Origin of the sequence: Bradyrhizobium australiense (assembly GCF_013114825.1) — a bacterium.
Lineage (GTDB): Bacteria > Pseudomonadota > Alphaproteobacteria > Rhizobiales > Xanthobacteraceae > Bradyrhizobium > Bradyrhizobium australiense.
Window position 1 is genome coordinate 285,245 of record NZ_JAAVLX010000006.1, and the last position, 55,002, is coordinate 340,246.

Annotated in this window: 56 protein-coding genes, 1 tRNA gene, 2 pseudogenes and 1 riboswitch (2 of these 60 only partly in view); of the genes and pseudogenes, 25 read left to right on the forward strand and 34 right to left on the reverse strand. The window is 62.9% G+C overall.

Annotated elements, in window-relative coordinates; translation table 11 throughout:
• The 5 genes from HCN58_RS20010 to HCN58_RS20030 form a co-directional block, all read right to left on the reverse strand.
• Positions 1-1,303, reverse strand: the 5' portion of a protein-coding gene (locus HCN58_RS20010; RefSeq protein ID WP_171581098.1) for an AMP-dependent synthetase/ligase. It extends 536 nt beyond the left edge of the window; only the first 1,303 of its 1,839 coding nucleotides appear in the window; its start codon is at positions 1,301-1,303; the stop codon falls past the left edge of the window.
• 151 nt (positions 1,304-1,454) lie between these two features.
• Positions 1,455-2,234: an ABC transporter ATP-binding protein gene (locus HCN58_RS20015; protein ID WP_171581099.1), complete on the reverse strand. Its 780-nt coding sequence runs from the start codon at positions 2,232-2,234 to the stop codon at positions 1,455-1,457.
• Positions 2,235-2,244: 10 nt separating this feature from the next.
• The gene (locus tag HCN58_RS20020) at positions 2,245-3,003 is read right to left on the reverse strand and encodes an ABC transporter ATP-binding protein (RefSeq protein ID WP_171581100.1); all 759 of its coding nucleotides are present in this window, start codon (positions 3,001-3,003) and stop codon (positions 2,245-2,247) included.
• Positions 3,000-4,151 carry a branched-chain amino acid ABC transporter permease gene (locus HCN58_RS20025; protein WP_171581101.1) on the reverse strand — a complete coding sequence of 384 codons (1,152 nt, stop codon included), beginning with the start codon at positions 4,149-4,151 and terminating at the stop codon, positions 3,000-3,002. The genes HCN58_RS20020 and HCN58_RS20025 overlap by 4 nt, the downstream gene beginning before the upstream one ends.
• Positions 4,151-5,026, reverse strand: a complete 876-nt coding sequence (locus tag HCN58_RS20030) for a branched-chain amino acid ABC transporter permease (RefSeq protein ID WP_171581102.1) — start codon at positions 5,024-5,026, stop codon at positions 4,151-4,153. The genes HCN58_RS20025 and HCN58_RS20030 overlap by 1 nt, the downstream gene beginning before the upstream one ends.
• Before the next feature lie 289 nt (positions 5,027-5,315).
• On the opposite strand from HCN58_RS20030, the gene HCN58_RS20035 reads away from it, so the two are divergent.
• Both HCN58_RS20035 and HCN58_RS20040 read left to right on the forward strand, forming a co-directional pair.
• Positions 5,316-6,068 carry an ABC transporter ATP-binding protein gene (locus HCN58_RS20035; RefSeq protein ID WP_171581103.1) on the forward strand — a complete coding sequence of 251 codons (753 nt, stop codon included), beginning with the start codon at positions 5,316-5,318 and terminating at the stop codon, positions 6,066-6,068.
• Complete coding sequence (locus tag HCN58_RS20040) at positions 6,065-7,588, forward strand: permease (RefSeq protein WP_171581104.1); 1,524 nt, start codon at positions 6,065-6,067, stop codon at positions 7,586-7,588. The genes HCN58_RS20035 and HCN58_RS20040 overlap by 4 nt, the downstream gene beginning before the upstream one ends.
• Positions 7,589-7,639: 51 nt before the next feature.
• Here HCN58_RS20040 and HCN58_RS20045 read toward each other — a convergent pair whose 3' ends face one another.
• Complete coding sequence (locus tag HCN58_RS20045) at positions 7,640-8,578, reverse strand: alpha/beta fold hydrolase (protein WP_171581105.1); 939 nt, start codon at positions 8,576-8,578, stop codon at positions 7,640-7,642.
• Between the two features lie 152 nt (positions 8,579-8,730).
• Here HCN58_RS20045 and HCN58_RS20050 point away from each other — a divergent pair, with 152 nt between their 5' ends.
• On the forward strand, positions 8,731-9,546 hold the full coding sequence (locus HCN58_RS20050) for an MBL fold metallo-hydrolase (protein ID WP_171581106.1): 816 nt from the start codon (positions 8,731-8,733) through the stop codon (positions 9,544-9,546).
• A 180-nt stretch (positions 9,547-9,726) separates the two neighbouring features.
• Positions 9,727-10,779 carry an amidohydrolase family protein gene (locus tag HCN58_RS20055; RefSeq protein ID WP_171581107.1) on the forward strand — a complete coding sequence of 351 codons (1,053 nt, stop codon included), beginning with the start codon at positions 9,727-9,729 and terminating at the stop codon, positions 10,777-10,779.
• On the opposite strand, the gene HCN58_RS20060 is transcribed toward HCN58_RS20055, so the two are convergent.
• Positions 10,780-12,036: an aminopeptidase gene (locus HCN58_RS20060; RefSeq protein WP_171581108.1), complete on the reverse strand. Its 1,257-nt coding sequence runs from the start codon at positions 12,034-12,036 to the stop codon at positions 10,780-10,782. It lies immediately after the preceding gene.
• 61 nt (positions 12,037-12,097) lie between these two features.
• Positions 12,098-12,816: pseudogene (locus HCN58_RS20065) on the reverse strand (sulfite exporter TauE/SafE family protein).
• Between the two features lie 169 nt (positions 12,817-12,985).
• On the opposite strand from HCN58_RS20065, the gene HCN58_RS20070 reads away from it, so the two are divergent.
• Positions 12,986-13,306, forward strand: a complete 321-nt coding sequence (locus HCN58_RS20070) for a hypothetical protein (protein WP_171581109.1) — start codon at positions 12,986-12,988, stop codon at positions 13,304-13,306.
• Between the two features lie 209 nt (positions 13,307-13,515).
• On the opposite strand, the gene HCN58_RS20075 is transcribed toward HCN58_RS20070, so the two are convergent.
• The 6 genes from HCN58_RS20075 to HCN58_RS20100 form a co-directional block, all read right to left on the reverse strand.
• The gene (locus HCN58_RS20075; RefSeq protein WP_171581110.1) at positions 13,516-13,803 is read right to left on the reverse strand and encodes a DUF1330 domain-containing protein; all 288 of its coding nucleotides are present in this window, start codon (positions 13,801-13,803) and stop codon (positions 13,516-13,518) included.
• Positions 13,804-13,848: 45 nt separating this feature from the next.
• Complete coding sequence (locus HCN58_RS20080; RefSeq protein ID WP_171581111.1) at positions 13,849-14,163, reverse strand: helix-turn-helix domain-containing protein; 315 nt, start codon at positions 14,161-14,163, stop codon at positions 13,849-13,851.
• Complete coding sequence (locus HCN58_RS20085) at positions 14,141-14,560, reverse strand: Crp/Fnr family transcriptional regulator (RefSeq protein ID WP_171581112.1); 420 nt, start codon at positions 14,558-14,560, stop codon at positions 14,141-14,143. Before HCN58_RS20085 ends, HCN58_RS20080 begins: the two co-directional genes overlap by 23 nt.
• Entirely contained in the window at positions 14,544-15,875 is a 1,332-nt protein-coding gene (locus HCN58_RS20090; RefSeq protein WP_171581113.1) for a heterodisulfide reductase-related iron-sulfur binding cluster, read from the reverse strand. The genes HCN58_RS20085 and HCN58_RS20090 overlap by 17 nt, the downstream gene beginning before the upstream one ends.
• 4 nt (positions 15,876-15,879) lie before the next feature.
• Positions 15,880-16,269 carry a RidA family protein gene (locus HCN58_RS20095; RefSeq protein ID WP_171581114.1) on the reverse strand — a complete coding sequence of 130 codons (390 nt, stop codon included), beginning with the start codon at positions 16,267-16,269 and terminating at the stop codon, positions 15,880-15,882.
• 120 nt (positions 16,270-16,389) lie between these two features.
• Positions 16,390-18,288, reverse strand: a complete 1,899-nt coding sequence (locus tag HCN58_RS20100) for a DEAD/DEAH box helicase (RefSeq protein WP_171581115.1) — start codon at positions 18,286-18,288, stop codon at positions 16,390-16,392.
• Between the two features lie 305 nt (positions 18,289-18,593).
• Between HCN58_RS20100 and HCN58_RS20105 the strand changes: the two genes are divergently transcribed.
• Positions 18,594-19,313, forward strand: coding sequence for a DNA-3-methyladenine glycosylase I (locus tag HCN58_RS20105; protein ID WP_171581116.1), 720 nt, complete (start codon positions 18,594-18,596; stop codon positions 19,311-19,313).
• 13 nt (positions 19,314-19,326) lie between these two features.
• Here HCN58_RS20105 and HCN58_RS20110 read toward each other — a convergent pair whose 3' ends face one another.
• Positions 19,327-20,559, reverse strand: coding sequence for a rhodanese-like domain-containing protein (locus tag HCN58_RS20110; RefSeq protein WP_171581117.1), 1,233 nt, complete (start codon positions 20,557-20,559; stop codon positions 19,327-19,329).
• 59 nt (positions 20,560-20,618) lie between these two features.
• Here HCN58_RS20110 and HCN58_RS20115 point away from each other — a divergent pair, with 59 nt between their 5' ends.
• The gene (locus HCN58_RS20115) at positions 20,619-21,542 is read left to right on the forward strand and encodes a LysR family transcriptional regulator (RefSeq protein ID WP_171581118.1); all 924 of its coding nucleotides are present in this window, start codon (positions 20,619-20,621) and stop codon (positions 21,540-21,542) included.
• A gap of 6 nt (positions 21,543-21,548) precedes the next feature.
• On the opposite strand, the gene HCN58_RS20120 is transcribed toward HCN58_RS20115, so the two are convergent.
• Complete coding sequence (locus HCN58_RS20120) at positions 21,549-22,148, reverse strand: thiamine pyrophosphate-dependent enzyme (protein WP_171581119.1); 600 nt, start codon at positions 22,146-22,148, stop codon at positions 21,549-21,551.
• Positions 22,145-22,711 carry a thiamine pyrophosphate-binding protein gene (locus tag HCN58_RS20125; RefSeq protein ID WP_171581120.1) on the reverse strand — a complete coding sequence of 189 codons (567 nt, stop codon included), beginning with the start codon at positions 22,709-22,711 and terminating at the stop codon, positions 22,145-22,147. Before HCN58_RS20125 ends, HCN58_RS20120 begins: the two co-directional genes overlap by 4 nt.
• Positions 22,712-22,903: 192 nt before the next feature.
• Between HCN58_RS20125 and HCN58_RS20130 the strand changes: the two genes are divergently transcribed.
• From HCN58_RS20130 to HCN58_RS20140, 3 genes are all read left to right on the forward strand, one after another.
• Positions 22,904-23,584 (forward strand): RNA polymerase sigma factor, encoded by a 681-nt coding sequence (locus HCN58_RS20130; RefSeq protein ID WP_171581208.1) that lies wholly within the window; start codon positions 22,904-22,906, stop codon positions 23,582-23,584.
• Between the two features lie 261 nt (positions 23,585-23,845).
• Positions 23,846-24,367, forward strand: coding sequence for a DUF4142 domain-containing protein (locus tag HCN58_RS20135; RefSeq protein ID WP_171581121.1), 522 nt, complete (start codon positions 23,846-23,848; stop codon positions 24,365-24,367).
• 10 nt (positions 24,368-24,377) lie between these two features.
• Positions 24,378-24,698 carry a cupredoxin domain-containing protein gene (locus HCN58_RS20140; protein ID WP_171581122.1) on the forward strand — a complete coding sequence of 107 codons (321 nt, stop codon included), beginning with the start codon at positions 24,378-24,380 and terminating at the stop codon, positions 24,696-24,698.
• Between the two features lie 41 nt (positions 24,699-24,739).
• Here the strand turns inward: HCN58_RS20140 and HCN58_RS20145 are convergent, their stop codons facing one another.
• The 3 genes from HCN58_RS20145 to HCN58_RS20155 all read right to left on the reverse strand — a co-directional run bounded on the left by HCN58_RS20145 (position 24,740) and on the right by HCN58_RS20155 (position 27,643).
• The gene (locus HCN58_RS20145; RefSeq protein WP_171581123.1) at positions 24,740-26,815 is read right to left on the reverse strand and encodes a methyl-accepting chemotaxis protein; all 2,076 of its coding nucleotides are present in this window, start codon (positions 26,813-26,815) and stop codon (positions 24,740-24,742) included.
• A gap of 168 nt (positions 26,816-26,983) precedes the next feature.
• Entirely contained in the window at positions 26,984-27,547 is a 564-nt protein-coding gene (locus tag HCN58_RS20150; protein WP_171581124.1) for a hypothetical protein, read from the reverse strand.
• Positions 27,548-27,569: 22 nt separating this feature from the next.
• Positions 27,570-27,643: transfer RNA gene (locus HCN58_RS20155), tRNA-Gly, on the reverse strand.
• A gap of 143 nt (positions 27,644-27,786) precedes the next feature.
• Between HCN58_RS20155 and HCN58_RS20160 the strand changes: the two genes are divergently transcribed.
• The 5 genes from HCN58_RS20160 to HCN58_RS20180 all read left to right on the forward strand — a co-directional run bounded on the left by HCN58_RS20160 (position 27,787) and on the right by HCN58_RS20180 (position 30,501).
• The gene (locus HCN58_RS20160; protein WP_171581125.1) at positions 27,787-28,365 is read left to right on the forward strand and encodes a methylated-DNA--[protein]-cysteine S-methyltransferase; all 579 of its coding nucleotides are present in this window, start codon (positions 27,787-27,789) and stop codon (positions 28,363-28,365) included.
• Between the two features lie 9 nt (positions 28,366-28,374).
• Complete coding sequence (locus HCN58_RS20165) at positions 28,375-29,214, forward strand: helix-turn-helix transcriptional regulator (protein WP_171581126.1); 840 nt, start codon at positions 28,375-28,377, stop codon at positions 29,212-29,214.
• A gap of 47 nt (positions 29,215-29,261) precedes the next feature.
• Positions 29,262-29,621, forward strand: coding sequence for a VOC family protein (locus HCN58_RS20170; RefSeq protein WP_171581127.1), 360 nt, complete (start codon positions 29,262-29,264; stop codon positions 29,619-29,621).
• A gap of 172 nt (positions 29,622-29,793) precedes the next feature.
• On the forward strand, positions 29,794-30,207 hold the full coding sequence (locus HCN58_RS20175; protein ID WP_171581128.1) for an SRPBCC family protein: 414 nt from the start codon (positions 29,794-29,796) through the stop codon (positions 30,205-30,207).
• A 102-nt stretch (positions 30,208-30,309) separates the two neighbouring features.
• Positions 30,310-30,501 (forward strand): hypothetical protein, encoded by a 192-nt coding sequence (locus tag HCN58_RS20180; RefSeq protein ID WP_235983769.1) that lies wholly within the window; start codon positions 30,310-30,312, stop codon positions 30,499-30,501.
• A gap of 96 nt (positions 30,502-30,597) precedes the next feature.
• Here the strand turns inward: HCN58_RS20180 and HCN58_RS20185 are convergent, their stop codons facing one another.
• Entirely contained in the window at positions 30,598-32,040 is a 1,443-nt protein-coding gene (locus tag HCN58_RS20185) for an MATE family efflux transporter (RefSeq protein WP_171581130.1), read from the reverse strand.
• A 207-nt stretch (positions 32,041-32,247) separates the two neighbouring features.
• On the opposite strand from HCN58_RS20185, the gene HCN58_RS20190 reads away from it, so the two are divergent.
• From HCN58_RS20190 to HCN58_RS20210, 5 genes are all read left to right on the forward strand, one after another.
• On the forward strand, positions 32,248-33,585 hold the full coding sequence (locus HCN58_RS20190; RefSeq protein ID WP_171581131.1) for a PQQ-dependent sugar dehydrogenase: 1,338 nt from the start codon (positions 32,248-32,250) through the stop codon (positions 33,583-33,585).
• A gap of 130 nt (positions 33,586-33,715) precedes the next feature.
• Positions 33,716-34,951 (forward strand): acyltransferase family protein, encoded by a 1,236-nt coding sequence (locus tag HCN58_RS20195; RefSeq protein ID WP_171581132.1) that lies wholly within the window; start codon positions 33,716-33,718, stop codon positions 34,949-34,951.
• Positions 34,952-34,964: 13 nt separating this feature from the next.
• Positions 34,965-36,098, forward strand: a complete 1,134-nt coding sequence (locus HCN58_RS20200) for an ABC transporter permease (RefSeq protein WP_171581133.1) — start codon at positions 34,965-34,967, stop codon at positions 36,096-36,098.
• Positions 36,095-36,829: an ABC transporter ATP-binding protein gene (locus tag HCN58_RS20205; RefSeq protein WP_171581134.1), complete on the forward strand. Its 735-nt coding sequence runs from the start codon at positions 36,095-36,097 to the stop codon at positions 36,827-36,829. Before HCN58_RS20200 ends, HCN58_RS20205 begins: the two co-directional genes overlap by 4 nt.
• Before the next feature lie 14 nt (positions 36,830-36,843).
• Positions 36,844-37,740, forward strand: a complete 897-nt coding sequence (locus tag HCN58_RS20210; protein ID WP_171581135.1) for an alpha/beta hydrolase — start codon at positions 36,844-36,846, stop codon at positions 37,738-37,740.
• 24 nt (positions 37,741-37,764) lie between these two features.
• Here HCN58_RS20210 and HCN58_RS20215 read toward each other — a convergent pair whose 3' ends face one another.
• Positions 37,765-38,916, reverse strand: a complete 1,152-nt coding sequence (locus HCN58_RS20215) for a 2'-deoxycytidine 5'-triphosphate deaminase (protein WP_210266073.1) — start codon at positions 38,914-38,916, stop codon at positions 37,765-37,767.
• A gap of 78 nt (positions 38,917-38,994) precedes the next feature.
• Positions 38,995-39,074, forward strand: a riboswitch (SAM riboswitch).
• A gap of 70 nt (positions 39,075-39,144) precedes the next feature.
• On the opposite strand from HCN58_RS20215, the gene HCN58_RS20220 reads away from it, so the two are divergent.
• On the forward strand, positions 39,145-40,338 hold the full coding sequence (locus tag HCN58_RS20220) for an O-succinylhomoserine sulfhydrylase (RefSeq protein ID WP_171581137.1): 1,194 nt from the start codon (positions 39,145-39,147) through the stop codon (positions 40,336-40,338).
• Between the two features lie 135 nt (positions 40,339-40,473).
• Here HCN58_RS20220 and HCN58_RS20225 read toward each other — a convergent pair whose 3' ends face one another.
• From HCN58_RS20225 to HCN58_RS20235, 3 genes are read right to left on the reverse strand one after another with little or no spacing between them, the layout of a single operon-like run.
• Positions 40,474-41,502: an SGNH/GDSL hydrolase family protein gene (locus HCN58_RS20225; RefSeq protein ID WP_171581138.1), complete on the reverse strand. Its 1,029-nt coding sequence runs from the start codon at positions 41,500-41,502 to the stop codon at positions 40,474-40,476.
• A gap of 15 nt (positions 41,503-41,517) precedes the next feature.
• Positions 41,518-42,279 (reverse strand): SGNH/GDSL hydrolase family protein, encoded by a 762-nt coding sequence (locus HCN58_RS20230; RefSeq protein WP_171581139.1) that lies wholly within the window; start codon positions 42,277-42,279, stop codon positions 41,518-41,520.
• The gene (locus HCN58_RS20235; protein WP_171581140.1) at positions 42,276-43,517 is read right to left on the reverse strand and encodes an OpgC domain-containing protein; all 1,242 of its coding nucleotides are present in this window, start codon (positions 43,515-43,517) and stop codon (positions 42,276-42,278) included. The genes HCN58_RS20230 and HCN58_RS20235 overlap by 4 nt, the downstream gene beginning before the upstream one ends.
• Positions 43,518-43,761: 244 nt before the next feature.
• On the opposite strand from HCN58_RS20235, the gene apaG reads away from it, so the two are divergent.
• Positions 43,762-44,154, forward strand: a complete 393-nt coding sequence (gene apaG / locus HCN58_RS20240) for a Co2+/Mg2+ efflux facilitator ApaG/CorD (RefSeq protein ID WP_171581141.1) — start codon at positions 43,762-43,764, stop codon at positions 44,152-44,154.
• Positions 44,155-45,043: 889 nt separating this feature from the next.
• On the opposite strand, the gene HCN58_RS20245 is transcribed toward apaG, so the two are convergent.
• The 3 genes from HCN58_RS20245 to HCN58_RS20255 form a co-directional block, all read right to left on the reverse strand.
• Positions 45,044-46,048 (reverse strand): Hsp33 family molecular chaperone, encoded by a 1,005-nt coding sequence (locus HCN58_RS20245; protein WP_171581142.1) that lies wholly within the window; start codon positions 46,046-46,048, stop codon positions 45,044-45,046.
• 180 nt (positions 46,049-46,228) lie between these two features.
• Positions 46,229-47,155 carry an ornithine carbamoyltransferase gene (gene argF / locus HCN58_RS20250; protein WP_171581143.1) on the reverse strand — a complete coding sequence of 309 codons (927 nt, stop codon included), beginning with the start codon at positions 47,153-47,155 and terminating at the stop codon, positions 46,229-46,231.
• Positions 47,155-48,363, reverse strand: a complete 1,209-nt coding sequence (locus tag HCN58_RS20255; protein WP_171581144.1) for an aspartate aminotransferase family protein — start codon at positions 48,361-48,363, stop codon at positions 47,155-47,157. The genes argF and HCN58_RS20255 overlap by 1 nt, the downstream gene beginning before the upstream one ends.
• A gap of 497 nt (positions 48,364-48,860) precedes the next feature.
• On the opposite strand from HCN58_RS20255, the gene HCN58_RS20260 reads away from it, so the two are divergent.
• Entirely contained in the window at positions 48,861-49,370 is a 510-nt protein-coding gene (locus tag HCN58_RS20260; protein WP_028351833.1) for a GcrA family cell cycle regulator, read from the forward strand.
• Positions 49,371-49,415: 45 nt separating this feature from the next.
• Here HCN58_RS20260 and HCN58_RS20265 read toward each other — a convergent pair whose 3' ends face one another.
• Together HCN58_RS20265 and HCN58_RS37480 are read right to left on the reverse strand one after the other, a co-directional pair.
• Entirely contained in the window at positions 49,416-50,102 is a 687-nt protein-coding gene (locus tag HCN58_RS20265) for a LysR family transcriptional regulator substrate-binding protein (protein WP_235983746.1), read from the reverse strand.
• Between the two features lie 48 nt (positions 50,103-50,150).
• Positions 50,151-50,354 (reverse strand): annotated as a pseudogene (locus HCN58_RS37480) (helix-turn-helix domain-containing protein); the annotation flags it as partial.
• Positions 50,355-50,444: 90 nt separating this feature from the next.
• On the opposite strand from HCN58_RS37480, the gene HCN58_RS20270 reads away from it, so the two are divergent.
• Both HCN58_RS20270 and HCN58_RS20275 read left to right on the forward strand, forming a co-directional pair.
• A complete protein-coding gene (locus tag HCN58_RS20270) occupies positions 50,445-51,461 on the forward strand; it encodes a tripartite tricarboxylate transporter substrate-binding protein (protein ID WP_311966841.1) in 1,017 nt (338 codons plus the stop codon).
• A gap of 8 nt (positions 51,462-51,469) precedes the next feature.
• Positions 51,470-51,895, forward strand: coding sequence for a dioxygenase family protein (locus HCN58_RS20275; protein ID WP_171581146.1), 426 nt, complete (start codon positions 51,470-51,472; stop codon positions 51,893-51,895).
• A 195-nt stretch (positions 51,896-52,090) separates the two neighbouring features.
• On the opposite strand, the gene phoB is transcribed toward HCN58_RS20275, so the two are convergent.
• The 4 genes from phoB to pstA form a co-directional block, all read right to left on the reverse strand.
• The gene (phoB, locus tag HCN58_RS20285) at positions 52,091-52,792 is read right to left on the reverse strand and encodes a phosphate regulon transcriptional regulator PhoB (protein ID WP_171581148.1); all 702 of its coding nucleotides are present in this window, start codon (positions 52,790-52,792) and stop codon (positions 52,091-52,093) included.
• Positions 52,793-52,865: 73 nt separating this feature from the next.
• Complete coding sequence (gene phoU, locus HCN58_RS20290) at positions 52,866-53,582, reverse strand: phosphate signaling complex protein PhoU (protein ID WP_171581149.1); 717 nt, start codon at positions 53,580-53,582, stop codon at positions 52,866-52,868.
• Positions 53,583-53,593: 11 nt separating this feature from the next.
• On the reverse strand, positions 53,594-54,415 hold the full coding sequence (gene pstB / locus HCN58_RS20295; protein ID WP_171581150.1) for a phosphate ABC transporter ATP-binding protein PstB: 822 nt from the start codon (positions 54,413-54,415) through the stop codon (positions 53,594-53,596).
• Positions 54,412-55,002, reverse strand: partial view of a phosphate ABC transporter permease PstA gene (gene pstA, locus HCN58_RS20300; RefSeq protein ID WP_171581151.1) — the 3' portion only. 255 nt of this gene lie beyond the right edge of the window; only the last 591 of its 846 coding nucleotides appear in the window; the start codon falls outside the window, past its right edge; its stop codon occupies positions 54,412-54,414. Before pstA ends, pstB begins: the two co-directional genes overlap by 4 nt.

Consider the following 55,002-nt stretch of genomic DNA (forward strand, 5'->3'; position numbering starts at 1 on the left):
GATAGCCCATGAACAGGAAATCGCCGCGGATCAGGATTTCGCCCTGCGGCGAGATCGCGACCTCCCCCCACGGCGCAGCCTTGCCGACCGAGCCGAGCTTGATGCGGTCGGGCGGCATGATGGTCGCGACGCCGCAATTCTCGGTCTGGCCGTAGACCTCGCGCATGTCGAGGCCGAGCGCGAGATACCAGCGGATCAGATCCGGCGCGATCGGGGCCGCACCGGTAAAGGCCAGCCGGCAACGGTCGAGCCCAAGCATGCGGCGGATGTTGCGGAACACCAGCCAATAGGCGGCGCGGTTGGCGAGCCGCAAGAACAGCGGCGGCGTATCGCCCTGCAGCTTGTACTCGGTCATGCGGTTGCCGATCGCGAGCGCGTTGCGGTACATCCAGTTCTGGAACGTGGTCGCGTCCTTCAACGCAATCGTGATTCCGGAATAGAACTTTTCCCAGATTCTCGGCACCGCGAGGAAAGCGGTCGGCTGCACCTCGCGCAGATTGTCCGGCACCGTCTCAGGGCTCTCGGCGAAATTCATCACCGATCCCAGTGCCAGCGAGACGTAATAGCCGCCGATGCGCTCGGCGACGTGGCAGAGCGGCAGGAACACCAGCCGCTCCTCGGAATCGGTCGACGGAAACAGGTCGTTGGCGTGGCGCATCTGATGCGTCACGCTGCGGTTGGAATGCATGGCGCCCTTGGGCGGGCCCGTGGTGCCCGAGGTATAGACCAGGATGGCGAGATCCTCTGCACGGCGGCTGCCGATCATCTCGTCCCACAGCGCCTCGTTGCCCTGCGCGTGGTTGCGCCCGAGCGCCATGAATTCGGCCAGCGACAGCACCATCGGGTCGCTGAAACCGTGGAGGCCTTCCATGTCGAACACGACGATCTTCTGCAGCGTCGGACACCGCGAACGGCAGGTCAGGATCTTGTCGAGTTGCTCCTCGTCCTCCGCGAAGATCACTTTCGTCGAAGAATCGTTGATCAGATATTCGACCTGCGACGAGGAGTCGGTCGGATAGATGCCGGATGAAACGCCGCCGGCGCAGAGGATGCCCATATCGGCGTAGACCCATTCCGGCACCGCATTGGCGATGATCGAGGCGACGTCGCCGGGTCGGAAGCCGGTGGCATGCAGGGCGAAGGCGATATCCTTCGAGATCTGCAGCCACTCGCGCCAGCTGGTCGGCTGCCAGATGCCGAACTTCTTTTCGCGGATCGCTGGCCGGTCACCGCGTGTTTCCACGGACAGCAAGAAGCTCCTCGCGATCGTGTCGGCGACCGTCAGCACTGCCGGTCTGGCCATGCTCTTTTCCTCCCAGTGTCGCCCGCTTCCGGTGCCGGTGTTTGAACCGGTCTTGCTTGTCGAAGCAGGGCTCGAATTTAGCTCTAACTCGTTCTTAACGCCACGCTTTTGACCGCGACGGTTAACGCCAGATCTTTTAGCGCCAAGTCTTCTAACGCCAGGTCTTCTTCTTTTTCCAGCGCCGCTCGCCGCGGGCACCTTCTTCCTTAGCGCCGAGATAGAATTCCTGAATGTCCTTTGAATTCATCAGCCGCTCGCAGCTGTCGTTCATCACGACCCGGCCGATTTCCAGCACGTAGCCGTAATGCGCGGTCTCCAGCGCTACCTTGGCGTTCTGCTCGACCAGGAGGATCGACATGCCCTGCTCCTCGTTGACGCGCTTGATAATGGTGAAGATCTCCTTCACCAGGATCGGCGACAGGCCGAGTGAGGGCTCGTCCAAAAGTAGCAGGGTGGGACGGTTCATCAGCGCCCGCCCGATCGCCAGCATCTGCTGCTCGCCGCCGGAAAGCTGCCCTGCCGGCTGGTTGATGCGTTCCTTCAGCCGCGGGAAATAACCGTAGACGCGGTCGAGATCATCGGCGACGCCGTCGCGATCCTTGCGCGGATAGGCGCCCATCATCAGGTTCTCACGGACCGAGAGGAATGGAAACACCTCGCGTCCCTCCGGCACGTGGCTTAAGCCCAACCGCACGATCTTGTCAGCCTCCATGCGCTGGATCGGCTTGCCCAGAAAATCGATCGAACCCTTTTGCGGATCGAGAATGCCTGAGATGGTCTTGAGCACGGTGGTTTTGCCGGCGCCGTTGGCGCCGAGCAGGGTGACGATCTGGCCGCGCGGCACCTCCAGGCTGATTCCGCGGATGGCCATGATCGGCCCGTAATAGCTCTCGATGTTGCTGAGCTTGAGGATGATGTCGGAAGCGCTCATGGCATCATCCTCATGCGCCGAGATAGGCGGCGACGACGTCGGGATGGCGCTGCACCTCGGACGGCGATCCCATCGCCAGCACGCGGCCGTAGTTGAGCGCAATCACGCGGTCGGAGACGCGATTGACCAGTGTCATGTCGTGTTCGACCATCAGCACGGTGATTCCGAGCTCGGTCCTCATGTCGCGGATCCAGAACGACATGTCCTCGGTCTCCTCGACATTGAGCCCGGAGGACGGCTCGTCCAGCAGAATCAGCTTCGGCTCGGAGCACAGCGCGCGCGCCAGCTCGATCACCTTGCGGACGCCGTAAGGCAATCCCGAGATCAGCTTGTCACGATAGACTTCGAGATCGAGGAATTCGATCACCTGCTCGACGCGGCGGCGATGCATTTTTTCGCCGGCACGCACGCTCGGGAGGAATAACAGCTCCTGCCAGAGCCGCGTTGTGGAGTGGCGGTGCCGGCCAACCAGCAGGTTGCTCAGCATGGTCGCATTCTCGAACAATTCGATATTCTGAAATGTGCGGGCGATGCCAAGGCCGGCGATGTCGTAGGCCGGCTGCTCGGTGATGTCCTGGTCCTCGAAATAGATTTTGCCCGAGGTCGGCGGGTAGATGCGCGAGATCAGGTTGAAGATTGAACTCTTGCCGGCGCCGTTCGGGCCGATGATCGAGAGGATCTCGCCCTTCTCGACCGCAAAGCTGACGGAATCGACCGCCTTCAAGCCGCCGAAGTGCAGAGAAAGATTTTCCGCGCGGAAATAGCTCATCGGTTCCGCTCCGATTTCACGTAGATTTTCTGACGCTTGAAGGTGGCGCGCTTGTAGAGCGGGAAGAGCTGGAAGAAGAGCTTTATTTTCAGCCAACGCCCGTAGAGGCCGAGCGGCTCGAACAGCACGAACAGCACGATGATCACCCCGTAGATCGCGCCCTTCAGGCCGTTGGCGGACGCAATGGCGGCGACATTGCCGTGAATTTTGCCCGCCGTGATGCTGTCGGCGCCGAAGGTTGCGGCGATGCCGGCGACGATGCCAGGCAGATCGTCCTTGAGATACGTCAGGAACGGATCGATCATGACCAGGAAGATCGCGCCCAGCACCGCACCGTGCAGGCTGAAGGTGCCGCCGATCAGGATCACGATGATGAACTCGATCGAGAGCTGCAGCGTGAACATTTCCGGCGAGATGAAGGAGAGCTTGTGCGCGAACAGCACGCCGGCGAGCCCTGTGATCGCCGCGCTGATCGCAAACGACTTCACCTTGTAGAGCGAAACGTTGACGCCCATGCTGCGCGCCGCAGTTTCGCTGTCGCGGATCGCGACGAAGGCGCGCCCCGTCGGCGAGCGCAGGAGATTGAGGGTGCCGACGATCGTGAGGACCAGGACGGCAAGACAGAGATAATAGAAGGTCGGGCCGTCGCGAGGCACGGCCTGCCCGAAAAGGCTCAGCGTCTTGACGCGCATGCCCTCATTGCCGTTGGTTACGGTTTCCCAGCGCGCCAGGATTTCCTCGACGATGAAGGCGAACGAAATCGTTGCAATGACGAGGTAGATGCCGGTCAGCCGCAGCGCCGGAAATCCGACCAGCGCACCGACCGCGCCGGTCAGCAGGCCAGCAGCCAGAAAGTAGACCGGAAAAGGAACATTGTATTGCTGCAGATAGGCCGCCGTGTAGGCGCCGATCGCCAGAAAGGCGGCGTGCCCGAGCGACGCCTGCCCCGTGAAGCCGGTGAGGATCATAAGCCCTACGCCCACGGTGGCATAGATGCAGACGAATACCAGTTGGCTGACCAGGTAGCTGGAAAGCACGAACGGTGCGATCAGAAGAAACGCCAGCAGGATTCCGTAGGAAACGACGTAGCCGCTGTGCGGAAACAGTTTGATGTCGTCTTCGTAATCCGTCTTGAAGAGAAAACGCATTAGACCTTCTTCCGCATGTGAACACCGAACAGGCCTTCGGGCTTGAGCAACAGCACGACCAGCAGCACGATGTAGGGCGCGACGTCCTTCCAGCCCTGCGGCAGGTAGAAGCCGGCCATGCTCTCGATCACGCCGATCAGCACGCCGCCGACCACGGCACCCGGAATCGAGCCAAAGCCGCCGAGCACGGCGGCAGGGAATGCTTTCAGGCCCAGCACTAGTCCGACATTGGAGTGAATGAAGGTGATCGGCGCCAGCAGCACGCCGGCGGCGGTGGCAACCGCGGCAGAGATCGCCCACACGATCGACACCACACGCTTGACAGGAATGCCCATGTAGTAGGCAGCCAGCATGTTCTCGGAGCTGGCGCGCATTGCGGTGCCGAGCGTGGTGCGGTTGAAGAACAGGTACAGCAGCGCGCAAAGGATGATGGTGGCTGCAATCACCGAGAGCTTGTCGTATGCCAGCACCAGCGACCCGATCCGCAGCACGCCCTGGCTGAACGGGGTCTCGATCTTGAAATCGTCGGTGCCCCAGATCATTCCGACCACGGAGCGCAGGAAATACCCAAGCCCGATCGTGGCCATGATGATGGAAAACTGCGGATAGCCGAGAATCGGGCGCACGACGACGCGTTCGGCCAACATGCCGAACGCGGCCATGGCGATGACGGCGCCGGCAAATCCAAGCCAGTAATTGAGGCCGAGCATGCCGATGAACGTGAAGGCGAAGAATCCGCCCAGCATCATCAAATCGCCCTGGGCGAAATTGACGACCTCGGTTGCCTTGTAAACGAGCACAAATCCGAGTGCGATCAGGCCGTACACGCAGCCGAGCGCGATGCCACTCACCAGCTGCTGAACGAAGTCCAGCATCATTTCCCTCCCCGATGCCGGGCGATTCTGTCGATCGCCTCTTTCGCATCTTGTGTCTACACGCTGCCGGGCATCCACGATGCCTGCAGCCGCATATGTCCCGCTGCATTGAGCCCAAAGCGCCGATCCCTGTCAACAAAGCGCTGCGTGCGGCGCCGTTAACAATTGCGGAGAAATGCCGCAGCCCCGGGAAGTTGCGGGGTTCGGCGCGATTTGGTTCACCAGATTCACCGCGCCGAAAGTTCTTCGGTTCATGGTCCGCGACGACCAACTGGATCGTTCCGAAATCATGAAAGCGGATGTATCGGCACTCGAGGTGCGAGGGTTAACGAAGCGTTTTGATCGCCCGGCGGTCGATGCGCTCGACCTCACCGTTCGCACCGGCGAGTTCTATGCCCTGCTCGGCCCCAACGGCGCCGGCAAGACCACGACCTTGCGCATGGTCGCCGGCCTGCTCAAGCCCGACGCCGGCACCGTCTCGATACTGGGCATCGACGCACTCGCCGATCCGGTCGCCGCCAAGCAGATCACGGCCTGGGTATCCGATGAACCGATGATCTACGACAAGCTGACGCCGCTGGAATATCTCGAATTCGTCGCAGGCCTCTGGGGCATCGATCCGTCGGTTTCCGAAATTTCCGCTCACCAGCTTCTGGCGTCGCTCGGACTGGAGCCGCATCTGCACGAACGCTGCGAGGGATTTTCCAAGGGCATGCGCCAGAAGGTCGCGCTGGCGGGCGCACTGGTCCACGATCCCCGGCTGATCATCCTGGACGAGCCGCTGACTGGGCTCGATGCGCTGTCGGCGCGCCACGTCAAGGGCCTGCTGCAGGAGCGCGTCCGTTCCGGCTGCACCGTAATCATGACGACGCATATTCTCGAAGTCGCCGAGAGGATGGCCGACCGGATCGGCGTCATTGCCGCGGGCCGGCTGGTGGCCGAGGGCACGCTCGCCGAGCTGCGCCAGCAGAACGGCCGTGGCGACACCAGCCTCGAAGACATGTTCATCGCGCTCGTCGACGCCGAGGCGGCGGCCGCATGAGTTCGGCCGCGGCGCTCACCTGGTTTGCCCGCCACGAAATCCGACTGGCCTGGCGCGAATGGCTAGCCATGATGACCGGCAGCCGTGGAAAACGAAAGCGCGCCATCATCGCCCTGGTCGTGTTCGCCGCCATCATGCATCTGCCGGCCTATGCCGTGATCGGCCGCTTCGCCGATCTGCAGGCTCCGCTCGGCAAGCCGGAGCTGATCGTCATCACGGCGACTATCTTCCTCGCCTGGGCCTTGATGCTGTCGCAGGCGATCGAATCCGTGACACGGGTGTTTTATGCCCGCGCCGACCTCGATCTTTTGATGTCGTCACCGGCCAACCTCGCCAACGTGTTCTCGGTGCGGATCGCAGCGATTGGGCTGTCCGTCAACGGGATGGCGCTCTTGCTGTCGACGCCCTTTGTCGACGTTCTCGTGATCGGCGGCGGCGCGCGTTGGCTCTCGGCGTTCGGCGTCGTCGTCGCCATCGGCCTTTCGGCCGCGGCCGTCGCAATCGCTATCACAGTGCTGCTGTTCACGCTGATCGGCCCGAGCCGCACCCGCCTTGTCGCGCAGATCGTGGCGGCCGTCATCGGTGCCGGTTTCGTCATCGCGCTCCAGGTCGCAGCCATCCTTTCTTACGGCACGTTATCTCGTTTCGCGGTATTGACCTCCGATGCCGCTTCAGCCTATGCGCCCGATCTCGACAGTCCGCTGTGGTGGCCGGCGCGTGCGGCGATCGGCGATGGTATGGTGCTGTCGTGGCTCATGGCCGGCGGGCTCCTGCTGCTCGGCGCCGTAATGGCGATCTTCTCGCCGCGATTTGCCAATACTGTCGTCCGCGTCGCCGCAACCACGCGGTCTATCCGTCGCGGGCCGCGCGCGACGGCATTTCGCGGCGGTTCGCGGCAATGGGCGCTGCGCACCAAGGAGTTCCTGCTGCTGCGGCGCGACCCGTGGCTGCTGTCGCAAAGCCTGATGCAACTGCTCTATCTGGTGCCGCCGGCCCTGATGCTGTGGCGAAGTTTTTCCGAAAGCTCTGATGCGATCGTGCTGATCACGCCTGTGGTTGTGATGGCGGCGGGCCAGCTTGCCGGCGGCCTCGCCTGGCTGACCATATCAGGAGAAGATGCCGCCGATCTGGTCGCGACCGCGCCGCTGCCGCCCTCGCGCGTGATCCGTGCCAAGATCGAAGTAGTGCTGATCTCAATCGGCGCCATCTTCGCGCCGCTGATCGCAGCGCTTGCGTTTGCCTCCGTGACGCAGGCGATCGTCACCGCGCTCGGCGTCATCATCGCGACCGTCTCCGCCGCCGCGATCCAGCTCTGGTTCCGCGTGCAGGCTAAACGCAGCCAGTTCCGCCGCCGCCAGACCTCGTCGCGGCTGGCGACCTTCGCGGAAGCCTTCTGCTCGATCGGCTGGGCCGCGACGTCAGCCCTCGCCGTCACAATCCCCGTTGCCGCCATGATCAGCGGCGCGCTGACCGCCGGTATTCTGGCCGCTACGTGGAAGATCAGCCCGCGGCGGGATTGATAGGTTGCTATCCACCGGTTTTCGGAACAGCTTCCTGCGGCCAAATTCGGTCTACGACTTGATTAATTCCATCACCGCCGCCGCAAACGCCTCCGGCGCTTCCTGCGGCAGATTGTGTCCGACGCGCGGCACCACGCGATGGACGCGGCGGCCGGTGAACTTCGACGCGCTGGCAGCGCCGTCGCTCGCGGGCGCAACGCCATCGCCTGCGCCGTCCAGGGTAATCGCTGATACGGTGATGGGAGGCAGCGCCGCCAGCCTGCGCTGGATATCGGCATATTGCGGATCGCCTTCGGCCAGACCAAAGCGGTGGCGATAGCTGTGGATCACCACATCGACGTAATCGGGATTGTCGTGGGCACTCGCCGTCCGCTCGAAACAGCCATCGTCGAACGCCCAGTTCGGCGACCACTGCGTCCATAATATCCTGGCGATCTCCCGCCGGTTGGCGGCAAGACCGGCGCGGCCGCGCTCGAGCTGGAAATAATATTGGTACCACAGCGCCACCTCGCGTTCGGGACGCATCGGCGCCATGGCGTCGGCGATATCCTGGATCAGATAGGAATTGACGCAGACGAGCCCGATACAGCGCTCCGGCCATAGCGCCGCGCCGACGCAGGCTGCGCGTCCACCCCAGTCGTAGCCCGCGAACACCGCGCGGCGGATGTCGAGCGCGTCCATCACGGCCATCATGTCGGTGCCGATCGCCGCCTGCTCGCCCGAGCGCGGAGTCGCCGCATCGCGAAACCGGGTCGGTCCGTAGCCGCGCAAATAGGGAATGATGACACGGCAGCCTTGGGCGGCCAGTTGCGGCGCGACGTCGACATAGGAATGAACGTCGTAGGGAAAACCATGCATCAGCATCACGGCGGCACCATCTGCCGGTCCCGCCTCGTAATAGGCGATGCTGAGCGGTCCGGCATCGACTTGCCGTAACGGTTCCAGCCGCTTCGATGACGGGGCACGCGCAGCGGGGGCATTTTCGGTCAAGACGAACTCCCTGGTTCGATTTCACTATATGACAGGGCTGGCTGCCGATGAAGCGATTCCGGCGCAGAGCTGTGCGCGAATGTCATCATGACGGCTGCAAGATTCGGCGATACACTGTCGCGGCCAGCCTCGCCGCGAGAATGGGTCATGCCATGTTGCGATCCCTTGCTGTTGCCCTTGCCTTCTTCGGCTCGCTGATCATCCCTGCGGCCGCCCAGCAACCGCTGCGCAGCGAATGCCTCGCGATGGCGAAGGTCCCGCCCAGCGTCGTGCCGGTCAACCTGCGCCGCACCGCCGCCAAAGCCGAAGATGTCGCGATCACCTATGTCGGGCATTCCACCTACTACATCGACACGCCTGGCGGGGTGCGGATCGCGACCGACTTCAACGGCGTCTACCGGACCGGCCGCCTGCCCGATGTCGTCACCATGAACCGCGCGCACTCGACACACTACACGCTGTTTCCGGATCCAAACATTCCGCATGTCCTGCATGGCTGGGGTGAGAACGGACAGGCGGCGCATGTCTCAACGCGCGTCGGCGACGTTTATATCCGTAACGTGCCGACCGATATCCGCCGCTACTATGGCGAGGGGTCGGACGGCGGTATGATCAAGGACGGCAACTCGATCTTCATCTTTGAGGTCGCCGGGCTCTGCATCGGCCATCTCGGCCATCTGCATCACAAGCTCGACGAGACGCATTTCGCGGCGATCGGCCGGCTCGACATCGTGATGGTACCGATCGACGGCACCTATACGATGTCGCTCGACGGCGTTTCCGAGATCACCAAGCGGCTGCGCGCCTCTGTGGTTCTGCCGATGCACCGCTTCGCAACGCCGCTCGACGAATTCATGCGCCTGATCGGCCAGCAATTCCAAATCGACCAGCGGACCGAGCGGACTCTGAAGATTTCGCGGGACACGCTGCCGGGCACGCCGACGGTGATTATTCTGGAAGGGGTGTAAGTTAGCGCATCGCTAGTAACCGCCGTCATTGCGAGCCAACTGGTCGCGCGAATGCGCGCCCGATGACAGGCTCCGGGAGGCAATCCATGGCGCCGCACGCGGAGAGATGGATTGCTTCGTCGCTTTGCTCCTCGCAATGATCAGAAGCAAAACGAACAACACTCGTTGGAGCCGAAATTCATGGCCGCCAGCACTGCACACGCCTCCAGAAGCGGGCTCTACGCCGATCCGCGCGAAGACTGGCTGGCGCAACACACCGAAGAGATCATCGACCCCGCGCGTCCGATCGTCGATCCGCATCACCATCTCTGGGACCGCGGCGGCCTGCGCTACATGATCGAGGAGGTGTCGAACGATATTGCCTCCGGCCATAACGTCATCGCGACCGTCTATATCGATTGCCGCTCGATGTATCGTGCGCACGGCCCCGAGGCGTTCCGTCCCGTCGGCGAAGTCGAATTCGCCAATGGCGTGGCGGCGATGGCGGCAAGCGGCGGCTACGGCAAGGCCGCGATCTGCGCCGGCATCGTCAGCCACGTCAACCTGCTGCTCGGCGAAGGCGCGAAGGGCGTGCTGGAGGCGGAGATCGCTGCCGGCAACGGCCGATTCCGCGGCATCCGGCATTCCTCGGCCTGGGATGCCGATCCCAACGTCGCCGGCATGTATGCGACACGGCCGAAAGCGCTGTTACTCGACAGCACGTTTCGCAGGGGCTTTGCCTGTCTTGCGCCTTTGGGCCTGAGCTTCGACGCCTGGCTGTTTCATCCGCAGATCGGCGAACTCACCGACCTCGCCCGCGCTTTCCCAGACACCAAGATCGTACTCGATCATTGCGGCGGCCCGGTCGGCATCGGCCGGTTTGCCGGCCGGCGCAAGCAAGTATTCCCGGAATGGAAGGCTTCGATCCAGGAAATCGCGCGATGTCCGAACGTCGTGGTCAAGCTCGGCGGGCTTGCGATGTGCCTGCTCGGCTACGACTTTCACTTGCGACCGAAGCCGCCGTCTTCGGAACAGGCCGCCGCCGCATGGCGTCCCTATATCGAAACCTGCATCGAGGCCTTTGGACCCGATCGATGCATGTTTGAAAGCAATTTTCCGCCTGATAAAGGCCAGTGCAGCTATCAGGTGATCTTCAACGCCTTCAAGCGGCTCGCCGCGCAATACAGCGAGGCTGAGAAGACCGCGCTGTTCTCGAAGACGGCGATCGACTGCTACAAGCTCGAGCTAGGCTGATTACGCCCACTCGCCCTTGCGGAATACCGGCACGCGGCTTCCGTCGGCGTGAATGCCGTCGATGTCGGTTTCGGCCGACCCGATCATCCAGTCGATATGAATGAGGCTCTTGTTGCCGCCTTGCTCGGCGATCTGCTGCGGCGTAAGCTTGTCGCCACCCACGAAGCACTTCGAGTAGCACTGGCCGAGTGCGATATGGGAAGCGGCATTCTCGTCGAACAGTGTGTTGAAGAACAACAGCCCACTTTTGGAGATCGGCGAGGAATGCGGCACCAGCGCCACTTCACCGAGACGCGCCGCGCCCTCGTCGGTGTCGAGTACCTTCTTAAGGACCTCCTCGCCACGCGAGGCCTTTGCCTCGACGATGCGGCCTTCCTCGAACCTGACCGCGATGTTGTCGATCAGCGTGCCCTGATAGGACAGCGGCTTGGAGGAGACGACATGGCCGCTGACGCGCCGGCAATGCGGCGTGGTAAAGACTTCCTCGGTTGGGATGTTGGCGTTGCAGGTGATGCCGTTCTTCGCGGTCGAGGCGCCGCCTTCCCATTCATGGCCGTCGGCAAGGCCGATCGTCAGATCGATGCCCGGGCCGGAATATTTCAGCGCGTCGAAGCGCTGGCCGTTCAGCCATTCGGTGCGCTCGCGCAGCACGGCGTTGTGTTTTTCCCAGGCGGCGACGGCGCCATCCTGATCGACGCGGGACGCCGCAAAAATCGCATCAGCCAGTTTTGCCACCGCGACGTCCTCGGGGACGTCTGGGAAGACCTGTTTGGCCCAGGACGGGCTCGGATAGGCGATGATGTTCCAGTTGGTATCGAAATTGACGATCTTCTCCAGCGCCGGTTGATAGGCGATCGAATTGGCCTTGCTGGCGCGCGCCACCTTCACCGGGTCCTCGCCCGACAGCAGCATCGGATTGTCGCCGACGATGGCCAACCGCGCGGTGTTGGCGGAGAACGCCTTCGCCATGCCCTCATAGAGCCAGTTCGCGGCACGATCGAAACCGGCCTCGTGGCCGTAGCGGTAGCGCGCCAGCGTAATCGCCTCGTCCGATAGTAACGGGGTCACCAGACTAGCGCCGGCCTTGTACGCATGTACGGCAATCCGGCGCACCAGCGGCAGCGCGACCGAAGGCGCGGTCAGCAGCAGGTCCTGTCCCGGCTGCAGCCGCAAGCCAACCTTGACCGCGACTTCGGCGAGGCGGTCGAGTTTTACGGGATCAATCGAGACGGAAACGTTGCCCTGAAGTGCAGTCATGATTCTTTCGGCCAATGCTGAAGGATTTTTAGGGCTTCGCAGCCTTGCCGTGACGACGCAATCAAGCCAAAGCGAGCGAAGCCCCCGACAACAGCAATAGCACAAGAATGGTCCGGCGAAAGCCGACCTCGTCGATGTTCCGGAATGCCATAATGCCAAGCACGGAACCCGCAAACAGCGCCGGCAGGCTGATGGCGAGGTCGATCACTAGCCTGGCAGACAGACTCTGATGCCCGAGCAGCAGCGCCAGCGCCAACACCTGAATGATGGCGATGAACGGCTGCACCAGCCCGCGCTGGTCGCACTTCGGCATGCCGCGCATGTCGCACCAGATGGTCGGAATGGCCCCCCCGGCATCGCCGTCAAGCCGCCGAATCCGATCAGCGCCGTGAGCCGCCGGCTGGTTGCTCCGCAGCCGCACGCCAGCGTCGGACGGAACAGCATGTAGCCGGCGTATATGGCGACGATATCCCGAAGGCAACCCGGAGAATACGCGCTTCCGCGTTCTGCAGCAGGTAGACCGCAATCGGAATGCCGAGCGCTCCGCCGAAGATCAAGAGCAGGCTGCCTTCCCACTGAATGTTCCGGCGCAGCGCCCACAAATTGGCGGCCTGCACGCCGATACTGCAGGCCATCAGGGGCACAGCCTCCATCGGCCGAAAGATGCGCAGCAGGATCGCTGCCCGCGACCGCGAAGAACGCAAAGCCGGCAAGGCTCGAGACGAAGGCGCCGGCGAATACGGCAACGCTCAACAGCGGATGGGTCGCCAGATCCGGCATTCGTTTCGCCCCAGGCGTCGGCTAGTCCATTGGCAATGGCAACACCTGCGGCTTTGCATCCGCCGGGCATTTCGCATCATCCTCCGCCGCAATAATCGACGAATGCGGCTGCCGCCCAGCGAGCACGGCGCTGCCGGCGACATGGAGGACCACGACGAGGATGGCGATGATGGCGAGCGAAGCGAAGCTTAGCGGCGTTCCGTCACGCGAATTGAGTCCCGGCGTCCCGCTGCGCCTTGCGATCGGTGCGGACGGGCGCGTTATTTCCGTGGGCATTTCGGCTGCTCTTTTCGGTTTGTCGGGATTCCGGCACATGCTTCACGGGACGTATCTGAGCCTGCCCGGGCATCAAATGCCGGTAGCGGCGCAGTACCCGGATTGCATCGCGGCGCCGCGAGCGATGGAGCGCCTCGAGGATGCGCACAAATATTCCCTTGCGCTTCGGACGCTGCCTGTGCTCGTTTTCAATCGAGTGAGTACGCATCGCTGATGCCCCGCGTGGTGGTTGTGTGTTTCGCGCGGGAAAAATGTCAGCAAGCGCGAAGACCGCCTGTGAGGTATTTCACAGGCGCTTCGTCGCGCGAGACAAATGGACGTGAGGAAGCTTGATGAAGCCTTGAGGTGTGCTTGAGACGGATGTCAATCGTGCGTAAGTCGCGGCTTGTTGCGGCCGGGCGGTCAACTCAACGCTTCGCCATGTCACAGGCCTCTGACCGCCAGCACGATGGCATCAGCGCCCGCCTTGCGATCGACCGAGATCTCCCGATACTCGGGCGAATTCTGAAATTCCTTTGCCGCGGCATCATCCGGAAATTCCATAATCACGACCTTGTCGCGCGGCCATTCGCCTTCCAGCACCGCTGGATGCGCATCCGCCACCAGAAGCTTGCCCCTGAACTTCTTGAACACGCCCATGAAGCGCGATTGATAACGGTCGTAGAGTTCGCGGCGGGTGAATTTCAGTTGCGCGATAATGTAGACGCTCATGACTGATCCCGCTGGATTTCCATTTTTTGCAGCGCCGACGTCGCGCTAGTGATTGCGTTCCTGGGCGATGAAGCCGTCGAGGCGCTTCGCATTGCGGATCACGATCTTGCCGCGGCTCTTGGAGATCAGCCCGAGCCGCTCGAACTCCGACAGCGCGATGGCGACCCAGCTTCGGCTGACGCCGATCATCCTGGCGAGTTCCTGCTGCGTCAGGTCCACCACTGACAGGCATTGCTGCGGGGAGTCACCCGGCTCCGGCCGCGCCAGCGATTTGAGAATCGTGCCGAGCCGCACCGAGGCGCGGTCCAGCACCATCGGCCCGCTGCGTTCGATGCTCTCAATCGAGAGGATGGCGAGCAACCGAGTGATGTTCCAGTGAAACGGCGGAATTTCCGCGAGGCAATGCAGGAGCGCGCGTCAGGATGGATGCGGTGGCCGCTTCCAGTGCTTCGGCCGACAAGATGCGGCCCTGTCCGGTGACGGTTGCGGCCAGCCCGAGGATCGTGCCGGGCAGGCAGATGCCGAACGTGAATTCTTCGCCGTTCTCCAGCGTCTGGAATAACCTGATACGGCCCTCGGTGACGAGCAGCAGCGTGTCGCTCGGCTCGCCCTGATCGAACAGGGTTTCCTTCGGATCGAACGATACGGCCTTCATGCGATCGAGGATCATCTGACGCTGGGCGGCGCTGAGCCCTTCCGTCGCGATGCTCCATTTCGGCGATAGTGTTCCGGCCTGCACGTCAGGCAGGGTTTGCATGAGCGTGTCCTTTCTCGAAGCAATCAAGCTGCCCCTTGAATTCCAGCGATGCGAAGATGGCGGGCCCATGTTGCCTGAGCCATTCCGGATCGATATCCAGGCCATTGGCTTGCAAATAGGGACGGCCTTCCTGGACGATCATCTGCCAGTCATCGAGCAGGCGAAACTGCTTCAGCCGATCGACATGCGGCACGCCGCCAAGCGCTTCGACCAGGAGATCGGTGTAGTTCAACACGCGGAATTTTCCTTGGGCCTCGGCGCCAACAAATGCCGCGTGGCAGCCGTGATAGAGCGTAACCAGGATTTCGGCACCCGTCGCGTTGGCGCACGCGAGAAGTTCGTTGTGTTCGCGGGCGGCCAGCTCCGGTGACTTGCTGCAGCCGGAGCCGCCGCAGGTATAGCCGGATTCAAAAACGGTTTGGATGATCTCGAGCCCTGGAATGGCCCGCAACAGCAAATCGACATTGCGGCAGATGTCGGCGCGGCCGACATGGGCATGGACAATGACGCGGTGTGGAATCGGGACCACGAATTTTTCCCGCAACTCGTCTATTCGGCTGACGAGATACTTGGTCACGTGGTCGAAGTCGTAGCTGGTCTTGCGATAGCCTTCGAGGGTTTCGCCCAGATGCAATTGGCACGTCGGACACCAGTTCAGGACTCGTTCCGGACTGAACCCTTCGAACCGATCGATCGCGTTGGCGGTGACACGTTCGCCGGTGCGGATTTCACCTTCCCATTTGGTGGCGATGACGCCGCAGCACGACGACGGGCCGCCGACGACTTCATAGTCGGCGTCCAGCGCCTCGAGTGCCGCCATCGCGTTGAACAGCAAGTGGGGCGTTCGCAGCGCGTTGCATCCGAGATAAAATACGATCGGGGCAGGTCTTGGCCGGGGCGGCACGAACACGTGGCGAAATTCCTCAGGGATCAGTTGCATGGCGGCCATGATCTTAATGGCGCGCGACATGCGGCGGAAGAGTTCGGGGGTTTTCGCCCCTCGCGATGCCGATCTCGCGCCGGCGAGCGCGAGCATCTTGCGCGGATTGATCGCTTCGGGACACGCGGGGATGCAGAGACCGCAGCCGTTGCAGGTCGACGCCCAGGCGTCCGATGCCGGATCGAGTTCTTTTTCTCCGCCGAGGAAATCCACGATCCCGCCGACGACGTGTGCGGGCGGCGTATTCACCGCGGCGCCGTATGGAATCACCGGGCATACGCTGACGCATTGGCCGCATTTCGTGCAGCGGTCCGCGATGGCTTGCGCTTCGCCCGTGAGGAAATTCGCGAGGGACCGGGGTGCAGAGCGCTCCATCGCATCAATCCAGGCAAACGATGGCTTCGATCTCGACCAGCATGCGCGGATCGACCAACCTTCTCACTTCGACCAGCGTCGCGGCAGGGCGGCCGCTGAAATAGGGAAACCGGATATCGCGGGTGTCGCGGTTAAAGCGGTCGATGTCGGTCGTGAAGATGGTGAACTTGACTACCTTGTCGAACGAGGTCGCGGCGTGCTCGAGAATGTCGGCCAGATTGGCAAAGCATTGCGCGACCTGCGCACGCATATCGCCCTCGCCGACCACCTCGCCCTCGGCGTCGCGCGCGGTAATTCCGGCGGTGTGCAGCAGACGCCCGGACGACGTCACGCCCAGCGAAAATGGAACGGTGATTTCAAGAGGTTTTCCCAAGATCAGGGCTGTCCTGGCCATGCAATCTCCCAACATCCATTTCGAACATGGATGCAAGGTTAGTCCAGGTCTGCAAAAGTCTCTGTTAACTAGTAAGCATTCGCGCTCCGAAAAGTTGTTTCGGACGCTCGATGGCGACGGTTATCCGCGGAATTTCTTCTTTTTCTTCTTTCCGAATGCAGCCTTGGCCAACACTTCCCCTTCCCGCCGCGGCTTTCCCGCCTCAGTCGGCTTATCCCGACGCCGGCCCCTGCTGGCAAAACTCGTCTGGTCAGCGGGATCTGGTTTGTCGGATCGCCGGTCATATCCATGGGTCGTTTCGCGATCAGGCTTGCCGCGGTGAACTTTGCCATGCGGTTTCGAGGGCCGCGCCTCTTCGCGCGACGGGGCATTCGTCATCGCCTCGATGCGAATGCTGTCTTCCTTGTCAGGCCGACGGATTCTTGCAGCGAAGCGGCTGGCGACGCGCGCGGAAATCTCGAATTCGGTCGCGGTATCGAGAATGCGGATGGTGCCGATATCTTCCTTCTTGATGCTGCCGCGGCGGCACAGCATCGGCAGCAGCCAACGCGCTTCAGCGTTCTTCTTGCGTCCGATCGCAGCGGTGAACCACACACTGTCTTCCGCCATGCGATGGCGTGGCGAGGATTTCGCGGGCTTCGATCCACGACCGGTCTCGCGTTCAGCCCTCTCGCGGGTGCGCTCGGCACGAGACTTGACGCGATCTTCGCCGGGATCGACGATGTCCTCGGGCGAAGGCAGTCGCGCGCGGTAGAGCCGCGCCAGCGCGGCGGCAATCTCTTCCGCCGACCGTTCGGCAAGCAGCGCCTGCGCGAGCGCCAGATCTTCGGGCGTCGTTTCGGCCGCGAGCAGGTCGTCCTTCAGCAGCCGCTCCTGATCGAGCTTGCGGATTTCATCGGGTTGCGGCGCCAGACCCCAGACCGCATCGATGCCGGCTAGCTTGAGCAGCATATCCGCGCGACGCCGCCGCGCCGGCGGCACCAGCAATATACTGACGCCCTTGCGGCCGGCACGCCCGGTGCGGCCGGATCGATGCTGCATGACTTCCGGATCGTTCGGCAGGTCGGCGTGAATGACGAGATCGAGGTTCGGCAGATCGATGCCGCGCGCGGCAACGTCGGTCGCAACGCAAACGCGGGCGCGGCCGTCGCGCAAGGCCTGCAGCGCCAGCGTTCGCTCGTTCTGCGTCAACTCGCCCGACAGCGCCACCACCGAGAAGCCGCGCTCCAGCAGCGTCGCCTGCAGATGCCGCACGGCCTCGCGCGTGTTGCAGAACACCAGCGTGCCCGGCGATTCGAAGTAGCGGAGGATGTTGACCACAGCGTGTTCAACATCGCCGGCCGCGATCCGGATGGCGCGATATTCGATATCGGCATGCCCGCCCTCATCACCCGCGACTTCGACGCGGAACGCGTCCTGCTGATATTCCTTCGCCAGCGCGACGATGCCCGGCGGCAAGGTCGCCGAGAACAACAGCGTGCGGCGATCGTCCGGCGTGGCCTGCAGGATCGATTCCATATCCTCGCGAAAACCGAGATCGAGCATCTCGTCGGCCTCGTCGAGCACGATCGCCTTCAACTCCGAGACATCAAGCCGGCCGCGCCGCAGATGATCGCAGAGTCGCCCCGGCGTGCCGACCACGATGTGCGCGCCTGCGGCAAGCTCCCGCTGCTCGCGGCGCGGGTCCATGCCGCCGACGCAGGAGACCACGCGGGCATCCGCATGCTGATAAAGCCAGCCGAGTTCGCGGTGGACCTGAAGCGCAAGCTCGCGCGTCGGCGCGACGATCAGCGCCAGCGGCGCGGCAGCCCGCTCGAATCGTTCGGCGCCATCCAGCAGGTTCGTTCCAATCGCCAGGCCATAGGCGACCGTTTTGCCGGAGCCGGTTTGCGCGGAAACCAGCAGGTCACGGCCATCAGCGTCGTCGGCCAGCACTGCGGTCTGCACTGGCGTCAGCCGATCGTAGTTGCGTTCCGCCAAGGCTCGGGCGAGCGGCGCACTTGTGGGCAAGAATGTCACGAGATGTCAGACCTTGATTGGCGTTATCGGCCGGGAATATGAAAAAAGCGCTTCGAACCGAAATGACTCAAAAGCCGCGCATTGACGACGCGCAGCCGCACGGCCTGACGGATTTGAATGAGGTGAGGATGCTTTAGGCGAAATCCAGCCAGGACGCCATCCATTCTTTGCAGATCAGCCGATCAATTCTGCGACGGTTAACCTTCGACGCTGCCGGCTGGGAATTCCGGCACGATCCGCTACACTACGACTTACAGGGGTTTCAGCCGTGGTTTCCACTTAACCATTCGAAGAGGCCATGCACCGTGACCGCGTTCAAGGCCATCCGGGCCCGCGCTGAGAAGCGCAAGGGCGGGCCGAAGGCACTCGCCAAGCTGCTGCCGGCAAAGCCGGACCCGAAGGCGCTCGCCAAGCTCGGCGACGACCGGATTCTTTCCGAAATGACCAGGCGGGTGTTCTGCGCGGGGTTTGCGTGGAGCGTGATCGAGAGCAAATGGCCGGGCTTCGAAAAAGCGTTTCTCGGCTTCACGCCGGGGCCGCTGACGCTGCAGCCGGATGATTTCTGGGACGGCCTGATGAAGGATACGCGCATTGTCCGCAACGGCGCCAAGATCATGTCAGTGCGCGCCAATGCCGCTTTCGTCCGGGACATTGCGAAGGAACACGGCAGTTTCGGCAAGTTCCTGGCGAACTGGCCGTCATCGGACGAGGCCGGATTGCTGGAATTGCTGGCCAAGCGCGGCAGCCGGCTCGGCGGCAATACCGGGCAGATGATGCTGCGCTTTCTCGGCTGGGACGGGTTCGTCACGTCAAGGGATGTCGTCATGTGCCTGCGCGATGCCGGACTCGACATTGCGGAAACGGTCACTTCCAAGCGCGACCTCGCCAAGGTCCAGGCGCAGTTCAATGCATGGGCCGAGGAGAGCGGCCTTCCTTACGTGCAGATCTCGCGGATTTGCGCTATGTCGATCGGCGAGAATTACGCGGCCGAGAAGCTTGCGAGTATGGTCGGCGCGGACGATTAGTCATCGATCGCCGTCAAATGACGAAGAATCCATGCGTGCCGTCGCGGCGGAGCTGTTCGACGAGGCCGTATTCCCAGTCGAGATAGGCCTGCATCGCGCTTTCCTTGACATCGGTGCCCTCGTAGGGACGGCGATAGCGGTGTGACGGGTCGGGCTTCGGGATCACATGCGGCGGTCCGACTTCTATCGCACCGTCATGGCCGCCTTCGAGCACGTAAGCCTCCCATCCCATCTGCGCGAGCCAGGACGCGGTCATATCGGCGCGGACGCTTCTATCATCAGTCAGCATGATGCGGGCGCCGCGCACCGGGGCTGCCATGTCGATCTCCTGCACCAACTGGCCCCCAGCGTAATGCCGAAAGCCCGCGAGATGGCCGGCCGTGTATTCCTCTTCCGAGCGCACGTCGAAGCGGTACAACGTGCGATCGGATTGAGCCTGCAGCGCCGTCATTTCGGCAGGGCCGATATGGCGCACGCCGGCGCGATAGGCGACGTCGCGTGCATTGACTTCGCCGCCTGCGATGGCGCCGATCTCGCCGCGTCGGTCACTACCGTGTTCGAGACTTTGCTTGGCCAGCGTCCAGCCGATCGTTCCGTTGCGCAGCGCCCGCACCTTGTTGGGGACGCCAGCATTGATCAGCGACTGGGTGCCGATGATCGAGCGGGTACGGCCGGCGCAATTGACGATGATCGTGGTCTCGGGATCCGGCGCGGCGCGGCCGGCGCGCAGCACCAGTTCCGCGCCAGGCACACTGATCGAGCCCGGAATGTTCATGGTCGCGTATTCGTCGAAGCGGCGGACGTCGAGGATTTGGATATTGGCGCCGCTCGCAATCAGGGCGCCGACTTCCTCCGCGGCAAGCGAAGGGGTGTGGCGGCGCGACTCGACCAGTTCGCCAAAGGCCTTGGCGTAGGAATTGACGTCCTCGAACACCTCATAGCCCGCCGATTTCCAGCCCTGCAGCCCGCTATCGAGCTGTCGGACATTGCAGTAGCTCAAGGCCTTCAGATGATCCGCGGCCTGCGGCACGAGGCCCTCGCCGGCATCGTAGAGCACAATCGGCACGTCCTTGCGCGGCAGCCGCGTCTCCGCTTCGAGCGCGATCCGGTCGGCCGCCATGTTGGCGGCAAACAGAGGATGGCCGGTGGCGAAGACGGCCTCGTGCCTTACATCGAGCAGCGCGATTTCCTCGCGCAACAGCAGCGCGGTGCGGACTTGCGAGGCGGTGATGGATGGTACGGTCATGGACGGAGATTCCGAAAACGGCATATGATTGCTTGCATAATGGGCACCCTGGGCACCCGATGGATCTCAAACAATTGCGAACGTTCCGGGCCGTAGCCGAACTCGGAAGCCTGAGCAAGGCCGCGGACCGGCTGCGCGCCGCGCAGCCGGCGCTCAGCCGGCACATCAAGCTGCTCGAGCATGAGCTTCGCGTCGAGCTGTTCGTCCGCAACGGGCGCGGCATGCTCTTGACCAGCGCGGGCCGGATGCTGCTCGACCGCACCACCGGCCTGATCCGCCAGATCGAGCAGGTCAGCGACGACCTCAAATCGGCTAACGGCAATCCGTCGGGCCGCGTCATCCTCGGGCTGGTGCCGACAGTCAGCGCCGTCCTGTCCGGACGATTTGCCCGCCGCGTCCTCAACGAATTTCCGGACGTCTCGCTGCGCATCGTGGAAAGCTATGGCGGGCATCTGGTCGAGTGGCTGCACCGCGGTGAGATGGATCTCGCAATCATCTATGGTCCAGCGGTCGATCTCCATCTTCAGGTGCAGTCGATCGGCCGCGAGGATATCGTGGCCGTCGGGCCGCCGGGATCCGGCTTGAATAAGCGCAAACAGGTCGATCTGAAGTGGCTGGTGAAGCAGAAGCTGATCCTGCCCAGCATCTCTCATGGCCTGCGGGCGCTGCTGGAAAAGGCGCTGGCGCGCGAAAAACTGAAGCTAGAGGCCATGATCGAGGTCGATTCCTACCGCGCGCAGATCAGCCTGATGGAGGAGGGGCTCGGCTATACGCTGCTGCCGCCCTCGGCGATCCGCACTGAAGTGGCGGCGAAACGCCTGGAGATGGCCGTGGTCAGTCCCGCCGTGTCGCGCGAACTGATCCTGGCTTCGCCGATCGCCCACCCACCGTCGATCGCGACGACGACAATCGCGACGCTGATCGTGTCCGAGATTCAACAGCTTTCCCGGGAAGGGCGCTGGAAGATCAACATGACGGCGTAGTGCGCCTCAGTTGAAGAGCGCCTCGTCTCCCAGCACCGATTGCCGGAATCGCGTCGTCAGGATAACGCCATCCGCCGGCGGCATCACGAACACCAGCGCCTCGGGATTGATCTTGACCTGTGCGAAGGTCGTTCCGCGCCCCTCATGCGCGAGGTCGCGGAGTTCGGCGACTTCCGTCATCGTCCGGACGATGCGCGAGGTGCGGATGCCGCAGGCCGTGGCGATGCCGGCGAGGTCGACGCCGGAGGCGGTGGGGGTCTTTTGCATGCCGGTCTCGCCGAAACGCTCGTTGTCAAGGACGGCGATCGTAAGATTCTTCGGCGCTTCCACGCCGATCGTGGCGAGCGAGCCGACATTCATCAGCATCTCGCCGTCGCCGGTAATGACGAGCACCTTGCGCTTCGGTTGCGCCAGCGCCAGCCCAAGCCCGATCATCGAGGCGCCGCCCATCGCGCCCCAGAGCGGAAAATTGTTGGGATGGTCGCCGGCGGCAGAGACGTCCCAGTTCGGCGCGCCGAGCCCGGCGATGACGAGGAGATCGGCGCGGTCACGCAACAATTCGTTGACGACGTCGCGGCGATGCAGAAGCGCGTTCGGATTGCTCATTTGCGGGCAAGCTCCTTGAAGTTCTTGGCGCCGAGCACGCGCTGGCCGATCAGGACCGCGACCGGCTTCCAGGTATTGAACGCGAGGTTCGCCGCGCCCTGCACGGTGGAGGCGACGAGGTGCGGCTCATCGACCTTGTTCACGATCACGCCTATGGCCTCCAATGAGGGACGCGTGCCCTGCCCCATCGGGATCTGCCACGGATTGAACTCGCCCCAATCGCCGCGCATGGTGACGATCATCAATAGCGGCATGTGGCAGATGACGGGTAGCGACAGCATGTTGATGCAGTTGCCGACGCCGCTCGATTGCAACAGCAGCACGCCGCGCTCGCCGCCAAGCCACGCGCCCGCCAGCATCGCCACGCCCTCTTCCTCCGTCGTGAGTGTCACGACGCGGGTTTCCGGGTCAGCCTCGAAGGAACGGATCAGGCGGCTATGGCCGGCGTCCGGCACCATCGCGACCTGGCGAATACCGGCGTCTTTGAGCACGCGGTAGATCTCGTCCGGCCACGTCGGGAGCCGCTCCGGCGCCTCGGCGCGTGATTTTGCTGCTTCCGCCATCGGGCTCAATTTCCTCTGTAATTCCCGGGTTGATTGGCGTGCAGAATAGATCGCGGCGAGGGTTCGAGGAATTTGAATGTGGACATGGCTTCTATCGCAAAATTGAAAGGCTCGGTGGAGCAGTCGAAATATTTCGGGAACCTGCGCTCGCTTGCAGCATCCAACCCCAATACCCTGCTATTGGTGGACATCATGCGTCAGGCCCCCATACCGAATATCGCCCCCCTCGATACCGGCGACGCCGAGTTGGTGCGCCGTGTGCTGGCCCGCGACGAGGCGGCGGTACGCGCCATCATGCAAGCGAATAATCGCAGGCTGTATCGGCTCGCCCGCGGCATTCTGCGCAACGACGGCGAGGCCGAGGACGTCGTGCAGGAGGCCTATGTCCGTGCCTTTACCCATCTGGAAAGCTTTCGCGGTGATTCCAGCCTGTCGACCTGGTTGTCGCGGATCACCATGAATGAGGCGCTCGGCCGCCTTCGGCGCCAGCGTCCTGCCGTCGAACTGGACTCATTGCCGCAGGGCGCGCTGGAGGCCCAGATCATCCAGTTTCCTCTTGCCGCCGACGATCCGGAAAAATCCATGGCCCAGCGTGAAATTCAGCATGTCGTCGAACACGCCATCGATGAATTGCCGGAAGCATTCCGTCTCGTCTTCATCACCCGCGTGCTCGAGGGGATGAACGTGGAAGAGACCGCCGAAATTCTTGGGCTGAAGCCGGAGACAGTAAAAACCCGGCTGCACCGCGCCCGCACCATGCTGCGCGATATCGTCGAGAAGAAGATCGGCCCCGTAGTGATGGAGGCATTCCCCTTCGCCGGCCGGCGCTGCGAGCGGCTGACGGATGCCGTGCTGAAGCGGCTGGGATATTAGCGCAACTGACAGCGGTGGCTTGATCCTTCGAGACGCGCGCAAGGCCGCTCCTCAGGTGAGGTCTTCTATCTCCCTCGCCGAGCAATCCCTTTGACCCCCATGGTGAGGAGCGCGGCGAAGCTGCGCGACCCGAATCATGCAGGCCCGAATGCCGCCACGCGCTATCGTTTTTCGGGAACCTCTGCCCACCTCCTCCATCCAACTCCCGTGCAACCAACACGCGCCGGCCGTTCGCGCCGGGCGCCACAGGAGTGTCAAACCATGTTCATTCGATTGAGCGCGGCCATCGCCGCATTGAGCCTTCTTGGCAGCGCCGCGCTGGCGCAAGGCGCCAAGCCGACCGATCCGCAGATCGCGCATATCGCCTACACCGCGGGCGTGATCGATATCAATGCCGCCAAACAGGCGATCTCGAAAGCCGGCAACAAGGACGTCAAGGCATTCGCGGAAGATATGGTGCGGGACCATGAGGCCGTGAACAAGCAGGCGCTCGACCTGGTCAAGAAGCTGAAGGTGACGCCGGAAGACAACGACACCAGCAAGGCGCTGTCGAAGCAGGCCACTGACAAGCTCGCCGAACTGAACAAGCTGAAGGGCGCCGACTACGACAAGGCCTACGTCGCCAACGAGATCGCCTACCACAAGACCGTCAACAGCGCGCTGGAGACGCAATTGATCCCATCAGCCAGCAATGCCGAGTTGAAGAGCCTGCTGCAGACCGGCCTGAAGATTTTTCAGGGCCACCAGCAGCACGCCGAGCAAATCGCCGCCAAGCTGAAATAGGGAGCCCGCCATGCGTCCGGGACACTGTCTGCCTTTCATCGCCGCCCTGCTCCTTGGCGCGGCGGTCGTCCCGGCGCATGCGGCGACGATTCAAATCACGATCGATAATCTGGTGTTCGTGCCGGCCGAAATATCCGCCCAGGTCGGCGACACCATCGAATGGATTAACAAGGACGTGTTCGCGCACACCGCGACCGCACGCAACGGCGATTTCGATGTGACTACGCCGCCGAAGAAGACGGTGACGTCCGTGCTGAAGAAGGCCGGCAGCGTTGAATATTACTGCCGGTACCATCCGAACATGAAGGCGGTGCTGACGATCGCGCCGTAAATTGGTGTGGTCCGCGTTTGCCGCAAGGCGGGCAACGCGGCTCAGGCCGCGCGCACCGAGCTGAGAAACTTGCCGACCTCGCGCTTCAGCCGGTAGCTTTCGCCGGACAGCGATTTTGCGGCCGTGAGCACCTGGGCGGAGGCGGAGCCGGTCTCGCTGGCGCCGCGCTGCACATCGACGATGTTGGAGGAGACCTGCTGCGTGCCGTTCGCGGCCTGCTGCACATTGCGCGAAATTTCCTGCGTCGCCGCGCCTTGCTCCTCGACGGCGGCCGCGATGGTGGCGGCAATCTCCGACATCCGTCCGATGGTATCGCCGATCTCCTTGATGGCGCCGACCGATTCCTGCGTCGCCGCCTGGATGCCCGATATCTGCTGGCTGATCTCGTCGGTCGCTTTCGCCGTCTGTTCGGCCAACGCCTTCACTTCGGAGGCGACCACCGCAAAACCGCGCCCCGCCTCGCCCGCGCGCGCCGCTTCGATGGTGGCATTCAGCGCCAGCAGATTGGTCTGGCCGGCGATGGTATTGATCAGCTCCACCACATCGCCGATGCGGGCGGCAGCCTTGGCGAGCTCGGCGACGCGGCCATTGGTCTTCTGCGCCTGCTCCACCGCCTGGCTGGCGATGCGTGCCGAGCCCTGGACCTGACGGCTGATCTCGTTGACGGACGATGCCATCTCTTCGGTGGCGGACGCCACCGATTGCACATTGGTGGAGGCTTCTTCGGACGCCGCCGCAACCATAGTGGTCAGTTCTTCGGAACGCTCAGCGGTCGCCGTCAGCGTGCCGGCGGAGGCTTCCAGTTCGGTCGAGGCCGACGCTACAATCTCGACAATCTCGCCGATCATCGCTTCGAACTCGCTGGTGATCCGGTCGACGCGCTGGCTGCGCTGGATTTTCGCGTCGGCTTCCACTGCGGCGGCCTCGTCGGCGCGCTGCTTGGCGATAAGGGCGTCCTTGAAGACCTGCAGCGAGCCCGCCATGGCGCCGATTTCATCGGCACGCTCGATGGTCGGAATTGTGACGTCATGCCGGCCGGCGGCGAGTTCGCCGACCACGCCGGTCAGGTTTGCCAGCGGTGTGATCACGCGCCGGCGCAGCATTACGGTGACGCCGGCAAGCACGCAAAGCAACGCCACGACGGCAAGGCCCGCCAGCGCCAGCATCGTCAGCGCACCATCGCGCGCAGCACTTGCGCGCTCGGCGGCTTCCGCGAGCGCCGCATCGCGCACCGCGAAGAAGGCCTGCACCGCCGGCACGATCGCGCTGGCGAGTTGATCGGAGTTGATCGCGTATTTGCCGTCGGCGCGCCCGGCCGCCATCTCCTTTTCAAGCCATGGCGCGGCCTTGCCGAAATAGCCCTCGACCGCATCGTTCATCGCTGTCGCAAGACGCAGCGGACTGCCGATCTGATCGACGCCGGCCTCGATCCGCTCGCGGTCGAGATCGACGCGGCCCTGGGCGCGGTCGGTGATGGAGATTTCAGCCGCCGTCAACGGCCGGCGCGTGCTGATCGCAAGCGACATCGTGGCGGCCCGCCCGCCGGCCGAGATCCGCAAATCCTGGGCGGTACGGGCAATGTTCAACAGCGCCGTCAGCGATGCATCGGCCATCGCCACTTGGTTTTCCAGCCGGTTCAACAGCGGCTCGAGAACCCCGACCACCGCGGCAATGCCCGGCAGAAAACCCTTGATCGCCGCCGGATCGCGCCCGCTCATCGGCAAGCTCAACGCACGATCGCTCGCCGCGCGAACCTCGGCAAGCTTGGCCGCCGCCTGACTTAGGCCCTGGACGATCGCCGCGCCATCGCTGAGCGCGCCGACGACCATCCGCGCCTTGGCGAACGCTGCATCGGCGGCCAGCACCGCTTTTGCCGCTCTCTCCATCTGCGCGGGCGTCGCGGCCGTTTCTTGGAACAATGGACCAACATAAGGCGCCCGATAGCCGGCGACCTGCTGGCCAACCGCCAGCACGGCGCCATAGGCCTCCACGGTCTTGATCGCCTCGCTCTTGCTGGCAAAGGTGCGGTATTGCGGGACCAGAACCCCGGCGCCAAGGACAACCGCGAGGACCGTCACCGAAAGCATCGAGAGTGCAAAAAGCCGACCGATCCGCATTTTTTGTTTCCGCTCTGCCAGGAGAAGCGGGCAACGTAACCAGGGCGAACTAAGGCCGGCTTAAATCGAGGCTGGTAGTACTACGGGGCTGGCGTCTCAAATTTCGCGGTGCGGATGGCGATCAGCATGCATCTCCTTGACTGAGCAATAGAACGGGCCAGCGGGACGTCAGGACTGCCGCAGGATCATCGCGAGCCGCACTGCTACCGCCGCCTGCCATACCGGATAGAGGAACGAGACCTGATCGAGCCCAAGCGCATCGTCGAGCGCCAGCAGCGTGCCGGCCAGCGCACCCGTGATCAGCATCGGCCACCACGCCGTAACCTTGCGCGGCCCCGCCGGCAACAGCGCAATACCGAACGCCATCAAGGCCGTGCCGACCAGACCACCGGTCAGGCCGGCGAGAAGATACCGCATTACCCGCGGCGCATCTCCGGTATTCCCCTCGACGAGGATCGCGGCATGCACGGCGCAGACGAAGGCGACCATGGTGACGACGGCGGCGACCAGCGCCGCCCACCAGCGATTGCGGCTGAAGCGGCCAACCAAAATGAACACGAGCACAGCGAAGGGTACCGCGACCAGCGAAATACGAAACTGCCCGCTTGGGCCGGCGATCCTGTCGATCAGCAGCGACGACAACGGCGTGAGGATGCCGGTTATGACGCCGCCCGCGGCGATCATCAGCAGGTCGTTGCGGGAGGTGTCCGTGGAAGTGATCGCCTGGGTCAACGCTCACCTCGCTTCAGCAATTTGGAGCGGGCGAAGGGAATCGAACCCTCGTATGCAGCTTGGGAAGCTGCCGTTCTACCATTGAACTACGCCCGCGGGTCGTACCCCATGATTAGCCGACCCGGCGCGATCCGCCAAGCTGTTCCGTTCGCCGTCCCGCCTCACTGTTAACTTTCCCAAAATTCCAGATGCGATTCATCCGGCCGGTGCTATGATTCGCGTTTGGGGCTGGGTGGCGTATGACGGGGCGTGGCTACACCATTTTTGATACGGGGATCGGGCGCTGCGGGATCGCATGGAGCGCAGCGGGAATTATCGGCGTGCAGCTCCCCGAAGTCCGCGAGATCGACACGCGGCGGCGGCTCTATCAGCTCTATCCTGATGCCCGCGAGCTTCGCCCTCCGCCGAACGTCCAAATCGCGATCGAGGGCATCATCGCGCTGTTGCGCGGGGCGCCGTGCGATTTTGCCGACGTCGCGCTGGATATGACCGGCATTCCCGTCTTCAACCAGCGCGTCTATGCCTATGCGCGTGCGATCCCACGCGGCGAGACGCGGACCTATGCGGAAGTAGCGGCCCACCTTCGCGCTTCAGGCGCGATCTATTCGGTGGCGCAGGCGATCGGCAGCAATCCCTTCATGATCATCGTGCCGTGCCATCGCGTGCTCGAAGCCGGCAATTATGCCGATAAGATCTCGCCGCATGGCGGGGCTATTTCAAAACGCCGGCTGCTCTCGATCGAGGGCGCCAGCCAGACCTCCGGCAAGACGCTGTTCGACGTGCTGCTGCCGGTTGTACCGCCGCGCCCGCATCCTTAAGTAGGCGGAATGATCGCGACTACGCTTCTTGAACGCAAATCCATATCCGTCTTCGACTTTCGCTGCACCGCGGGACCGGGTGACAAGCCGTTCGCGGAGCAGCACGGCGGTCACTCGATTTCCTATGTGCGCAAAGGCAGTTTCGGCCTGCGCAGCCGTGGCAAGTGCAGCGAACTGGTGGTGGGATCGGTGCTGATCGGTCATCCCGGCGACGAATATACCTGTACCCACGAGCACGTCTGCGGCGACGAATGCCTGTCGTTCTTCTTTGCTCCCGAGTTGGTGGAAACCATTGGCGACAGCCGGGCGCCGTGGCAGATCGGCTCCGCGCCGCCGCTGCCGGAACTCGTCGTGCTCAGCGAACTCGCACAGACGGCAGCAGATGGCAGCAGCGATATCGGTCTCGACGAGATCGGTCAGGTGCTGGCGAGCCGATTTGTCGAACTGGTGTCCGGTAAGCCGCGCAAATCCGGTCCTGATGCGGCGCGCGATCGCCGCCGGGCGGTGGAAACCGCGCTGTGGATCGACGCCAACTCGCACCATCAGATCAATCTGGAGGACGCCGCCGCGCAAGCCGGGATCAGCCCGTTCCACTTCCTGCGGCTGTTCTCGCAAGCGCTCGGCGTCACCCCGCACCAATATCTGGTGCGCTCGCGGCTGCGCCATGCCGCGCGGCGCCTGGCCGACGACGACAGCCCGATTACCGATATCGCCTATGACGTCGGCTTCGCCGACCTCTCCAATTTCGTCCGCACGTTTGGCCGCGCCGCCGGCGTCTCGCCGCTCAAGTTCCGGCAAGCCTCGCGGGGCATGCGCAAGATTTTCCAAGAACGGCTGGCCCCCCAATAGTTAGGCTTTCTCCAGGCCGCGTTTGCGCGCTTCCAATGGAGAATATCATGTACGACCACATCGGATTACGTGTCGGCGACCTCGACGCCAGCGTGCGCTTCTATACGGCAGCGCTCGCCCCCTTAGGCTTCGTGCTCTGCTCGCGCGACGATTCCGGCGCTGGCTTTGGCCCGAAGGGCGCGCCCGCGCTCTGGCTGCATCTGCACAAGGGACCGGCCGCCACCGGCGCGCATGTCGCGTTCCGCGCCAAGGATCATGTGGCGATCCAGAAATTCCACACCGAAGGGTTGAAGGCCGGCGGCCGCGACAATGGTGGCGCCGGGCTGCGGGCGGACTATAGCCCGACCTATTATGCGGCGTTTTTGATCGACCCCGACGGCAACAATGTCGAGGCGGTTTGCACGTAGCATTGCTCTCTCCACGTCATTGCGAGGAGCGCAAGCGACGAAGCAATCCATGCCACAGGCAGGCGGAGAGATGGATTGCATCGTGGAGCCTGTCATCGGGCGCGCATTCGCGCGACCCGTTGGCTCGCAATGACGGCTGAACGTCAATCGCCTTTCAAAAGGACTAATCACCATGGCTTCCATCCACAAAGAAATCCTCATCGATGCCAACCCTGCCGATGTCTGGGACGCACTGCGCGATTTCGGCGCGCTGCATACCCGGCTGGTGCCCGGCTTCGTCACCGATACCAAGCTCGACGGCGACGCGCGCATCGTGACCTTCTCGAACGGCACGGTGGCGCGCGAAATCCTGGTCGATTGCGACGACAGCAAACGGCGGCTGGTCTATGCCATCGTCAGCGAACGTATCAAGCAGCACAGCGCCTCGGCACAGGTCTTCGCCGAAAGCGACGGGCGCACCCGCTTCGTGTGGATCGCCGACGTGCTGCCGAACGAGATCGCGCCCTATATGGACGGGCAAATGGACCTGGGCCTCCTCGCGATGCAGAAGGCGTTAGGTCGCAATGCGGCTCAACGGGCCCTATAGCAACGTGATCCTTATAGATTGGCTCCCTGCCCGCTCTTACCCACGCTCCATGCGTCCGAACGGCGCCGCGCCCGCGGCCGCCGGCGCATGAGGAGCAGGGCCATGACGGGAGCTGACAAGGTGGTGTGCCAGGCGGCCACGCTGCTGTTGCTGTTCACCCTGACGTCGACGCCGGCAAAGGCGCAATTTGCCGGCTTCGGCGGCGGCGGCGAGCTGATGAGCATGGTCCCGCAACTGACGCGCATTGCCAATGTCCGCGGTGGTCGTCACGGCCGGCGGCGAGGACGGCGGTAGCCGCCACCGTGATTGCGAGGAGCGCGAGCGACGAAGCAATCCATATCTCCGCGAGTGGAAAGATGGATTGCTTTGCTTCGCTCGCAATGACGATCGTTACAATAGCGCCGGCTTGACCGCAGGCGCAGGCTGCGGCTTCGGCCCCCAGCGCGTCAGGATCACGCTGGCGCACGACAACACGCCGAGCAGCACCATGGAGGCAGCGGCGAGCATGAAGAAGTTCTGCGCGGTGGCGTCGTGCGTCGACAGCCACCAGCCACCGGCGCCGATGAACAACAGCCGCGCGGTCTGCGCCATGACTGGGCCGATCACCTTGGCCGCGCCCTGCGACGAAAAATACATCGCCGTGGCAAGGCCGAGGAAGGCGTACATCGGCGCCGCCGTCGACAGATATTGACGGCTGGCAGCGCGCACGCTCGTATCATCGGTGAAGAGGTTGACCCAGATGTCGGGGAAGATTGCGATGAAGGTTGCGAACGTGCCGACCGAGGCAAATGCGACGAGTCCCGACGTCCAGGCAATCTTGCGGGCCCGCGCGATGCGCTGCGCGCCGACGGCCATGCCGACCATCGGCACCGAGGCGATGCCGACCGCAAAAGAGATCGACGTCAGCATGAATTCGAGCCGCGCACCGATGCCGTAGCCGGCGAGGACTTCGGTGCCGAAGCTCGCCAGCATGTGGGTGAAGATGCTGATCGTCAGCACCGACTGAAGCGGCGAAAAGCAGGCGATGGCGCCAACTTTCAAGATGTCGATGAACATCGCCCACCGAATACGAAGGCCCCTAATCTTGGGAACGATGCGCGCGCGGCCCGAGAACAGGTACCATGTCATCACGGAGATGCTGATCAGGTAGGCGATCAGCGAGCCGGCCGCGACGCCGCGCATGCCGAGTTGCGGGATCGGGCCAAAGCCCAAGCCCAGTGTGCCGCCGAGAATGATCTGGCAAATGGCCGACGAGAGCATCATAAGCGACGGCAGCTTCATGTTGCCGGTGCCGCGCAAAATGCCGGACATCGTATTCATCAGCCACGGCACGACGGCGCCGCCGAAAAAGATTTGCGTGTAGGCGATCGCCTGGGTCAGCACGTTGCCGCGGCCGCCGAGCAGTTCGAGCAGTTTGGGGCCGAAGATCAGCATGCCCAGCATGAAGGTCAGCCCGAAGCAGAACCCGATCAGCAGCGCATGCGCGGCCAACGTCGAGGCGCGGTCGAGGTCGCCGGCGCCGAGCGCACGCGCGATGGCGGAGGCCACGCCGCCACCCATCGCCCCGCCCGACATGGTCATGGTCAGGATCACGGTGGGAAACACCAGCGCCATCGCGGCCAGCGACTCCACGCCGAGCCGGCCGATATAGGAGGTCTCGGCGATGACCACGCAGGTGCCCGCGGTGAGCGCGATGGCGTTTGGCCAAGCCAGCCACAGCAACGTGCGCAGGATCGGGCCGTCGAGCAGCGCGTTTTTCACCGGCGCCGCTGGTGGCGGAAGCGGACGCTCATCCTCGTCTACGGGAATTTCGGCAACGCCGAGATCGGACATTTATGCTCCCCGCGCGCGGGCTTGGATGCCCGCGGCGCGCTGCTTCGTAGCATGGCGGAAGCTGATTCCACGTGCACGGGGCGCAATGGGGGCCTGCGGGATTGCGGAGCGGGCCTTCGGTCAGCCGTTTCACAGGGAATTCACGCCGGAACACGAACGTTCGGGCCGGCACTGCATTGTAAGGGCGATATCCCGGAGAACCCTGCCATGCGCAAGACCCTCCTCCTGGCCATCTGCGTCAGCGCATTGGCGCTGCCGCTGGCCGCCTGTAACGACCCCAGGGACACCGCGACCGTGGCGCAGAGCTATGGTCCCTCACCCAACCTGCCGCCGCCGGAACATTCCTGGATCCCGACGGTGGATATCGCAACCGTCAAGCGATGGCCGAACGGCGCCACGCCGACCGCCGCAAACGGCATGACCGTCAGCGCCTTTGCCCTCGACCTTGACCATCCGCGCACCGTCTACACGCTGCCGAACGGCGACGTGCTGGTCGCCGAGAGCAACGCGCCGCCGAAGCCGGACGACGGCAAGGGCATCAAGGGCTTTATCTACAAGCAGGCACAGAATTGGGCCGGCGCGGGCGTGCCCAGCGCCAACCGCATCACGCTGCTGCGCGATGCCGACGGCGATGGTGTTGCCGAGCTGAGAAGCACCTTCATCAGCGGGCTGAATTCGCCGTTCGGCATGGTGCTGGTCGGGGAGGATTTCTACGTCGCCAATTCCGATGCGATCGTCAAATTCCCCTATCATGAGGGGGATACCAAGATCACCGCGCCCGGCGTGAAGCTGGCCGACCTGCCCGCCGGCACGCTCAATCACCACTGGACCAAGGACCTGACTGCAAGCCCGGACGGCACAAAGCTCTATGCGACCGTCGGCTCCAACAGCAACGTCGGGGAGAACGGCATGGATGCCGAAAAGGATCGCGCGGCGGTGCTGGAAGTCGATCGCGCCAGTGGCCAGTGGCGGGTGTTCGCTTCGGGCCTGCGCAATCCGAACGGCCCCTCATGGAATCCGCAGACCGGCGAGCTCTGGGTAGTGGTCAACGAGCGCGACGAGATCGGCAACGATCTGGTCCCTGATTACATGACGTCGGTGAAGGACGGCGCGTTCTACGGCTGGCCATACAGCTATTTCGGCGACCACGTCGACACCCGCGTCGAGCCGCGACGGCCCGACCTGGTGCAGAAAGCGATGGCACCGGACTATGCGCTCGGCGCGCATACGGCCTCGCTCGGGCTGACCTTCAACACCGGCGATCTGTTTCCGCCGGAAATGAAGAACGGCGCCTTCATCGGCCAGCACGGCTCATGGAATCGCAAGCCGCGGTCGGGCTATAAAGTGATCTTCGTGCCCTTCAAGGACGGCAAGCCAGCGGGCCCGCCGCAGGACGTGCTGACCGGCTTCCTGAACGACAAGGGCGAGGCGCAAGGCCGCCCGGTCGGCGTGCGGCTCGACAAGCAGGGCGCCCTCTTGGTTGCTGACGACGTCGGCAACACGATCTGGCGCGTGACGCCGGCGGCGAAATCCGCGTCGCGGTAGCGGACGCCCCTCTCGCTTGGACAGCGCGGCGACGCTTCCGTGCCGGCGGATAGTTCCGCCCGTTATCGGGAACGAGCGCGCCGGCTCCACGTTGACCCCTGCCGGTTCCCAAGTCAGGTGGGATCGCAGTGTGGACGGATTTGCCGTGTCACAGGTCAACGTGCCCCTCAGCAACTTGCGCGCGATCACCATCATTATCGTGGTCGCGTTTCACTCCGTACTGCCTTACCTCGCATCGCAACCGGCTTATCCATTTCCGTTCGACGCACCGCCCTATCGCTGGATTGCATTCCCGATCCTCGATAACGAGCGCTGGTTCGGATTCGACCTGTTTTGCGCATGGCAGGACGTCAGCCTGATGTCGCTGATGTTTTTGCTGGCGGGTTTGTTCACGCCGTCCAGCCTCGGCCGCAAGGGTCCCCGCACCTACACGTTGGAGCGTTCGTGGCGGATCGGCCTGCCGTTCGTTCTCGCGGTCGGCGTTCTCAGCCCGCTCGCCTACTTCGCGTCCTATCGGCTGACCGCAGCCGATCCCTCCTTCAGCGCCTTTTGGCAACATTGGCGCGCGCTTCCGATGTGGCCTGCCGGCCCGCAATGGTTCTTGTGGCAGATCTTTCTGCTGGGGGCGGTTGCGGCCGCACTGCACGCGTTCGCCCCGCATTGGCTCAAGACGTCAAGCGCGCTCGTCGCCCGCGTTGCGGATCGCCCGCTAATGTTCTTCGTTGGGCTCGCGGCGCTCTCTGCGCTGGCTTATGTGCCGCTGGCGATGGCCTTTACGCCGTGGGAATGGACCTTTCTCGGCCCATTTTCATTCCAGCTCAGCCGCCCGCTGCACTATATCGTCTATTTCTTCGCAGGATTTGCTATCGGTAGCCACAGGCCCGAGCACAGCTTGCTGGGTCCCGGCGGCCCGCTGGCGCGTCATTGGCTCGTCTGGCTTGCCGCGGCCGTGGTTAGCATGTCCGTATGGGGCGGGCTCACGTCGCTGACCCTGCCGGAGTGGCAGGCAGCCGCGCTGGTCTCTCGCCTGGCTTCGGCGCTCGCGTTTCCAGTTGCTTCCGCGGCTGCCACTCTGTGTCTGCTCGCGATCTGTCTTCGGCTGCTGCAATCGCGCGACCGCCTGCTCGATAGCCTATCCAGCAATGCCTACAGCATTTATCTGGTGCATTACATCGTGGTGGTGTGGCTGCAATACGCGCTGCTTGATGTCCACCTCAATGCGATCGGCAAGGCGATGATCGTTTTTGCCGCTGCGCTCACGTTCAGTCTGGCTGCAAGCGCCGGAATGCAGATCGCAATGAGAGCGCTCATTTCGCGTCATTCCGAGCCGCAAGACGAAAGAGCCATCGCCAATCAACCGCGATAAAACGAGTGCCGACATGTCGCTGGTACTGACACTTGCGTCCCGCAACCTGTTCCACGATCGGCTTCGCTTCGTCGCGACCATGGTCGGGATCGTCTTCTCGGTCGTCCTCGTCATGGTCCAGATGGGTCTGTTCCTCGGATTCGGCCGAATGGTCACGACCATGATCGACCATGCCTCGGCCGATCTGTGGATCCTGCCCAAGGGCGCCAAATGCTTCGAGGACCCTTCGCTCATCGATGTCAAGCTGCGTGACCGCGTTGCAACCATGGACGGCGTGAGTTCGGCGGTCCCGCTGGTGATCGGATTCTCGGACTGGCGCTTGGAAAGCGGTGAATTGACGCCGGTCTTCATTGTGGGAGCCGACCTGCGCGACGGCAGTCTGCAGCCTTTCAATGTGGTGGACGGCAACGTGCAGGCGTTGACGCAAGGAGCGAACGTTGCGGTCGACCGCTCCTATTTTGACAGGCTTGGCATCAGCGGCGTCGGCTCCACCGCGGAAATCCGCGGCCGCAAGGTGCGCGTGGTTGCGGTCACTGACGGAATCCGCTCGTTCGCCACAACGCCGTACGTGTTTGTCGACTTGAAGAATGCCCGCAATTACACCGGCACGCCGCGCGATCGCGCCAGCAGCGTTCTGGTCCGGCTGAAAAGCGATGCCGATCGAGAGAAGGCGCTCAGCGAAATTCGCGCGCAGGCCGGCGATGCAGAGGTTCTTACATCGGACGATTTCCGCAGCCGTAGCCGGTCGTTCTGGCTGTTTGGCACGGGGGCCGGAGCAGCGCTGTTTGCCGGCGCATTGCTCGGAGTGATCGTCGGCACCGTGATCGTCGCGCAGACGCTTTACTCCAGCACCAAGGATCATCTGAATGAATTCGCCACCCTGCGTGCGATGGGCTCCTCGAACGGCTATATCTACACCGTGATCATCTATCAGGCGCTTATCAACGCCGTGATCGGGTTCGCCATCGCCGCGGGAATCGGCTCCATCGTCGTCCAGATGACCGCCAAAAGCGCATTGCCGATCGTCGTCACGCCATGGCTGATGGCGGCGTTGTTCGCCCTCACCGTCGTGATGTGCGTCGCATCCGGAATCGGAGCGATTATCCGTGTCGTCCGTATCGATCCAGCCACGGTGTTCATGCGATGAATGATTACGTAGTCGAAGCCAACGCGGTCGAAAAGACGCTGGGTCGCGGCGCCGGCGAGGTGCACGCGCTGCGCGGCATCGATCTCTCGCTGCGCCCGGGCGAGTTGACATTGCTGATGGGCCCTTCGGGGAGCGGCAAGACCACGCTCTTGCTGGTCCTCGGATGCATGCTGACGCCGACTTCAGGCAGCGTTACCGTGTGCGGCACGTCGATATCCAACGCCGACAAGGAAGCGCTCGCCAAGATTCGGCGCGAGCATGTTGGTTTCGTATTCCAGTCCTATCACCTGTTCCCGACGCTGACCGCGACCCAGAACGTGCAATTGGCGTTGGACATTCGCGGCGAGCATGGCAAGCGCGCGGCGCAGAAGTCGCGAGAAGCCCTTGCAATGGTCGGGCTTGAGCAAAAGATGGACAGTTTGCCGGGCGGGCTCAGCGGCGGCGAACAGCAGAGGGTCGCGATCGCGCGCGCGCTCGTCGCAAACCCTTCCGTCGTTCTTGCCGACGAGCCGACCGGGGCACTAGATGGAAACAACGGTCAGAGCATCATGCGCATTCTCGCCGATACCGCGCATGGCCGCGAGCGCGCGGTGCTGGTCGTCACCCACGATCCCCGCGTGATCCCGTACGCCGATCGCATTATCGAAATTGAGGACGGTCTCATCGTGCAGGAGCGTCCCGGCGAGACCGACCGCCCGCGCATGCCCAAAGCCGTGCCGTTCAGGGCCTGAGTGCAAGGGCCGCCATGAGCCTGCGGGCCGAACTTTTGCGCATCGGTATTCGCATGTTGCTCAAGCGGCGCGGCGGAAGTCTCGACGTCGAGCAATGGCGGCGGAACATGCGCGCGATGGAGCGGTTCGTGCCGCACCCGCCCAGCCGGAGCGCAACAGTCGAGATCGAAGCCGGTCGGGTGAGATTTCACCGCGTCACCACGCCGGCATCGCGGCCCGAACGTAACGTGCTCTATCTCCACGGCGGCGCCTATGTTTCCGGCGCGCCGATCTATTACCGGCACTTCCTCTGGCGGATTGCCGACGCCTTGCAAGCCCGCGTCTGGGCGCTCGAATACCGCCTGGCTCCGGAACACGCATTTCCGGCAGCGCTAGAGGATGCCGTCGAGGGCTATCGTTGCCTGGCCCACCACGCTGCCGATATCCGTCAGTTGTTCGTGGTGGGAGATTCCGCAGGCGGCGGCCTGGCGCTGGGCCTGCTGTTGAGGCTCCGTGACGACGGCAAACCGCTTCCTGCCGCGGCCGTCGCCTTGTCGCCCTGGACCGATCTGGCCCTTACCGGCGCCTCGCTGAGGACGAATGCTGCAGCCGATCCGATGCTGAACGTCGAGGATCTCCCTGATCTGGCGAAGCTCTATCTCGCCGGAGCCGATCCGCGTACACCCCACGCTTCGCCGCTCTATGGCGATCCCGCCGGATTGCCGCCGGTGCTTATTCAAGTCGGCAGCGATGAAATTCTCCGAGACGACGCTGTCCGCATGGCGGAGAAGCTGCGGTCGCACAATCCGCGCAGCAGAATCGAGATCTGGCGCCGGATGCCGCACGCCTGGCAATTGTTTGTGCCGGTGCTGCCGGAGTCCCATCAGGCAATTGCGCAGATCGGAGCATTTGTCTCCGAGATGCAGCGCTGACACGAAGCGTGGCCTCGTTGGCGGTCACACTCGGAAATGCTTGGAGAGCTTCAACCCCTGCGCCTGATAGTTCGAGCCGATGCGCTGGCCGTACATGGCGTCGGGCCGCGCCAGCATTTTCTCGTAGACCAGACGCCCGACGATCTGGCCGTGCTCGAGGATGAACGGCACCTCGCGCGAGCGCACTTCGAGCACGGCGCGCGCGCCCTGCCCGCCGGCGCCGGCATAGCCGAAGCCGGGGTCGAAGAAGCCGGCGTAGTGCACGCGGAATTCGCCGACCAGGGGATCGAACGGCACCATTTCCGCGGCGTAATCCGGCGGGATCTGCACGGCCTCTTTCGACGCCAGAATATAGAATTCGCCGGGATCGAGGATGAGGCTACCGTCTGATCGAGCCGGGATCGGCTCCCAGAATTCGTCGACCGCGTAGCCACCGCGACGGTCGATATCGACGACTCCCGTGTGGCGCTTGGCGCGGTAACCAACGAAGCCCTTTGTGTTTTCACCGGAGAGATCGACTGACAGAGCGACGCCGTTGGCGAGGTCGGCGTCGTCGATATCGACCAGCCGCTCGGCGCCGTGCAGGGCGTCGAGTTCGTCGGCATCGAGGATGGCATCTCCGGCGCGGAAGCGCATCTGGCTGAGCCGCGAGCCCTCGCGGAGCAATACCGGAAACGTCTTCGGGCTGATCTCGGCATAGAGCGGGCCGTGATAGCCGGCGCCGATCATGTCGAAGCGGCGGGTGCCGTCAGCGATCACGCGGGTGAAGACGTCAAGCCGCCCGGTCGAACTTTTGGGGTTGGCGGCGGCGACGATCTCCGGCGGCAGCGCAAGGCTTTCCAGAAGCGGCACGATGTAGACGCAATTGGTCTCCAATACCGCACCGTCGGAGAGATTTATTTCGTGCAACTTCAGCTCGTCGATGCGCTCGGCGACGGTGGCGCCGGGACCAGGCAGGAAGCTCGCGCGTACCCGGTAGGCGATGTCGCCCAGGCGCAAATCGAGGCTCGCCGGCTGGATCTGGCTTTCGACAAACGGATAGGCCGGCAGGATGAGCCCCGCATCCGCCATCGCTGCGATCATGCGGTCGGGCAGAATTCCATTGGCGTCGGGCGGAAGCGTAAACGGCACGGCGCGATCCTCTGAGGTGGCCCCTTTCGGATGCCCAAATCTCATCCAAACCCCGTAAATATGAGCTTTTAGGGGTTATCCGATGGCCGCCTTGACTGAAAGGGCGCAAGCGAATATCAGCATGACTTATCCCGTGGTGATTTGAGCCGGCCGGCTTGCAGCCACGTTAAATAAATAGCTAAACAGGCCGGGGACACGTGTGATCCCGGCCTGTGGAAATTTTTCCAGGCCGGTTTTTTGTGACCATTTTCCTGTGGTCACGGCGGAGGTCACATGTCTGAAGTTGGTACTACCAAGCGCTATCGTCCCGAAACCAAGCTGGTCCATTCCGGCACCCTGCGCTCGCAGTTCGGCGAGACGTCCGAGGCGCTGTTTCTGACCCAGGGCTACGTGTACGACAGTGCGGAGCAGTGCGAGGCGCGTTTCAAGGGCGAGGATCCCGGCTTTATCTATTCGCGCTATTCCAATCCCACGATTGCGATGTTCGAGCGCCGCATGATCGAGCTCGAGGGCGCGGAAGCCGCTCGCTCCACCGCCACCGGCATGGCCGCGGTGACGACAGCGATCCTCGCGCCGCTCAGAGCCGGCGATCACGTGGTCGCCTCGAAAGCCCTGTTCGGCTCGTGCCTTTACGTCGTGCAGGACCTCCTGCCGCGCTACGGCATCGAAACAACGCTGGTCGACGGTCTTGATCTCGACCAATGGCAGCGCGCATTGCGGCCCAACACCAAGACTTTCTTTCTGGAGAGCCCGACCAATCCGACGCTCGATGTGCTCGATATTCCGGCGATTGCCGATATCGCGCACAAGGGCGGCGCCCGGCTGATCGTCGACAACGTCTTCGCCACGCCGATCTGGCAGAGCCCGCTGTCGCTCGGCGCAGACGTCGTGGTCTACTCCGCAACCAAACATATCGACGGTCAAGGACGCTGCCTCGGTGGCACTATTCTCTCGTCCGAAGCCTTCATCGCAGAGCATATTCACAATTTCATGCGCCAGACCGGGCCGTCGCTGTCGCCCTTCAACGCCTGGGTCCTGCTCAAGGGGCTGGAGACGCTTGGCGTGCGGGTACGCGCGCAGACCGACAACGCGGCGAAAATCGCCGAGGCGCTGGCGAGCCATCCGAAGATTTCGCGATTGATCTATCCGGGCCGCGCCGATCATCCGCAGGCGGCATTGGTGAAGAAGCAGATGCGCGCAGGCTCGACTTTGGTCGGCTTCGAGGTCAAGGGCGGCAAGGCGGCCGCATTCCGCGTCCTCAATGCGTTGCAGATCTCGCGCATCTCCAACAATCTTGGCGATGCCAAGAGTCTCGTCACCCATCCTGCGACGACCACGCATCAACGGCTGACGCCGGAGGCGCGCGCCGAACTCGGCATCAGCGAGGGCTTTATCCGCTTCTCGGCCGGGCTCGAACATCCGGATGATTTGATCGAGGATTTTGAGGCCGCGCTGGAAAAGGCGTGAGTTCGCCACGACACTATCGTCGTCCCTACGAACGCAGGGACCCATAACCACATCGTGAGTTAAGCAGGGCGTCTGTCACTGCCTCTCATCATTGAAGCCGCGGCGTATGGGTCCCTGCGTTCGCAGGGACGACAGTTACATCGGCCGATAGGCGCGCACGTCCGACGGCACGGCAACGCCGAGCTTGATCTGGCCGACCGACTTGATGATGTCATCGCCGAGCAGTTGGGCGAAGCAGGCGTAGCCCCAGTCGCTCATGTGCAGGCCGTCGGCGATCACGAAATTCTCGATCGGGATCGCCTGGCGCTCGTGCCAGTCCTTCATCACCGCGAAGCGCGGGAAGACGCCGACCTTGCGAAGTTCGGCTGTCTTGTTCAGCAGCTTCATCATCTTGCCGGCGCTTTCGGCGTGCTCGTTGACCCGCGGCGAATATTGCGGATCGATCAGCACGACGTCGGAACCAACAGCCTGAATGCGCGTGATGCCTTCCTCGACGAGCTTGGCAGTCTCGGCGGGATCGAGGTTGCGCAGCACCGCATTGGTGCCGACTTGCCAGATCACCAGATCCGGGTGCAAGTCAATCACGGCCGTCTGCAGCCGCTTCATCATTTCCGAGGCGTCCTCGCCGCCCTTGCCGGCATTGACGACGGAGATGTCGGCCGTCGGATATTTGCGGCGTAGCTGCGCCGCGAGCCTGTTCGGATAAGTGAATTCCGGTGAACTGGAGCCATACCCCTGGGTCGACGACGATCCGAAAGCGACGATCACCACTGGCTGACCGGCGACGAGCTTGTTCGCGACACGCGGCAGCGATCCCATCGATTTGGAAACGCCCTTCGGCGGCAGGCAGGGAACGCGGCTGAAGATGTCGCCGGCCGATCTCGCGACTTCCTTCACCTTGTCGATCGCTTTGCCGGTGACGCCCTTCTGGGCCGTCGGATTGGCGGCAGCCGTCGGCGCGGCCTGCGGGGCACTTTCAGCCGAGGTGTTCCGTTCCGTCTTGTTTTCAGACTTTGCGCTATCGGACAGCGCCGCTTGCTGGCCGGCCTGTTGCGGAGCCGTCTGAGCGTGCGACTGTAACAGCGAGGCAGGCATCAACAGCGCAAGGCCCGCGGCCGCGACGGTCAGCAATGTCGAGAAACGAAAAGGGCAGTGAGAACTCATTAACGCTAGTCCCTACTAATTCTGCTGCGCCTGGTCGAGGCGGGCCGCATCGAGCACGAATTTCGACAGCGCGCGGCCGAGGCAGGCATGAACCCTCTTGGCCATGTCGGTGCCATGAAAGGTACTGAACAGGTCGAAATCTCCGGCGTCGTTCCAGTGACGCATGATAGCGAACCGATCGAACAGCGGAACGTTATGCTGCTGGGCCACCACGCGCATATTATCTAGGTATGGTGGCGCCGAAATCATCGTTTCCGTGCGCGGGCTGTACTGCAGATTGACCAAAACTACGTCGGCTCCGGCGTTTTGCAGCGCAGCAACACCACTGTCGAGGGCGCCGCGAAAATCGTCGGGATCGACGGATCGCATAGCATCCACGGTTCCGGTCTGCCAGATGACCAAAGTAGGCCTTTTTGCTTCCACCAGCTTAACGATATTCGCGTCCACCTCCTCGGCCGTTTTCCCGTTCTGTAGTTCTACGGAGAGGTTGATCGGGATCGAGGGCAGCTTCTCCTTCAGGGCCGCCTGCAGCTTGGCCGGATAGGCGCTGGCCTCGGAAGACAGGATGGTCGATGACCGGCTCCCGACCACCAGCACGGTCAGCGGCCGGGCGTTCTTGACGGCCTCGGTCACCTTCGGAAGCGTGCTTTCAGTGGAGAGGAGATAGGGCGGAACCTCGCAGGCCTGGGGGGCGGCGTCCTGGGCGCGCGCAAAGCCGGCGGCTGCAAGGCCCGCAAGCAGCGCCAGGACCAGTGCAGCTCCCGAGCGGGGCCTCATGCGCTTCCTCCCGCCATGTCGGCATTGATAACCGGGCTTTTCGTTTTTGGCGCTCCTTTGTCCGCCGAATGCTTGTACCACGAAATCACCCACGCCACGCCCCACATGATGAGGATTCCGGTAAGACTGACCAGGGCGTGCGTGAGGGCACCCCCGCCAATTTCGGCCAGCACAAAGTGTCCTGCAAAGGCCAGGAAGACGCCGAGACAGAATATCTCAAGCGAATGCTGACCACACAGGATCAATGGTCGCAGCCAGCGCGATTTGAGGCCCGACCAACTCTTGGGCAGGAAGCGCACGGTGAGGGCCGCCAGCGCGAGAAAATGGGCAAACCGCAGCACGTCCAGATCGGTCTTGGTGATCGGATACATCCACTGCTCGAGCCGCTTGGGCATCAGGAAGCTGAGCTGCGGGATGTGCCAGGTCAGCGTGACGAAGAACGAGAACAGCAGATAGGCAACGCAAATCCACAGCGTCACCGGCGATGACAGGATGTGGGACATGCGCCGCGCACCGCCCAGCGCACACCACGCGCCGAATACGAACAGCAATTGCCAGGCGAACGGATTGAAGATCCAGAAGCCGCTCGGATAGGCCGTCAGGTACCAGTCGAACTGCCAGGTCAGCGCGTACAAAAGCACCGACAGCCCCAGCGACACGTCGGGTCGCCATTTCATCAGCCACAGGACGATGGGCAGAAACAGCATCAGCACGATATAGAGAGGCAGCACGTCCATATTGACGGGCCTGAATCGCAGCAGCAGCGCCTGGACGATCGTGACATCCGGCTGCTTGAGGAAATCCATGATGCCCATTTCTTCGCTGTAGAGCGGGTTCTCGAAACGGGTGGCGACGTAGGATATTTCCGCGAGAAAAATCGTGAACAGAAACACATGGGCGACATAGATCTGCCACACCCGCCGCAGGATGCGCGCGGTCGCCACCACGAACCCGGCTTCCAGCATCGCACGGCCGTAGACGAAGGCGGCGGTGTATCCGGAGATGAAGATGAAGATTTCGGCAGCGTCGGAAAATCCGTAATTGCGGATCGTAAACCAGGTCAGGATGTTGGTCGGCAGATGGTCGATGAAGATCAGCCACAGCGCCAGCCCGCGAAACAGGTCGAGCCGCAATTCGCGCTCGGCGGTGACCGGCAGAGCGATCGCCGGCGCGGCAGGCGCGGCGGCCGTGGCTTCGCTGCGAGGCGTTCCGGCAACGGGATCGGCAATGGACGACATCTGGCACCGTTTGGGCAGTTGAGCTTTACGCGTGCACTGTCCGGAAAAGATAATATCGGCCCGCAACTTGCACACCAGATACGTAAGGGATACGCAAGCGAAAGGTACGGGGCCGGGCAGCGCGGCTGCGCTCTAGAATGGAACTATGTTGAAACCGCGATGAAGCAAGCGGCAACCTCGCGGATTGGTTCCCCCGGCATTCCCGGCTATGATGCGAAACAGGATTTCCGAAAGCCCTTTCGCAATGTACCGCGCCGTCACCCGCCAGATCGAAGTCACCGTCGAACCGAACTTCCTCCCCGAACGCTCGTCGGTCGACAAGGGCCAGTATTTCTGGTCTTACACCATCGTCATCACCAATACCGGCGTCGAGACCGTGCAGCTTCGTACCCGGCACTGGATCATCACCGACGCCACCGGCCGCAAGCAGGAAGTCCGCGGCGAAGGCGTGGTTGGCGAGCAGCCTGTTTTGGCGCCGGGCGAACGCTTCGAATATACCAGCGGCGTGCCGCTGCCGACCGCCTCGGGTTTTATGAGCGGACGTTATCAAATGGTCAGCGAAAGCGGCGAACATTTCGAAATTGACGTGCCGACGTTTTCGCTCGACAGCCCGGATAACCGGCGGGTGTTGAATTGACGAGCGTTCGCGCTCGTCATGCCGGGCTTGACCCGGCGATCCATGTTTCTTCGCATGACTCTTCCGAGGGTGATTGGATGCCGGGTCAAGCCCGGGCATGACGAATGTGTTTGCCGTGGCCTATCCCCGTCATGGCGAGCCAACGGGTCGCGCGAATGCGCGCCCGATGACAGGCTCCGCGAAGCAATCCACGCCTCAGCACGGGGATGATGGATTACTTCGTCGCTTCGCTCCTCGCAATGACGATGGATACAGTTTTACGATCTCGCGACATAAGCTGCCCGAGGTTTGCTTCAGAATTCCCGCCACCTGAATTCAGAGGGCGCAGGGAAGACCGGGTGCTGGCTGCACCCGCGGTCTCGTGTGCCAATGCGCATAAAGAGCACGCACACGAGCATACAGGTACAGCGGGAGCATCCCGGCCTTCCCTGCGCAATGGCTTTACGGCTTACTTCGAGCTCTCCCCTGAACGGCTTTCTTGCCACCGTCGCTTCAAGAAGGTTGCTTCTCGAGAACTTAGCGCCAGCACCGCGGCGCCAGGACCACACGACTTCGCCGTACGCTTCCTGCGCCTACGTCTTGCGCATTCAGCGTCCATCGCATCTCACCGCACGTTCGTGATGATCGCGAAGCGCCCCTCAGTTGCCGTGAGACGGGCGGAGTTATGCGGCTGATTTGGGTGAGAACGAAAGCGGAATATTTTTGCGCGAAGGGCTGGACAGGTTTTGGTGATTTGCCCGTCGGGCAGTCACATAAGAGATCACATATGCCAGTTGGTGGTCGGCAAGGTGGGCAAAGCGCAAGCGGGCCCACCATCAAGCAGCGCGATCGGTGATGGATGGTGGGCATGTGCTAGCGCTCCTTTGCCCACCCTACGACTGAACGCCGCCTACTCCTCCACGCCCGCTTCGTGCGGGGTGAACTGGTAGACCGAGGAGCAGAACTCGCAGGTCACCACCACCTTGTCGTCCTTGACCATCTCGGCGCGGTCCTTCGGCGCGAAGCTTTTCAGCATCGCGGAGACTGCCTCGCGCGAGCAGGAGCATTGCGCGCGCAAGGTGAGCGGCGAGAACACCCGCACGCCGCGCTCGTGAAACAGGCGATACAGCAAACGTTCGCCCGACAGATCGGGATCGATCAGTTCGACATCCTCGACGGTGCCGATCAGCGACTGACCTTCCACCCATGCGTCGTCTTCCGCCACCTGATGCGTCACCGCGCCTTCCGGCGCATCGCCCGGATGGAGGTCTGTCTGCCGCGCCCGCTCGGGCGCCTTCGGCAGAAATTGCAGCAGCATGCCGCCGGCACGCCAGCGATGCTTGCCGCCGTCGCCGCCGCGCCATTCCTCGCCGACCGCAAGCCGTACGCGGGTCGGGATCTGCTCGGAGCGCAGGAAATATTCATGCGCTGCGTCTTCCAGGCTGCCGCCGTCGAGCGCCACCAGCCCCTGGTAGCGGCTCATGTCCGCTCCCTGATCGATGGTCATCGCCAGATGGCCCTTGCCGAGCAGGGCGCCTGAATCCTGGCCGTCGTTCAGCCGCCGCGCGTCGTAGCGCGCATAGGCGCGCAAGCGATCCGGCGCCTGGAAATCCACGATCAGGAACGACACCGGGCCGTCGGTCTGCGTCTGCAAAATGAAACGGCCGTCGAATTTCACGGCCGAGCCGAGCAGCGTCGCCAGCACGATCGCTTCACCGAGCAGTTTTCCAACCGGCGTCGGATAATCGTGCTTGGTCAGAATGTCGTCGAGCGCGGGGCCGAGCCGGGTCAGCCGTCCGCGCAGATCAAGCTCTGCGACCTCGAACGGCAGCGCCGCGTCATCGACGGGAACCGACGAGGGCGCGCGAACGGGCGCCTCGCCAGCGATTTTCATGTCGGGGGATTGTGAAACCATGGCGCTGTATCTGGGGTCTGGGAGGGCAAAATGAAAGGGGCCATCCGTGTCCCGGATGCGGTGCAGCGTTTAGCGCTGCTCCGCAGAACCGGGATCCATTGTTGGGTGTTCGGCGTGGACCCCGGGCTTTGCAGCGCACCGCTCACGCGCTGCGCTGCGTCCGGGGAACGCAAACGACTCTCACGCCACTTCGTTAAAACACCAGGCCAGAATGCCCTTCTGCGCGTGCAGGCGATTTTCGGCTTCGTCGAACACGACCGATTGCGGGCCGTCGATCACCTCATCGGTAACCTCCTCGCCGCGATGGGCAGGCAGGCAGTGCATGAAGATCGCATCTGGCTTGGCCAGCGACATCAGCTTCGCATTGACCTGATAGGGCTTCAGCACATTGTGGCGGTGTTCGCCGTCCTTGTCGCCCATCGAGACCCAGGTGTCGGTGACAACGCAATCAGCGCCGCGGACGGCGGCTTCAGGATCGTTGCCGAGCACGATCGGCGCCTGCGTCTCCTTGATCCAGTCGCGCATCGCCTTGTTCGGCGCGAGCTGCGGCGGGGTCGCGACGTTGAGCTTGAACTTGAAACGTTCGGCCGCATGCGCCCACGAGGCCAGCACGTTGTTGTCGTCGCCGGTCCAGGCCACGGTGCGGCCCTCGATCGGCCCGCGATGCTCTTCGAAGGTCATCAGATCGGCCATCACCTGGCAGGGATGCGAGCGCCGCGTCAGCCCGTTGATCACGGGGACGGTGGCGTGCGCGGCGAGTTCCAGCAGCGCATCGTGATTGAGGATGCGGATCATAATCGCATCGACATAACGCGACAGCACGCGCGCGGTATCGGCGATGGTCTCGCCGCGGCCGAGTTGCATCTCCGCGCCGGTCAGCATGATGGATTCGCCACCGAGCTGGCGCATGCCGACGTCGAACGACACCCGGGTGCGGGTCGAGGGACGTTCGAAGATCATCGCCAGCGTCTTGCCTTCGAGCGGCTTCTTGCCCTTCTCATGCGCCTTGAGCTTCGCCTTCATGGTGGCGCTCAAGGCCAGCATGTTGCGCAATTCATCTAACGGCAATTCGTTGATGTCGAGGAAGTGACGGACGGACTTGCTCATCATCCCGCCGCCTTCTTCAATTGGCTAGCGGACAGCGCAACACAGGCGCGCTCCAACCTTTGCACGGATTCCTCGATCTCGGTCTCGGTGACGATCAGCGGCGCCAGGAACCGCACCACATTGTCGCCGGCGCCGACGGTGAGCAATTTCTCGTCGCGCAATGCGTTGACGAGATCGCCCGACGGCACCACGGCCTTGACGCCGACCAAAAGCCCCTCGCCGCGCACTTCCGAGAGCACGGCGGGATAGCGGTCGACGACGGAGGCCAGTTTCTGTTTCAGCAGCAGCGACATCTTCTGCACGTGATCGAAGAAGCCGGGCTTCAGCATCACATCGAGCACGGCATTGGCCGCAGCGATCGCCAGCGGATTGCCGCCGAAGGTCGAGCCGTGCGAGCCCGGCGTCATGCCGCTTGCTGCTTCCGCTGTCGCCAGCACCGCGCCGATCGGAAAACCGCCGCCCAACGCTTTGGCCAGCGACATCACATCCGGTGTCACGCCGACGCGCTTATAGGCGAAGAGATCGCCGGTGCGGCCCATGCCGGTCTGCACCTCGTCGAATGCGAGCAGGAGGCCGTGGTCGTCGCAGAGCTGGCGCAGCGCCTTGAAGAAAGACTGCGGCGCGGAGCGCACGCCGCCCTCGCCCTGCACCGGCTCGATCAGGATGCCGGCGGTCTGTGGGCCGATCGCTTTCTTGACCGCTTCGAGATCGCCATGCGGCACCTGGTCGAAACCGTCCATCGGCGGCCCAAAGCCTTCGAGATATTTGGCGGAGCCGGTCGCAGCGAGCGTGCCCAGGGTGCGGCCGTGGAACGCGCCCTCGAAGGTGATAAGGCGGTAGCGCTCGGGATGCCCCTTGGAGAATTGATAGCGGCGCACGACCTTGATCACGCCCTCCATCGCCTCCGCGCCGGAATTGCAGAAAAACACGAGGTCGGCGAAGCTCTGCTCGCAGAGCCGTGCGGCGAGCTTCTCGCCATCCGGCGATTTGAACAGGTTCGACATGTGCCAGAGTTTGGTCGACTGTTCCTGCAGTGCCTTGATCAGGTGCGGATGGCAGTGGCCCAGCGCATTAACCGCGACGCCCGAGGTGAAGTCGAGATAGCGCTCGCCGTTGGTGGCGGTCAGCCAGCAGCCCTCGCCGCTTTCGAAGCCGAGATCGACCCTGGCAAAGACGGGGAGCAGATGCGACGTGGCGCTATTGGTCATGGCAATCACTGAGCTTTGAGACCTGCCGTTGAGACCTGCCGCGGCGCGTGCATTGGCACGAACGCGGCAACAGCCGGTCTTGCGAAAACGAAACGTGCCGCCTCTTAAGGGCGGCACGTGAGAGGCATTCTATGTGGGCGGGGGGCGCTGTCAACAAGCCACGAAGCCGCCTTTCCTGCACTGCAGGATGGGAAATCCGTAGGACTCCGGTGTGGTGGAAAACACGCATTGCAATGCCTAGATGTCGGAACATGTGGACGCGCAGGCGCGGACTCTTGCGCCCGAGTCCCGCCATATTGTAGCGTTTGGGCTGTCGGGTACGACATCTCGTGCGGCAGTTCTGATCCCTAAGAGTCCGTCAGTATGAGCGTAAACGTTCGGGCGCGGTTAGCGCGCCCGGCGAGGGCTAAGGGATTCTGACCGCAGGGATTTTTGAGACGAATGACGTCGCCAGCGCTGCCCCCGATTGGCCGGCGCGATGCGAAGGGAAGATTACGATGACGGTTTTGACCTGGTCCGATGATCGTGTCGAGCAGCTGAAGAAGCTCTGGGAAGCCGGACTATCGGCGAGCCAGATCGCCGCGGAACTCGGAAATGTGACGCGAAACGCTGTGATCGGCAAAGTTCACCGGCTGGGCCTTTCCGGCCGTGCCAAGAGCCCCTCCTCGGCCGCCCCGCGCCAGCGCAAGGCACGTCCTGCCCAGCCGATGATGCGGGTCTCGCGCCCGGTCTCACGCGGCAACACCGCGCTCGCGCACGCCTTCGAAGTCGAGATGGAGCCCGATCCGATCGCCTTCGACAACGTCGTGCCGATGAGCCAGCGGCTGTCGTTGCTCGAATTGAACGAGGCCACCTGCCACTGGCCGGTCGGCGATCCCTCGAGCCCGGAATTCTTCTTCTGCGGCGGCAAGGCGCTCACGGGTCTGCCCTATTGCGCCCACCACTCGCGCATCGCCTACCAGCCCGCCGCCGACCGCCGCCGTCAGCAGCCGAAGCAGACGCGGTGAATTCTTCCTCGCCTCCTCCTTGTCCGGGGGTAACGAGGCAGGCTCTTACAGCGCGCGAACAAGCGATTTCGTCACTTCTTGCGCGCAAGCTATGAATGCTCTTACAGCCGGGCTGAGCGTTCGGTTCCTTAAGAATACGATCTCGGCCGAAATGCGAGGCCCAGCGGCTTTCAAGGGCAGCGCCTTCAACACCGTTCGGTGCGCACTTAGCGCCGCCACGGACGCTGGAAGAATTCCGACAAATTCGCCGCTGGCGATCAACGACACCGTGAGCTGAATGGCGATCGTCTTGACCGTCGGCTTCGGCGGCGCGAAGCCATTGGCTTCAAATACGGCCGCGATCAGGCCGCCCGGCGCGCTGTCGTAAGGTGGTAAGACCCAATTGCGCTTGATGATGTCCGTGAGGGCAGGCCGACGTTTGCGCGCAAACTCACTTTGCGCCCCAATGACGAAGACAAACGGCTCATCGAACAAGACCTCCGAATTGAAGTCTTGCTGCAGTCCCGTGGCCCGCGTGATCAGCAGGTCAATCTTGCGCTCGCGCAACTCCTGGATCTGATGCTGCCCAGGATTGGTCAACCTCACATCAAGCTGGACGCCGGGATGTTGCCTGGAAAACCTCCGCACGATTGCCGGCGTGAGGCTGTGCAGGATGATATCCGTGCATCCGAGCCTCACCTCGCCCGTGTTTGGGTCGGACAGGGATTCCAGCGATCGCAGGCCCTGCTGCATCTCGTCAAAGATGTTGGTGCCACATCGAAGCAGGACTTCCCCGTAGGCCGTGAGTTCGGCGCCCTGCGAGCTGCGATCGAACAACCGCACGCCGAGTGTGCCTTCAACTTCGGAGATCGCCTTGGATACAGCGGGATGAGAAATTCTCAGCCTGCCAGCCGCCTTCGCCATGCTGCCAGCGTCGGCAACCGCCATCAGGATATGAAGATCGCGCAATTTGAGGCGGCGACCAATTCGATCCGACCAGTCCATTGCAAGCCTTAACCTGGAGGTTACAGGGATGCCGCAATTTTCGATCTACCAGATAATGGCCGCACGGACCAGAGTGGCCGCGGGGATTCGGTGATTGCCGGACCGGAGCGGCCACACGAGGACGATCCCATGATTACGAAACGAGCGCTGATGTCGCTGGCGTGCGCTGGTGGTCTGGCCGCCATTTTTCCTGATCCGCGCACGGCTTCTGCCCAGACCGTTTCCCGCATGCTGGTGGGCTTCGGTGCTGGGGGCGCGATCGACGTGATTGCCAGAATGCTGGTTGAGGGAATGAAGGATTACTCACCTGCGTTCATCGTCGACAATCGTCCCGGCGCGGGAGGCCGTCTCGCGCTCGCCGCGCTGAAAAATAGCCCGGCCGATGGCACCGTCATGATCCTGGCTCCGGCCTCCAATTTCGCTGTGTTCCCACATGTCTACAAGAAGTTGGGCTATGACGCGTTCAGGGATTTCGTCCCGGTCACGACGGTCTGTTCGTTTCCATTTCTGATCACCGTCGGCCCGATGGTGCCGGCGGAAGTCCGGACACTGGCCGACTTTGCCAAATGGTGCGCGGCCAATCCCAAGCAGGCGACATACGGCACGGCTGCGGCAGGATCGATGCTGCATTTCACGGGGGTGACCCTCGCCAAGGCGAACCGCTTCGAATTCGTGCACCTGCCATATGGCGGCCCGGGCGGCATCCAGGACCTGATCGGCGGCCGGATTGCCGCAACGATTTATCCAATCGGCACGGCACTTCCCCATGTGCAGTCCGGAGCCATTCGGGCACTGGCGACAACCGGACCGCAACGATCTTCACGGCTCCCCGACGTACCGACGGTTCGGGAGGCCGGATATGCTGCTTTGGAGGCTAGCGAGTGGTTCGGCGTCTTCGTTCCGGCAAATACGCCCGCTGCCCCGGTGAACCGTCTCAACAACGCTATCCGCATAGTAGTGAATGCCAAACCCTTCAAGGCGGCCTTGGCCGAGCTTGCCGTAGATCCCGCCGGTGAAACGCCGAACGAATTTGCGCAGCTGGTCAAAGCCGATTTTGATAGATGGGGGCCGATCGTGCGGGCCTCCGGCTTTACACTGATCGATTGAGGCGCGTTATGACCAACTCGCCGAGCACGGCGTCAGCCGACGAAACGCACGAGAAGATAAGCCGCCACCGGACTCCGGACCAAATTCTTGGCCCCTACTTCCCGACAGGGCATCGTCCCGCCCTGCAAGCCGACCTGACCTCACTCGCTGGGGGTGAAGGGCATGCACAGGGAGAGACCATCGAGGTCACGGGGAAGATACTCAATCTCGATGGCGAGCCTGTCCGTGGCGTGCCCATCACGATCTGGCAGGCCAACACGTTTGGCCGATATACACATCCCAACGACCGCAATCCCGCGCCACTCGACCCACACTTCGTCGGTTGCATCGGCATTCGATCTGATAATGACGGTGCCTATCGGATCAAAACCGTAAAGCCCGGTGCTTATCCCGCAGGCCCCGACTGGACGCGCCCGCCCCACATTCACTTCTAAGTCCACGGCCGGTTCGAACGGCTGATCACCCAGATGTATTTTCCCGGCGAGCCGCTCAATGCCTGCGACAGGCTCCTCAACGCCGCTTTACGTCCTGATCTGCTCATAGCGAGGCCGGCTCCATCGAGAGATGGATCCGGTCAATGTGCCCTGAACTTCGATATTGTCCTTGCGCGGGGCTGAACTGGGCAGCGCCTACTCCACCTTCGCAAACCGGTCATCCAGCGCATAACCCGCGCCGCGGACGGTGCGGATCGGATCCTGCTCGCGGCCCGGGTTGAGCAGCTTGCGCAGGCGGCCGATGTGGACGTCGACGGTGCGCTCGTCGATATAGATGTCGCGGCCCCAGACACTGTCCAGCAACTGCTCGCGGCTGAAGACGCGGCCGGGATGCTCGAGGAAAAATTCCAGCAAGCGATACTCGGTCGGGCCGAGATCGATCTGGCGGCCAGAGCGCGCGACGCGGCGTTTTTCGCGGTCGAGTTCGATGTCGCCATAGGTCAGCACGGTGGCGAGCCGCTCGGGGCTTGCCCGCCGCAACAGGCCCTTCACCCGAGCCAAAAGTTCCGGCACCGAGAACGGCTTGACGATGTAATCGTCGGCGCCGGTCGCAAGTCCCCGCACCCGCTCGCTTTCCTCGCCGCGCGCGGTCAGCATGATAATCGGCAATTGCTTGGTTTCGGGGCGCGCCCTTAAGCGGCGGCAGAGCTCGATGCCGGAGAGGCCTGGCAGCATCCAGTCGAGCACGACGAGATCGGGCACGCGCTCCTTCAGCCGCGTATCCGCATCGTCGCCGCGGCCGACGGTTTCGACCTCATAACCCTCGGCGTCGAGGTTGTAGCGCAACAGCGTGGTCAGCGCTTCCTCGTCCTCGACCACCATAATGCGCGCGCTCATCCTGCTCTTGCCTCTTTTGTTTGACGCGTTTTCTTCACGCGAACCGGTCCCCACTTCGCTCGTAAACGCTTTGTCAAGTATTAGGTACGGTGGTGGCAAACGTCGTCATGTCGCCCTTCGGGCGCTTGTCGAGCATTTGCTGTCCCTCGATCATGTAGAACACGGTTTCGGCGATGTTGGTGGCGTGGTCGCCGATCCGTTCGATGTTCTTGGCGCAGAACATCAGGTGGATACAGAACGAGATGTTGCGTGGATCCTCCATCATATAGGTCAGGAGCTCGCGGAACAGGGAGGTGCAGATGGCGTCGACTTCCTCGTCGCCTTTCCACACCGCCATCGCCGCCGGCAGATCGTGCGCCGCATAGGCGTCCAGCACCGACTTGACCTGCGACTGCACCAGGTCGGTCATGTGTTCGAGCCCCCGCATCAGTTTCAACGGCTGGAAATCGTTCTCCAACGCCGCGACGCGCTTGCCCATGTTCTTGGCGAGGTCGCCGATCCGCTCCAAATCGGTGGCGACCCGCATGGCGCCGACAATTTCGCGCAAATCGATCGCCATCGGCTGGCGGCGGGCGATGGTCAGCACCGCGCGCTCCTCGATCAAGTGCTGCAGCCGATCGATCTCGACATCGGAGGCGACGACGCGCTTGCCGAGCGCGACGTCGCGGCGAACCAGCGCATCGACGGATTCGGTGATCATGCGCTCGGCGAGACCGCCCATCTCGGCGACGAGCCGGGTCAGTTCCTGAAGGTCGCTGTCGAACGCCTTCGCGGTGTGCTCGGAAGCCATCTGTTATCTCCTTAACCAAACCGCCCGGTGATATAATCCTGAGTGCGTCGATCGCGTGGCGAGGTGAATATCTTGTTGGTATCGTCGAACTCGATCAACTCGCCGAGATACATGAAGGCGGTCTTGTCGGAGACGCGTGCCGCCTGCTGCATGTTATGGGTGACGATCGCGATAGTGTAATCCTCCGCCAGTTCCTGGATCAGTTCCTCGATCTTGGCAGTCGAGATCGGATCGAGCGCCGAGCAGGGTTCGTCGAATAAAATCACCTCGGGCCGCACCGCCACCGTGCGCGCAATGCAGAGCCGCTGCTGCTGGCCGCCGGATAACGACAGGCCGCTTGCGTTCAGCTTGTCCTTGACCTCGTTCCACAGCGCGCCGCCGCGCAGCGCCTTCTCGACGCGGCCGTCCATCTCGGACTTCGATATTTTCTCGTAGAGGCGGATGCCGAAGGCGATGTTTTCGTAAATCGTCATCGGGAATGGCGTCGGCTTCTGGAACACCATGCCGACGCGGGCTCGCAGCAGATTGAGATCTAGCTTGGGGTCGAGGATGTTAGTCTGGTCCAGCATGAGCTGCCCGGTGGCGCGCTGACCCGGATAGAGATCGTACATCCGGTTGAAGATCCGCAGCAATGTGGATTTGCCGCAGCCGGACGGGCCGATGAAGGCAGTGACGCGGTTTGTGCCGAGCGTCAGGTTGATGTTCTTCAGCGCGTGATGCTCGCCGTAGTAAAAATTAAGGCCGCGCGCGGTCACCTTCGGCGCGGCCTCGGGCAGCGCCGGCTGCGGAACGGGCCCGCTCGCGGAACTTACGGATACGGATAGATCGGTCATTTGGATGTCCTCTCGGCGCCAAGAAGACGCGCGCCAATATTCAGGGCCAATACGGTAAGCGTGATCAGAAGCGCTCCGCTCCAGGCGAGTTGCTTCCAGTGGACATAGGGGCTCTGCACGAAGTTGTTGATGGTGACCGGCAGGTTCGCCATCGTCTTGGTCAGGTTCAGGCTGAAGAACTGGTTGGAGAGGGCCGTGAACAACAGCGGCGCTGTTTCGCCGGCGACGCGGGCGGTGGCCAGCAGCACACCGGTAATCAGACCCGATCGGGCAGCACGATAGGCGATCCGCCGGATCACCAGCGAGCGCGGCAGGCCGAGCGCCGATGCCGCCTCGCGCAGCGGATTGGGCACCAGCCCCAGCATGTCCTCGGTGGTGCGCACCACCACGGGGATCACAATCACGGCGAGCGCCAGACAGCCGGCGAAGGCCGAGAAGCCGCCCATCGGCACCACGATTGCGCCATAGATGAACAGGCCGATGATGATCGAGGGCGCGCTCAAGAGGATGTCGTTGATGAAGCGGATCACCGAGGTGAGCCTGTCGTGCTTGCCGTATTCGGCGAGATACGTTCCCGCGAACAGGCC

What these genes read in the sequence shown, in the direction of transcription:
- HCN58_RS20170 (WP_171581127.1), top strand. Translation starts at nt 29,262, where the DNA reads ATGTACGACCACATCGGATTACGTGTCGGCGACCTCGACGCCAGCGTG.
- HCN58_RS20185 (WP_171581130.1), bottom strand. Translation starts at nt 32,040, where the DNA reads ATGTCCGATCTCGGCGTTGCCGAAATTCCCGTAGACGAGGATGAGCGT.
- HCN58_RS20140 (WP_171581122.1), top strand. Translation starts at nt 24,378, where the DNA reads ATGCGTCCGGGACACTGTCTGCCTTTCATCGCCGCCCTGCTCCTTGGC.
- HCN58_RS20160 (WP_171581125.1), top strand. Translation starts at nt 27,787, where the DNA reads ATGACGGGGCGTGGCTACACCATTTTTGATACGGGGATCGGGCGCTGC.
- HCN58_RS20050 (WP_171581106.1), top strand. Translation starts at nt 8,731, where the DNA reads ATGTTGCGATCCCTTGCTGTTGCCCTTGCCTTCTTCGGCTCGCTGATC.
- HCN58_RS20265 (WP_235983746.1), bottom strand. Translation starts at nt 50,102, where the DNA reads ATGCAGCAGGGCCTGCGATCGCTGGAATCCCTGTCCGACCCAAACACG.
- HCN58_RS20085 (WP_171581112.1), bottom strand. Translation starts at nt 14,560, where the DNA reads ATGCAAACCCTGCCTGACGTGCAGGCCGGAACACTATCGCCGAAATGG.
- HCN58_RS20015 (WP_171581099.1), bottom strand. Translation starts at nt 2,234, where the DNA reads ATGAGCGCTTCCGACATCATCCTCAAGCTCAGCAACATCGAGAGCTAT.
- HCN58_RS20095 (WP_171581114.1), bottom strand. Translation starts at nt 16,269, where the DNA reads ATGGCCAGGACAGCCCTGATCTTGGGAAAACCTCTTGAAATCACCGTT.
- HCN58_RS20110 (WP_171581117.1), bottom strand. Translation starts at nt 20,559, where the DNA reads ATGACCGTACCATCCATCACCGCCTCGCAAGTCCGCACCGCGCTGCTG.
- HCN58_RS20020 (WP_171581100.1), bottom strand. Translation starts at nt 3,003, where the DNA reads ATGAGCTATTTCCGCGCGGAAAATCTTTCTCTGCACTTCGGCGGCTTG.
- phoU (WP_171581149.1), bottom strand. Translation starts at nt 53,582, where the DNA reads ATGGCTTCCGAGCACACCGCGAAGGCGTTCGACAGCGACCTTCAGGAA.
- HCN58_RS20230 (WP_171581139.1), bottom strand. Translation starts at nt 42,279, where the DNA reads ATGAGGCCCCGCTCGGGAGCTGCACTGGTCCTGGCGCTGCTTGCGGGC.
- HCN58_RS20030 (WP_171581102.1), bottom strand. Translation starts at nt 5,026, where the DNA reads ATGCTGGACTTCGTTCAGCAGCTGGTGAGTGGCATCGCGCTCGGCTGC.
- HCN58_RS20255 (WP_171581144.1), bottom strand. Translation starts at nt 48,363, where the DNA reads ATGACCAATAGCGCCACGTCGCATCTGCTCCCCGTCTTTGCCAGGGTC.
- HCN58_RS20090 (WP_171581113.1), bottom strand. Translation starts at nt 15,875, where the DNA reads ATGGAGCGCTCTGCACCCCGGTCCCTCGCGAATTTCCTCACGGGCGAA.
- HCN58_RS20200 (WP_171581133.1), top strand. Translation starts at nt 34,965, where the DNA reads ATGTCGCTGGTACTGACACTTGCGTCCCGCAACCTGTTCCACGATCGG.
- HCN58_RS20165 (WP_171581126.1), top strand. Translation starts at nt 28,375, where the DNA reads ATGATCGCGACTACGCTTCTTGAACGCAAATCCATATCCGTCTTCGAC.
- HCN58_RS20175 (WP_171581128.1), top strand. Translation starts at nt 29,794, where the DNA reads ATGGCTTCCATCCACAAAGAAATCCTCATCGATGCCAACCCTGCCGAT.
- HCN58_RS20075 (WP_171581110.1), bottom strand. Translation starts at nt 13,803, where the DNA reads ATGAGCGTCTACATTATCGCGCAACTGAAATTCACCCGCCGCGAACTC.
- HCN58_RS20120 (WP_171581119.1), bottom strand. Translation starts at nt 22,148, where the DNA reads ATGAGCAATCCGAACGCGCTTCTGCATCGCCGCGACGTCGTCAACGAA.
- HCN58_RS20275 (WP_171581146.1), top strand. Translation starts at nt 51,470, where the DNA reads ATGACCAACTCGCCGAGCACGGCGTCAGCCGACGAAACGCACGAGAAG.
- HCN58_RS20060 (WP_171581108.1), bottom strand. Translation starts at nt 12,036, where the DNA reads ATGACTGCACTTCAGGGCAACGTTTCCGTCTCGATTGATCCCGTAAAA.
- HCN58_RS20205 (WP_171581134.1), top strand. Translation starts at nt 36,095, where the DNA reads ATGAATGATTACGTAGTCGAAGCCAACGCGGTCGAAAAGACGCTGGGT.
- HCN58_RS20225 (WP_171581138.1), bottom strand. Translation starts at nt 41,502, where the DNA reads ATGAGTTCTCACTGCCCTTTTCGTTTCTCGACATTGCTGACCGTCGCG.
- HCN58_RS20125 (WP_171581120.1), bottom strand. Translation starts at nt 22,711, where the DNA reads ATGGCGGAAGCAGCAAAATCACGCGCCGAGGCGCCGGAGCGGCTCCCG.
- HCN58_RS20070 (WP_171581109.1), top strand. Translation starts at nt 12,986, where the DNA reads ATGGCGAGCGAAGCGAAGCTTAGCGGCGTTCCGTCACGCGAATTGAGT.
- HCN58_RS20245 (WP_171581142.1), bottom strand. Translation starts at nt 46,048, where the DNA reads ATGGTTTCACAATCCCCCGACATGAAAATCGCTGGCGAGGCGCCCGTT.
- HCN58_RS20210 (WP_171581135.1), top strand. Translation starts at nt 36,844, where the DNA reads ATGAGCCTGCGGGCCGAACTTTTGCGCATCGGTATTCGCATGTTGCTC.
- HCN58_RS20040 (WP_171581104.1), top strand. Translation starts at nt 6,065, where the DNA reads ATGAGTTCGGCCGCGGCGCTCACCTGGTTTGCCCGCCACGAAATCCGA.
- HCN58_RS20115 (WP_171581118.1), top strand. Translation starts at nt 20,619, where the DNA reads ATGGATCTCAAACAATTGCGAACGTTCCGGGCCGTAGCCGAACTCGGA.
- HCN58_RS20055 (WP_171581107.1), top strand. Translation starts at nt 9,727, where the DNA reads ATGGCCGCCAGCACTGCACACGCCTCCAGAAGCGGGCTCTACGCCGAT.
- HCN58_RS20025 (WP_171581101.1), bottom strand. Translation starts at nt 4,151, where the DNA reads ATGCGTTTTCTCTTCAAGACGGATTACGAAGACGACATCAAACTGTTT.
- argF (WP_171581143.1), bottom strand. Translation starts at nt 47,155, where the DNA reads ATGAGCAAGTCCGTCCGTCACTTCCTCGACATCAACGAATTGCCGTTA.
- HCN58_RS20135 (WP_171581121.1), top strand. Translation starts at nt 23,846, where the DNA reads ATGTTCATTCGATTGAGCGCGGCCATCGCCGCATTGAGCCTTCTTGGC.
- HCN58_RS20260 (WP_028351833.1), top strand. Translation starts at nt 48,861, where the DNA reads ATGACGGTTTTGACCTGGTCCGATGATCGTGTCGAGCAGCTGAAGAAG.
- pstB (WP_171581150.1), bottom strand. Translation starts at nt 54,415, where the DNA reads ATGACCGATCTATCCGTATCCGTAAGTTCCGCGAGCGGGCCCGTTCCG.
- HCN58_RS20235 (WP_171581140.1), bottom strand. Translation starts at nt 43,517, where the DNA reads ATGTCGTCCATTGCCGATCCCGTTGCCGGAACGCCTCGCAGCGAAGCC.
- HCN58_RS20145 (WP_171581123.1), bottom strand. Translation starts at nt 26,815, where the DNA reads ATGCGGATCGGTCGGCTTTTTGCACTCTCGATGCTTTCGGTGACGGTC.
- HCN58_RS20190 (WP_171581131.1), top strand. Translation starts at nt 32,248, where the DNA reads ATGCGCAAGACCCTCCTCCTGGCCATCTGCGTCAGCGCATTGGCGCTG.
- HCN58_RS20035 (WP_171581103.1), top strand. Translation starts at nt 5,316, where the DNA reads ATGAAAGCGGATGTATCGGCACTCGAGGTGCGAGGGTTAACGAAGCGT.
- HCN58_RS20130 (WP_171581208.1), top strand. Translation starts at nt 22,904, where the DNA reads ATGCGTCAGGCCCCCATACCGAATATCGCCCCCCTCGATACCGGCGAC.
- apaG (WP_171581141.1), top strand. Translation starts at nt 43,762, where the DNA reads ATGTACCGCGCCGTCACCCGCCAGATCGAAGTCACCGTCGAACCGAAC.
- HCN58_RS20215 (WP_210266073.1), bottom strand. Translation starts at nt 38,916, where the DNA reads ATGAGATTTGGGCATCCGAAAGGGGCCACCTCAGAGGATCGCGCCGTG.
- HCN58_RS20180 (WP_235983769.1), top strand. Translation starts at nt 30,310, where the DNA reads ATGACGGGAGCTGACAAGGTGGTGTGCCAGGCGGCCACGCTGCTGTTG.
- HCN58_RS20220 (WP_171581137.1), top strand. Translation starts at nt 39,145, where the DNA reads ATGTCTGAAGTTGGTACTACCAAGCGCTATCGTCCCGAAACCAAGCTG.
- phoB (WP_171581148.1), bottom strand. Translation starts at nt 52,792, where the DNA reads ATGAGCGCGCGCATTATGGTGGTCGAGGACGAGGAAGCGCTGACCACG.